Origin of the sequence: Deinococcus koreensis (assembly GCF_002901445.1) — a bacterium.
Taxonomy (GTDB): domain Bacteria; phylum Deinococcota; class Deinococci; order Deinococcales; family Deinococcaceae; genus Deinococcus; species Deinococcus koreensis.
In genome coordinates, this window is the sequence record NZ_PPPD01000001.1 from 2,144,163 (window position 1) to 2,200,058 (window position 55,896).

Annotated in this window: 52 protein-coding genes and 1 tRNA gene (2 of these 53 running past the window's edge); 26 read left to right on the top strand and 27 right to left on the bottom strand. The window is 70.2% G+C overall.

Features of this window, described 5'->3' with window-relative positions:
- On the bottom strand, positions 1-550 hold the 5' portion of the coding sequence (hisIE, locus tag CVO96_RS10170; RefSeq protein WP_165795269.1) for a bifunctional phosphoribosyl-AMP cyclohydrolase/phosphoribosyl-ATP diphosphatase HisIE. It extends 119 nt beyond the left edge of the window; the window shows 550 of its 669 coding nt (coding positions 1-550); its start codon is at positions 548-550; its stop codon lies off the left edge, out of view.
- A complete protein-coding gene (gene hisF, locus CVO96_RS10175) occupies positions 547-1,335 on the bottom strand; it encodes an imidazole glycerol phosphate synthase subunit HisF (RefSeq protein WP_103312132.1) in 789 nt (262 codons plus the stop codon). The genes hisIE and hisF overlap by 4 nt, the downstream gene beginning before the upstream one ends.
- 218 nt (positions 1,336-1,553) lie before the next feature.
- On the opposite strand from hisF, the gene CVO96_RS10180 reads away from it, so the two are divergent.
- On the top strand, positions 1,554-1,994 hold the full coding sequence (locus tag CVO96_RS10180; protein WP_103312133.1) for a response regulator: 441 nt from the start codon (positions 1,554-1,556) through the stop codon (positions 1,992-1,994).
- An 83-nt stretch (positions 1,995-2,077) separates the two neighbouring features.
- Positions 2,078-2,905, top strand: coding sequence for a DUF72 domain-containing protein (locus CVO96_RS10185; RefSeq protein WP_103312134.1), 828 nt, complete (start codon positions 2,078-2,080; stop codon positions 2,903-2,905).
- Between the two features lie 72 nt (positions 2,906-2,977).
- Here CVO96_RS10185 and CVO96_RS10190 read toward each other — a convergent pair whose 3' ends face one another.
- The 3 genes from CVO96_RS10190 to nirB form a co-directional block, all read right to left on the bottom strand.
- Positions 2,978-3,814, bottom strand: a complete 837-nt coding sequence (locus tag CVO96_RS10190; protein ID WP_103312135.1) for a uroporphyrinogen-III synthase — start codon at positions 3,812-3,814, stop codon at positions 2,978-2,980.
- The gene (gene nirD, locus CVO96_RS10195) at positions 3,793-4,167 is read right to left on the bottom strand and encodes a nitrite reductase small subunit NirD (RefSeq protein WP_103312136.1); all 375 of its coding nucleotides are present in this window, start codon (positions 4,165-4,167) and stop codon (positions 3,793-3,795) included. The genes CVO96_RS10190 and nirD overlap by 22 nt, the downstream gene beginning before the upstream one ends.
- 78 nt (positions 4,168-4,245) lie before the next feature.
- A complete protein-coding gene (nirB, locus tag CVO96_RS10200) occupies positions 4,246-6,798 on the bottom strand; it encodes a nitrite reductase large subunit NirB (protein WP_103312137.1) in 2,553 nt (850 codons plus the stop codon).
- A 241-nt stretch (positions 6,799-7,039) separates the two neighbouring features.
- Here nirB and CVO96_RS10205 point away from each other — a divergent pair, with 241 nt between their 5' ends.
- Both CVO96_RS10205 and CVO96_RS10210 read left to right on the top strand, forming a co-directional pair.
- Positions 7,040-9,133, top strand: a complete 2,094-nt coding sequence (locus tag CVO96_RS10205) for a molybdopterin oxidoreductase family protein (protein ID WP_103312138.1) — start codon at positions 7,040-7,042, stop codon at positions 9,131-9,133.
- Between the two features lie 125 nt (positions 9,134-9,258).
- Complete coding sequence (locus tag CVO96_RS10210) at positions 9,259-10,506, top strand: MFS transporter (RefSeq protein WP_103312139.1); 1,248 nt, start codon at positions 9,259-9,261, stop codon at positions 10,504-10,506.
- A 93-nt stretch (positions 10,507-10,599) separates the two neighbouring features.
- On the opposite strand, the gene CVO96_RS10215 is transcribed toward CVO96_RS10210, so the two are convergent.
- From CVO96_RS10215 to pyrR, 3 genes are all read right to left on the bottom strand, one after another.
- On the bottom strand, positions 10,600-11,865 hold the full coding sequence (locus CVO96_RS10215; protein WP_103312140.1) for a dihydroorotase: 1,266 nt from the start codon (positions 11,863-11,865) through the stop codon (positions 10,600-10,602).
- A 106-nt stretch (positions 11,866-11,971) separates the two neighbouring features.
- Positions 11,972-12,919: an aspartate carbamoyltransferase catalytic subunit gene (locus CVO96_RS10220; RefSeq protein ID WP_103312141.1), complete on the bottom strand. Its 948-nt coding sequence runs from the start codon at positions 12,917-12,919 to the stop codon at positions 11,972-11,974.
- Positions 12,916-13,464 carry a bifunctional pyr operon transcriptional regulator/uracil phosphoribosyltransferase PyrR gene (gene pyrR, locus CVO96_RS10225; RefSeq protein ID WP_103312142.1) on the bottom strand — a complete coding sequence of 183 codons (549 nt, stop codon included), beginning with the start codon at positions 13,462-13,464 and terminating at the stop codon, positions 12,916-12,918. Before pyrR ends, CVO96_RS10220 begins: the two co-directional genes overlap by 4 nt.
- Positions 13,465-13,863: 399 nt before the next feature.
- Between pyrR and CVO96_RS10230 the strand changes: the two genes are divergently transcribed.
- Positions 13,864-14,349, top strand: a complete 486-nt coding sequence (locus CVO96_RS10230; protein ID WP_103312143.1) for an Hsp20/alpha crystallin family protein — start codon at positions 13,864-13,866, stop codon at positions 14,347-14,349.
- Between the two features lie 89 nt (positions 14,350-14,438).
- Here CVO96_RS10230 and CVO96_RS10235 read toward each other — a convergent pair whose 3' ends face one another.
- From CVO96_RS10235 to CVO96_RS10250, 4 genes are all read right to left on the bottom strand, one after another.
- Positions 14,439-15,365, bottom strand: a complete 927-nt coding sequence (locus CVO96_RS10235; RefSeq protein WP_103312144.1) for a hypothetical protein — start codon at positions 15,363-15,365, stop codon at positions 14,439-14,441.
- A gap of 153 nt (positions 15,366-15,518) precedes the next feature.
- Complete coding sequence (locus tag CVO96_RS10240; protein WP_103312145.1) at positions 15,519-16,229, bottom strand: phosphatidylserine decarboxylase; 711 nt, start codon at positions 16,227-16,229, stop codon at positions 15,519-15,521.
- 65 nt (positions 16,230-16,294) lie between these two features.
- Positions 16,295-17,026 carry a peptidylprolyl isomerase gene (locus tag CVO96_RS10245; protein ID WP_103312146.1) on the bottom strand — a complete coding sequence of 244 codons (732 nt, stop codon included), beginning with the start codon at positions 17,024-17,026 and terminating at the stop codon, positions 16,295-16,297.
- 68 nt (positions 17,027-17,094) lie between these two features.
- Positions 17,095-17,565, bottom strand: a complete 471-nt coding sequence (locus tag CVO96_RS10250; protein ID WP_103312147.1) for an Lrp/AsnC family transcriptional regulator — start codon at positions 17,563-17,565, stop codon at positions 17,095-17,097.
- Positions 17,566-17,719: 154 nt separating this feature from the next.
- Here CVO96_RS10250 and ald point away from each other — a divergent pair, with 154 nt between their 5' ends.
- The 3 genes from ald to CVO96_RS10265 all read left to right on the top strand — a co-directional run bounded on the left by ald (position 17,720) and on the right by CVO96_RS10265 (position 21,841).
- The gene (ald, locus tag CVO96_RS10255; protein ID WP_103312148.1) at positions 17,720-18,826 is read left to right on the top strand and encodes an alanine dehydrogenase; all 1,107 of its coding nucleotides are present in this window, start codon (positions 17,720-17,722) and stop codon (positions 18,824-18,826) included.
- Positions 18,827-19,016: 190 nt separating this feature from the next.
- Positions 19,017-20,837: an ABC transporter ATP-binding protein gene (locus tag CVO96_RS10260; RefSeq protein WP_103312149.1), complete on the top strand. Its 1,821-nt coding sequence runs from the start codon at positions 19,017-19,019 to the stop codon at positions 20,835-20,837.
- Between the two features lie 110 nt (positions 20,838-20,947).
- On the top strand, positions 20,948-21,841 hold the full coding sequence (locus CVO96_RS10265; protein WP_243398280.1) for an aldo/keto reductase: 894 nt from the start codon (positions 20,948-20,950) through the stop codon (positions 21,839-21,841).
- 51 nt (positions 21,842-21,892) lie between these two features.
- Here the strand turns inward: CVO96_RS10265 and murA are convergent, their stop codons facing one another.
- Positions 21,893-23,170 (bottom strand): UDP-N-acetylglucosamine 1-carboxyvinyltransferase, encoded by a 1,278-nt coding sequence (gene murA, locus CVO96_RS10270; RefSeq protein ID WP_103312151.1) that lies wholly within the window; start codon positions 23,168-23,170, stop codon positions 21,893-21,895.
- 303 nt (positions 23,171-23,473) lie between these two features.
- Between murA and CVO96_RS10275 the strand changes: the two genes are divergently transcribed.
- A complete protein-coding gene (locus CVO96_RS10275) occupies positions 23,474-23,698 on the top strand; it encodes a transcriptional regulator (protein WP_103312152.1) in 225 nt (74 codons plus the stop codon).
- 101 nt (positions 23,699-23,799) lie between these two features.
- On the opposite strand, the gene CVO96_RS21600 is transcribed toward CVO96_RS10275, so the two are convergent.
- The gene (locus CVO96_RS21600; protein ID WP_103312153.1) at positions 23,800-24,870 is read right to left on the bottom strand and encodes a C40 family peptidase; all 1,071 of its coding nucleotides are present in this window, start codon (positions 24,868-24,870) and stop codon (positions 23,800-23,802) included.
- A 371-nt stretch (positions 24,871-25,241) separates the two neighbouring features.
- Between CVO96_RS21600 and CVO96_RS10285 the strand changes: the two genes are divergently transcribed.
- A complete protein-coding gene (locus CVO96_RS10285; protein ID WP_103313416.1) occupies positions 25,242-26,537 on the top strand; it encodes an MFS transporter in 1,296 nt (431 codons plus the stop codon).
- Between the two features lie 86 nt (positions 26,538-26,623).
- Here the strand turns inward: CVO96_RS10285 and CVO96_RS10290 are convergent, their stop codons facing one another.
- Both CVO96_RS10290 and CVO96_RS10295 read right to left on the bottom strand, forming a co-directional pair.
- Complete coding sequence (locus CVO96_RS10290; RefSeq protein WP_103312154.1) at positions 26,624-27,178, bottom strand: GNAT family N-acetyltransferase; 555 nt, start codon at positions 27,176-27,178, stop codon at positions 26,624-26,626.
- A 72-nt stretch (positions 27,179-27,250) separates the two neighbouring features.
- Entirely contained in the window at positions 27,251-27,946 is a 696-nt protein-coding gene (locus CVO96_RS10295; protein ID WP_103312155.1) for a Crp/Fnr family transcriptional regulator, read from the bottom strand.
- A gap of 243 nt (positions 27,947-28,189) precedes the next feature.
- Here CVO96_RS10295 and CVO96_RS10300 point away from each other — a divergent pair, with 243 nt between their 5' ends.
- From CVO96_RS10300 to CVO96_RS10320, 5 genes are all read left to right on the top strand, one after another.
- On the top strand, positions 28,190-30,025 hold the full coding sequence (locus tag CVO96_RS10300; RefSeq protein ID WP_103312156.1) for an acyl-CoA dehydrogenase C-terminal domain-containing protein: 1,836 nt from the start codon (positions 28,190-28,192) through the stop codon (positions 30,023-30,025).
- A 259-nt stretch (positions 30,026-30,284) separates the two neighbouring features.
- Positions 30,285-30,821 carry a hypothetical protein gene (locus CVO96_RS10305; RefSeq protein ID WP_133161785.1) on the top strand — a complete coding sequence of 179 codons (537 nt, stop codon included), beginning with the start codon at positions 30,285-30,287 and terminating at the stop codon, positions 30,819-30,821.
- A gap of 89 nt (positions 30,822-30,910) precedes the next feature.
- The gene (locus tag CVO96_RS10310; protein ID WP_103312158.1) at positions 30,911-31,678 is read left to right on the top strand and encodes a hypothetical protein; all 768 of its coding nucleotides are present in this window, start codon (positions 30,911-30,913) and stop codon (positions 31,676-31,678) included.
- Complete coding sequence (locus CVO96_RS10315; protein WP_103312159.1) at positions 31,675-31,866, top strand: hypothetical protein; 192 nt, start codon at positions 31,675-31,677, stop codon at positions 31,864-31,866. Before CVO96_RS10310 ends, CVO96_RS10315 begins: the two co-directional genes overlap by 4 nt.
- Before the next feature lie 49 nt (positions 31,867-31,915).
- On the top strand, positions 31,916-32,782 hold the full coding sequence (locus CVO96_RS10320) for a TAXI family TRAP transporter solute-binding subunit (RefSeq protein ID WP_103312160.1): 867 nt from the start codon (positions 31,916-31,918) through the stop codon (positions 32,780-32,782).
- Positions 32,783-32,862: 80 nt separating this feature from the next.
- Here the strand turns inward: CVO96_RS10320 and CVO96_RS10325 are convergent, their stop codons facing one another.
- Positions 32,863-33,558, bottom strand: a complete 696-nt coding sequence (locus CVO96_RS10325; protein WP_165795270.1) for a winged helix-turn-helix domain-containing protein — start codon at positions 33,556-33,558, stop codon at positions 32,863-32,865.
- 128 nt (positions 33,559-33,686) lie between these two features.
- Here CVO96_RS10325 and CVO96_RS10330 point away from each other — a divergent pair, with 128 nt between their 5' ends.
- The 5 genes from CVO96_RS10330 (at position 33,687) to CVO96_RS10350 (ending at position 39,102) form a co-directional block, all read left to right on the top strand.
- Positions 33,687-34,628: a peptidoglycan-binding domain-containing protein gene (locus CVO96_RS10330; RefSeq protein ID WP_165795271.1), complete on the top strand. Its 942-nt coding sequence runs from the start codon at positions 33,687-33,689 to the stop codon at positions 34,626-34,628.
- A gap of 362 nt (positions 34,629-34,990) precedes the next feature.
- Positions 34,991-36,835 carry an N-acetylmuramoyl-L-alanine amidase gene (locus tag CVO96_RS10335; RefSeq protein ID WP_103312162.1) on the top strand — a complete coding sequence of 615 codons (1,845 nt, stop codon included), beginning with the start codon at positions 34,991-34,993 and terminating at the stop codon, positions 36,833-36,835.
- 4 nt (positions 36,836-36,839) lie between these two features.
- Complete coding sequence (locus tag CVO96_RS10340; RefSeq protein WP_279327006.1) at positions 36,840-37,202, top strand: MGMT family protein; 363 nt, start codon at positions 36,840-36,842, stop codon at positions 37,200-37,202.
- A 94-nt stretch (positions 37,203-37,296) separates the two neighbouring features.
- A complete protein-coding gene (locus tag CVO96_RS10345; RefSeq protein ID WP_103312164.1) occupies positions 37,297-38,238 on the top strand; it encodes a c-type cytochrome in 942 nt (313 codons plus the stop codon).
- 102 nt (positions 38,239-38,340) lie between these two features.
- Positions 38,341-39,102 (top strand): class I SAM-dependent methyltransferase, encoded by a 762-nt coding sequence (locus tag CVO96_RS10350; protein WP_103312165.1) that lies wholly within the window; start codon positions 38,341-38,343, stop codon positions 39,100-39,102.
- On the opposite strand, the gene ubiE is transcribed toward CVO96_RS10350, so the two are convergent.
- The 7 genes from ubiE to lpdA all read right to left on the bottom strand — a co-directional run bounded on the left by ubiE (position 39,099) and on the right by lpdA (position 45,629).
- Positions 39,099-39,818, bottom strand: coding sequence for a bifunctional demethylmenaquinone methyltransferase/2-methoxy-6-polyprenyl-1,4-benzoquinol methylase UbiE (gene ubiE, locus CVO96_RS10355; protein ID WP_103312166.1), 720 nt, complete (start codon positions 39,816-39,818; stop codon positions 39,099-39,101). The genes CVO96_RS10350 and ubiE overlap by 4 nt on opposite strands.
- 43 nt (positions 39,819-39,861) lie before the next feature.
- The gene (locus CVO96_RS10360; protein ID WP_103312167.1) at positions 39,862-40,254 is read right to left on the bottom strand and encodes a GNAT family N-acetyltransferase; all 393 of its coding nucleotides are present in this window, start codon (positions 40,252-40,254) and stop codon (positions 39,862-39,864) included.
- Complete coding sequence (locus CVO96_RS10365) at positions 40,251-41,441, bottom strand: glycine C-acetyltransferase (RefSeq protein ID WP_103312168.1); 1,191 nt, start codon at positions 41,439-41,441, stop codon at positions 40,251-40,253. Before CVO96_RS10365 ends, CVO96_RS10360 begins: the two co-directional genes overlap by 4 nt.
- A 53-nt stretch (positions 41,442-41,494) precedes the next feature.
- Positions 41,495-42,547 carry an Atu2307/SP_0267 family LLM class monooxygenase gene (locus CVO96_RS10370; RefSeq protein ID WP_103312169.1) on the bottom strand — a complete coding sequence of 351 codons (1,053 nt, stop codon included), beginning with the start codon at positions 42,545-42,547 and terminating at the stop codon, positions 41,495-41,497.
- Between the two features lie 107 nt (positions 42,548-42,654).
- A complete protein-coding gene (locus CVO96_RS10375; RefSeq protein WP_103312170.1) occupies positions 42,655-43,281 on the bottom strand; it encodes a hypothetical protein in 627 nt (208 codons plus the stop codon).
- Complete coding sequence (locus CVO96_RS10380) at positions 43,278-44,006, bottom strand: hypothetical protein (protein WP_103312171.1); 729 nt, start codon at positions 44,004-44,006, stop codon at positions 43,278-43,280. The genes CVO96_RS10375 and CVO96_RS10380 overlap by 4 nt, the downstream gene beginning before the upstream one ends.
- A 219-nt stretch (positions 44,007-44,225) precedes the next feature.
- Positions 44,226-45,629, bottom strand: a complete 1,404-nt coding sequence (lpdA, locus tag CVO96_RS10385) for a dihydrolipoyl dehydrogenase (RefSeq protein ID WP_103312172.1) — start codon at positions 45,627-45,629, stop codon at positions 44,226-44,228.
- Positions 45,630-45,863: 234 nt separating this feature from the next.
- Here lpdA and CVO96_RS10390 point away from each other — a divergent pair, with 234 nt between their 5' ends.
- The gene (locus tag CVO96_RS10390) at positions 45,864-47,375 is read left to right on the top strand and encodes a hypothetical protein (protein ID WP_103312173.1); all 1,512 of its coding nucleotides are present in this window, start codon (positions 45,864-45,866) and stop codon (positions 47,373-47,375) included.
- Here CVO96_RS10390 and CVO96_RS10395 read toward each other — a convergent pair.
- Both CVO96_RS10395 and CVO96_RS20760 read right to left on the bottom strand, forming a co-directional pair.
- Positions 47,372-47,983 carry a PAS domain S-box protein gene (locus tag CVO96_RS10395; protein ID WP_165795272.1) on the bottom strand — a complete coding sequence of 204 codons (612 nt, stop codon included), beginning with the start codon at positions 47,981-47,983 and terminating at the stop codon, positions 47,372-47,374. The two genes, CVO96_RS10390 and CVO96_RS10395, sit on opposite strands and share 4 nt — an antisense overlap.
- A 215-nt stretch (positions 47,984-48,198) precedes the next feature.
- Positions 48,199-48,666, bottom strand: coding sequence for a DUF6924 domain-containing protein (locus CVO96_RS20760; RefSeq protein WP_133161786.1), 468 nt, complete (start codon positions 48,664-48,666; stop codon positions 48,199-48,201).
- A gap of 87 nt (positions 48,667-48,753) precedes the next feature.
- Between CVO96_RS20760 and CVO96_RS10400 the strand changes: the two genes are divergently transcribed.
- The 5 genes from CVO96_RS10400 to CVO96_RS10420 all read left to right on the top strand — a co-directional run bounded on the left by CVO96_RS10400 (position 48,754) and on the right by CVO96_RS10420 (position 55,638).
- Complete coding sequence (locus CVO96_RS10400; RefSeq protein WP_103312175.1) at positions 48,754-51,390, top strand: DEAD/DEAH box helicase; 2,637 nt, start codon at positions 48,754-48,756, stop codon at positions 51,388-51,390.
- A gap of 67 nt (positions 51,391-51,457) precedes the next feature.
- Positions 51,458-51,531, top strand: a tRNA-Gln gene (locus tag CVO96_RS10405).
- 228 nt (positions 51,532-51,759) lie between these two features.
- Positions 51,760-52,353, top strand: a complete 594-nt coding sequence (locus CVO96_RS10410) for a DUF4384 domain-containing protein (RefSeq protein WP_103312176.1) — start codon at positions 51,760-51,762, stop codon at positions 52,351-52,353.
- 291 nt (positions 52,354-52,644) lie between these two features.
- Positions 52,645-55,161: a replication restart helicase PriA gene (gene priA, locus CVO96_RS10415; RefSeq protein WP_103313417.1), complete on the top strand. Its 2,517-nt coding sequence runs from the start codon at positions 52,645-52,647 to the stop codon at positions 55,159-55,161.
- Positions 55,162-55,191: 30 nt separating this feature from the next.
- Positions 55,192-55,638 (top strand): DinB family protein, encoded by a 447-nt coding sequence (locus CVO96_RS10420; protein WP_133161787.1) that lies wholly within the window; start codon positions 55,192-55,194, stop codon positions 55,636-55,638.
- Positions 55,639-55,660: 22 nt separating this feature from the next.
- Here CVO96_RS10420 and CVO96_RS10425 read toward each other — a convergent pair whose 3' ends face one another.
- Positions 55,661-55,896, bottom strand: partial view of an ABC transporter ATP-binding protein gene (locus CVO96_RS10425; protein WP_103312178.1) — the final stretch only. The gene runs 1,528 nt beyond the window's last position; only the last 236 of its 1,764 coding nucleotides appear in the window; the start codon falls outside the window, past its right edge; its stop codon occupies positions 55,661-55,663.

Genomic DNA, 55,896 nt, shown 5'->3' on the forward strand with positions numbered 1-55,896 from the left:
GGTCGGCGGCCTCGGTCGCCAGCTCGGCGCGGTCGCCGTTCTTGGCGGCCAGCAGCACCTCGCCCGCTTCCTCGCTGATCTTCTTGAGCACCCGGTCGAGCCCGCCGGCGTGCAGCCGCGCCACGTAGCTGTTCTCCGGCAGGGTCGCCAGCCGCTCTGCGATGGTGGCGTACACGCGCTCCAGCGTGCCGTCCAGGCCAGTCCCGGAGGGTTCGCCCTCCAGCAGGGGCCGGTGGAAGCACGAGTACTCGCCCGTATGGCAGGCCGGGCCCGTCTGCTCGACGCGATACAGCAGCGAGTCGCCGTCGCAGTCGAGCCGCACGTCCACGACCTGCTGGGTATGGCCGCTGGTGGCTCCCTTGACCCACTGCTCGCCGCGCGAGCGCGACCAGTAGGTGGCCTCGCGGGTCTCCAGCGTGCGCTGCACGGCGGCGCGGTCGGCCCAGGCCTGCATCAGCACGGCGCCGGTGCGGGCGTCCTGGGTCACCACCGGGATCAGGCCGGCGGCGTCGAAGCTCAGGCTGTCCAGGCTGGCCGGTGCCGGACTCACGCGTCCCTCCAGTCGGGGCGCACCGGCAGCCCCTGGGCGTGCAGGTAGGTCTTGACCTGGGGCACCGTCAGCTCCCCGAAGTGGAAGACCGAGGCGGCCAGCGCGGCGTCGGCGTGCCCACCGGCCTCGCCGCCCAGCAGCACGTCGCGGAAATCTTCCAGGCGGCCGGCGCCGCCCGAGGCGATCACCGGGATGTCCACGGCCAGCGCCACGGCGCGGGTGGCCTCCAGGTCGAAGCCGGCGCGGGTGCCGTCGGCGTCCATGATGTTGAGACAGATCTCGCCCGCCCCCAGGCTCTGGCCGCGCTCGGCCCACTCCAGCAGATCCAGGCCGGTGTCGATGCGCCCCCCGCCCCGGAAGACGTTCCAGCCGCCGCCCGGGCGCCGCTTGGCGTCGATGCTGAGCATGACGCACTGGGCGCCGTGGTGCTCCGAGGCCTCACGGATCAGCTCGGGGCGGCTCAGCGCGCCCGAATTCACGGAGATCTTGTCGGCGCCGGCCATCAGCAGCTGCCGGAAGTCCGACAGGGCCACGATCCCGCCGCCCACGGTCAGCGGCATCATGACCTGCTCGGCCACCTGGGCGGCCACGTCCAGCATCAGCGAGCGCCCCTCATGGGTGGCGGTGATGTCGTAGAAGACCAGTTCGTCGGCCTGCTGGGCCTCGTAGGCCTGGGCCAGGGTCAGCGGGTCGCCGGCGTCGCGGTGGTCTTCGAAGAAGCGCACGTTCTTCACCACCCGGCCGCTCTGCACGTCCAGGCAGGGGATGATGCGTTTGGTCAACATGCCCGGCAGTGTACCCGCCCGGCCCGGAGGGCACTGCGGCCCGCTTCGGCCGGGGCGCGGAGATTGAACCCGGTTCAGTCCTGCCGGAATGTGCAAAACCTTTAATCAATCTTCATACGACGGGGTAGGCTGCAGGCAGATCACGTCACGTCGGCCTGGTGTGACGAAGCCAGCAGCCCGGCGAACAGGCTCGCCCGTCCATTCAGTTCAGGAGAGCAGTGACGACTCGCAGAATTCTTCTTATCGACGACAACCCACACGACCTCGAACTCGCCCTGAGCGCCTTCGGAGACGCGCAGGCCGATGGGGTCGAATACGCCGTGGACGTGGCGGGCAGCGGCCAGGAAGCCATGGAGCGGATGCAGCAGGCCCTGAGCGGCGGTCAGGAGGGTCTGCCGGATCTGGTGCTGCTGGATCTGAAGATGCCGCAGATGGACGGGCTGGCCGTGCTGGACGCCCTGCAGGCCGAGGAAGGGCTGCGCGATATCCCGGTGGTCATGCTCACGACCAGCGGCGAAGACCGCGACATCCGCGCCTCCTACGAGCACGGCGCGAGTGCTTACGTCATCAAGCCCATGGACTTCAGACAGTTCCGCGAGGCCATGCACACCATCCGCGCGTTCTGGGCCACCCTGAACCACCGCCCGCGCCTGCGCTGACCGGCTCTGCACCGACCGCCTCCGTTCTTGGGCACTCATTCATGCCCCGGAGTCCTCAGGGCGTGCTCGCGTAAGCTGCCCCTATGCGCGTGTACATCGGTTGCGGCGGCTACAGCAACGACGACTGGACGGCCCCGGGCCTGATCTACGAGGGCGTGAAGAAAGACGAGTACCTGGACACCTACGCCCGGCATTTCGACGCGGTGGAACTCAACTCCAGCTTCTACGCCATCCCCGGCCTGAAGGCCTTCGAGGGCATGGCCCGCAAGTCGGGGGGCCGCACCCGCTTCGCGGTCAAGCTGAACAAGGCCTTCACCCACGACCGCGCCCCCACCGACGCCGATTTCGACCGGATGCTGCAGAGCCCCGAGCCCCTGCGCGACGCGGGGCTGATGGGGCCGTACCTGGCGCAGTTCCCCTACTCCTTCCACCGCACGGCCGAGAACCGCAAGTACCTGCTGATGCTCGCCGAACGCTTCGCCGGGCACGAATTGGCCGTGGAACTCCGTCACGGCGGCTGGGACAAGCCCGAGGTGCGGGAGGGCATGGGCGAGTTCGGCCTGATCTGGGTCAGCCCGGATTACCCGCCGGTGGGCGGCATGCCCGAGCCGCAGGTACACGTGACCGGCGACGTGGGCTACCTGAGACTGCACGGCCGCAACAAGGGCTCGTGGTGGGAGGGCCAGAGCGCCGCCGAGCGCCACGACTACCTCTACAACCGCGCCGAAATGGACGAGTGGGCCGAGAAGATCGCCCTGGTCGAGGGGGATCTGAGCGAGCTGTACGTGTTCTTCCAGAACACCACGAAGGGCCACGCCCTGAAGAACATCCCCCTGCTGCGCGAGGCCCTGAACGCCCGCGGCGTGCCGGTGAAAACGCCTGATCCGGGGGACGACGGGCGGCTGTTGTAGAAGGCTGATGGCTTCAAATCTTTAGCCATCTGCCATCAGCCTTCTGCCTTCCGCCATCTGCCATCTGCCGCCTTACCCCGTCTTCCTCAGCCCACGCCCCGCGATGATCCCCGGCGCGTGCTCGGCGGCGGTGCGAACCAGGATGCCCATCTTGTGGGGGTTGGCCTCCAGATCGATGCGCAGGCCCAGGTCGGCGGCGGCCTCGGAGCACGCCGGGCCGATGGACACGATCACGAGGCGGTTCAGGGCGGCGCGGGCCTCGTCCAGCAGCTTCAGGCGTTCGGCGTACTTCAGGAAGTGCAGGGCCTGGGTGCCGCTGGAGAGCAGCAGCACGTCCGGGCCGCCCAGCACCACGTCGCGGATCGCCTGGGCCAGCGGCGCGGGGTCGAGCGGAAAGGCGCAGCGGTAGACCGGCACGCTGGTCACGCGGATGCCCGCATGGCCGAGTTCGCGCAGCATGGCGACCGGCGTAGCCTCGCCGTATTCCAGAATGACGCCGTGCTGGCCGCGCTGCAGGCCGGCCAGCATGGCCTCCATGACCTCCTGCCAGGTGTGCGGGCGGGCCACCATGACGCCGCTCAGGCCGAACTCCCTGAGGGCCTGCAGGGGTTTGTGACCCCGCGCGATCAGCGGCACGCCCCTGAGCAGCGTGAGGAGTTCGGGGTCGCGGGCGGCGAGCTCACGCAGGAACAGCCGGGTGCCCACCCCGGTCATGCAGGCCAGGGCGTGGACGGTGCCGGCCCGCAGGTCGCGCTCGAAGGCGGCCAGCGCAGCCGTCAGGTCGAGCTTCTGCTCGCGCATGGAGGGCGCTACCGTGGCCCGGCCGCCGTATTTCTGGATCAGCGTGGCCATCTCCTCGGCGCGGCGCGATTCCAGACTGAGCACGTTCAGACCGCCGAACCAATCCATACCTCACCTCCCTGCACCCGCACCGGGTAGGTGGGCAGTTTCACGGCCGGGTCTCCGACGTACTCGCCGCTTTCCAGATCGAAGGCGTGCCTCAGCAGCGGCGAGGCGACCTTCAGGCGGGTCTCGCCCGCGCGCGTGTAGCTGCCGGTCAGCCCGCGCGAGATCACGCCTACGCCGGTGAAGGGATCGCGGTTGCCCACGGCGAAGAGCTGTCCGGCGACGTGGAATACGGCCACCTGCTCGCCGCCCACCAGGGCACACACGCCCAGGCCGGGAAGGATGTCGTTCAGGGCACACACGCGCTCCCAGTGCAGGGCCGGGTCGTGAGGCTGGCGAGTCGGGGTCAGGGTCATGCGGCAGCTCCTTGGGGGAGGGGGGACACGGAAGCAGGGTGGTGGAGGGTGGTCAGGCCCAGGTCAGAGGGGGGCCCGTCAGTCGTCTCCCCCCGCCATTGGCAACGGAATGAGTCCATGGGTAACGGCTGGGCGGATCTGGCCGCGCTCGTCGACCCACTGGATGCCGTCGTCGCGTTCCGGCGAGTTGATGAAGGTGCGGAAGCGTTCCGGCGTGCGGGGATCCTCCAGCGCGGCGGCCCACTCGTCCTGGTAGGTGCCGACGTGCGTGGCCATGGCGGCGTCGAGGTCGGTGCACAGGCCCAGCGAGTCGTCCAGGATTACCGAGCGCAGGTAGTCCAGGCCGCCCTCCAGGCCCTCCAGCCAGGTCGAGGTGCGCTCCAGGCGGTCGGCCGTCCGGATGTAGAACATCAGGAAGCGGTCGAGAACCCTGATCACCTCGCCTTCCGAGAGCCCCTCGTCCAGCAGCACGGCGTGTCTGGGCGTCACGCCGCCGTTGCCGCCCACGTAGACGTTCCAGCCCGTCTCGGTGGCGATCAGGCCGAAGTCCTTGCCGCGCGCCTCAGCGCACTCGCGCGCGCAGCCCGACACGCCGCTCTTGAGCTTGTGCGGGCTGCGCAGGCCCCGGTAGCGCAGCTCCAGCCGCACGGCCAGCGAGGTGCTGTCCTGCACGCCGTAGCGGCACCACGCACTGCCCACGCAGCTTTTCACGGTGCGCAGGCTCTTGCCGTAGGCGTGCCCGCTCTCGAAGCCGGCCGCGATCAGCCGCTCCCAGATGGCCGGCAGGTCGCCCACGTGGGCGCCCAGCAGGTCGATGCGCTGCCCGCCGGTGATCTTGCAGTACAGCCCGAAGGTGCGGGCGACCTCCCCGATGGCGATCAGCCCCTCGGGGGTGACCTCGCCGCCGGGGATGCGCGGCACGACCGAATAGGTGCCGTTCTTCTGGATGTTCGCCAGGAAGGCGTCGTTGGTGTCCTGCAGCGGCGCGTGCTCGGGACTGAGCACGTAGTCGTGATGCAGGCTCGCCAGGATGCTCGCCACCGCCGGCTTGCAGATCTCGCAGCCGTGGCCCGCGCCGTGCGAGGCCAGCACCTCGTCCCACGTGCGGTAGCCGCGCACGCGCACGAGGTCGAACAGCTCCCGGCGCGAGTGCGCGAAGTGCTCGCAGAGGTAGTTCGTGACCGCCTCGCCCAGGCGGCGCAGTTCGCTCTGCAGCAGCCCGTGCAGGCTGGGCACACAGCCGCCGCAGCCCGTGCCGGCGCCCGTGCAGGTCTTGAGGCCCGCCACGTCCCGCGCGCCCCCGCCGATCGCGGCGCACAGGGCGCCCTCGCGGACGTTCTCGCACGAGCAGATCAGGGCGTCTGTGTTGGATGATGCCGCTCCGGGCAGCGGGGGCACGATCAGCGTCTCGGGGGGCACGCTCAGCGCCGCGCCGGAGAGGTTCAGATCCAGCAGGTCGGCGTACCGGGCCGTGTCGCCCACCAGCAGGCCGCCCAGCACGCGGGTGCCGTCAGCGCTCAGCACCAGCTTGGAGTACGTGCCGCGCACGTTGTCGCTGAGGCTCACGGTGCGGCACTCCGGCGTGGTGCCCCGGGCGTCTCCGAACGACCCGACCTCCACGCCCAGCAGTTTCAGCCTGGTCGACAGGTCGGCGCCCTGGAAGTGGACGGGCTCGCCCGCCCGCACGCCCAGCTCGCGCAGGACGTTGGCGGCGACCACCCGCGCCATCTGGTAGCCCGGCGCCACCAGCCCGTACACCCGGCCCTCGTGCAGCGCGCATTCTCCGACCGCGTACACATGCGGGTCGCTGGTGCGGCCGGTGTCGTCGATCCCTATGCCGCCGCGCTCGCCCACGGTCAGCCCCGCCGCGCGGGCCAGGTCGTCGCGGGGCCGGATGCCGGCGGAGAAGACCACCACATCGGCCTGCAGCCCTGTGCCGTCTGCGAACTCCAGGCCGGTCACGCGGCCCTGGTCGTCCGCCGTGATCTGCCGGGTGGCGGTGGCGGTGTGCACGCCGATGCCCATCCCCTCGACCGTGCGCCGCAGGGTCGCGCCGCCTTCCGGGTCGAGCTGCGCGGGCATCAGGTGGGGGGCGAACTCGACCACGTGGGTCTGCAGCCCCAGCTTCCGCAGCGCCCCGGCCGCTTCCAGACCCAGCAGGCCGCCGCCGATGACCACGCCGCTGCTGGCGCCCCGCGCGGCCTCACGGAGCCTGTCCAGATCGTCCAGCGTGCGGTACACGAAGCAGCCCGCCGCGCCGTTGCCCGGCACGGGGGGCACGAAGGGCACGGAGCCAGTGGCGAAGACCAGCGCGTCGTAGCGCAGCGTCGTGTCGCCCACGCCGACCGTCCTGGCCTCCACATCGACCCCGTGGGCGCGGCCGTAGACCACGCGCACGCCCGATCCCGCGTAGCCCTGCTCGGTCGCCAGGGCCAGCTCCGGGCGGGGGTCGTCGAAGTGGCTGCTCAGGTGAACGCGGTCGTAGGCGAGGCGCGATTCCTCGCAGATCACGGTCAGGCCGAGCTGCGTGGCGTCCGCCTGGGCGCGCAGCTGCTCGACCAGCCGGTGGCCGACCATGCCGTTGCCGATGATGACCACCTGGGGCGGTGGGATGGGGTGGGGTGGGGTCATGGGCTCCTCCGGGTCAGCTCTGATCAGGTCAGCTCTGGTACGGAGCAGGGGGTTCCGACCTGCTCCTGCCGTCCACCGTGAGCCATGAGGGAAAGATTGTCAAGAGATTGATGAACATGATGCACGATCTGGCCGACTCTCACCTGAAAATGTAGACAACTCAGGCAGAATGTCACGCAGAAGTTGAACGTCCAGCAGATTCGGCCTTGACTTCCCCTGTCTTCGCCCGCAAGGTGGGCCCATGACCGCGCCCCCTGCCGCCGACGCGCGCCCTGTCCGCACCACCTGCCCGTACTGCGCGGTGCAGTGCAATTTCGATCTGCACATCGAGCGCGGCCTGCCGGTCAAGATCACGCCGACCCGCGAGTGCCCGGTCGCCCACGGCACCGTCTGTAAGAAAGGGCTGGCCGCCCTGAACGACGTGCGCCACCCGAACCGGCTGACCCAGCCGCTGCTGAGGCGGGGTGGCGAGCTGGTGCCGGTGTCCTGGGCCGAGGCGCTGGCTTACATACGGGAAGCGCTGACGCCCCTGCTGGAGCGCGATCCGGCGCGGGTGGGCGTGTTCGGCAGCGGCAGCCTGACCAACGAGAAGACCTACCTGCTGGGCAAGTTCGCGCGGCTGGCCCTGAAGACCCCCAACATCGACTACAACGGCCGTTACTGCATGGCCTCGGCCAGTGCGGCCCTGAACCGCACGGTGGGCTACGACCGGGGCCTGGGCTTCCCGCTGGCCGAGATGGGAGAGAGCGACCTGATCGTGCTGGTGGGGGCGAACATCGCCGAGACGCTGCCGCCGCTGGTGCAGCACCTCAGCGTGGCGAGGCGCCGGGGCGCGCTGGTGTACGCCATCGACCCGCGCGCCACGACCACCGCCAGGGTGGCCGGGCAGCACCTGGCTGTGCGCGTGGGCACCGACGGCGTGCTGGCGCTGGGCCTGCTGCACCTGATGAAGCGGTGGGGCCACATCCGCCCGACCGCGCCGGCCCACGGACTGCTGGAGGTGCTGGAACAGGCCGACGCCTACCCGCCCGGGCGCGTGGCCGCCGAGTGCGGCATCCCGGAGGCCGACCTGCTGACCCTGGCCCAGCGCTACGCCGACGCGGTGAGGCCACTGATCCTGACCGGGCGCGGCGCCGAGCAGCACGCCCACGGCACCGACACCGTGCAGGCCTGGCTGAACCTGGCCTACCTGTGTGGGCACTTCGGCAAGCCTGGCGGCGGCTACGGCACCCTGACCGGCCAGGGCAACGGCCAGGGCGGGCGCGAGCACGGGCAGAAGAACGACCAGCTCCCCGGTGGGCGCTCCCTGCGCGACCCCCGCCACCGCGCCGAGGTGGCCGCGCTGTGGGGCGTCTCGCCCGACGACCTGCCCCAGCCCGGCCTGTCGGCGCAGAACCTCCTGAACGCCTGTGGACGCGAGGTCGAGGCCCTGATCGTGCTGGGCTCCAACCCCGTGGTGAGCGCGGCGGGCGCCGGGCAGATCACCGAGAACCTCAGGGCCCTCAAGCACCTCATCGTCATCGATTTCCTGCCCTCCGAGACGGCGCAGCTCGCCACCCTGGTGTTGCCCGGCTCGATGTGGTGCGAGGAGGAAGGCACGACCACCAACCTGGAGGGCCGCGTGCAGCGCCGCCGCAGGGCCATCACCGCGCCCGGCGCCGCCCGCGAGGACTGGCGCATCCTGTGCGACCTCGCCGCCGCCGTGGGCCGCCCCCAGGGCTTCACCTACAGCGGCTTCCGCGAGCTGCAGGACGAGTTCTTCCGCGCCACGAAGGGCGGAAAGGCCGACTACTCCGGCCTGAGCGCCGAGCGCCTCGACCGCGCCAGCGCCCAGTGGCCCGTGCCCAGCGCCACGGGGCCGGACACCCCCCACGCCTACGCGCCCACCTACCCGACGGCCGACGGGCTGGCGACCCTGCACGTGCCGAGCTTCCCGCTGCCGACGCCCCCACGCACGCTGACCCTGACCACCGGCCGCCTGGGCGGGCAGTACCAGAGCGGCACCCAGACCCGCCGCAACCCGGCCCTGCGCGCCGAGAACACGGCCCAGATCCACCCCGACACGGCCCGCGAGCACGGCCTCGGGCCGGGTGACTCGGTGACCCTGCGAACCCTGCACGGGCAGGCCACGCTGCCGGTGTCCATCAGCCCTGCCATCCGCGCCGACACGGTGTTCCTGCCCTTCCACTGGCCGGGGGCGGCCAACCTGCTCACCGACCCCTACACCCTCGATCCGGTGTCGCACATGCCCGCCTTCAAGGGCACGCCCGTGACCCTGCGCCCGGCCCACGCGCCGGCGTGCGCTCCCGCCCGCCCGGAGGTGGCCCTGACATGACAGGCCACACGACCGGAGCTGCGCCGCCTTAAGTCCCCTCCAGAACATCGTTTCCCGCCCTGTCCGGAGGCCGATGAGCCGGTCAGTTCCCCCTGTCGTCTCTCGCTGCCACCCCCGGAGGCCCCATGACCGTATCCACCGCGCCCACCCCCACGCCCACCCCCACGGCGCCGCCCCTGAGCCGCGAAGCCCGGCAGGTCGTGACCTTCGCCACGCTGGGCTTCACGCTGATGTTCGCCGTGTGGGTCATGTTCGCCATCGTGGGCCTGCCCATCCGTAAGGAGCTGGGCCTGAGTGACGCGCAGTTCACGCTGCTGACCGCCATTCCCGTGCTGACCGGCTCGCTGCTGCGGCTGCCCGCCGGCATCTGGGCCGACCGCTACGGCGGCAAGAAGGTCTTCCTGGGCGTGCTGCTGATCACGGCCGCCTTCGCGCTGGCGCTGTCCTTCGCCACCGGGTACGGCGTCCTGCTGGCGTTGGCGCTGGGGGTTGGGCTCGCAGGGGTCAGCTTCGCGGTCGGCAACGCCTGGATCGCCCAGTGGGCGCCGGTCAGTCGTCAGGGCCTCGCGCTGGGCACCTTCGGGGCGGGGAACGCGGGGGCCAGCCTCACCAAGCTGCTCGCCCCGGCGCTGATCGTCGCCGTGCCCACCGGCCTGCTCATCCCCGGCGGCTGGCATTTCGTCCCTTTCGTCTTTTCCGTGCTGCTGCTCCTCTGTGCGGCCCTGACCGCCCGTTTCACGCCCGCCGACACCGCGCAGCGCAGCGCCCGCACACTGGCCGACTGGCTGCGCCCGCTGGCTGGCGCGCAGGTCTGGCGCTTCGGGCTGTACTACGTGGTGTTTTTCGGCGCCTACGTGGCCCTGAGCCTCTTCCTGCCCAGGTACTACGTCGACCACTACGGCCTGCCGCTGGCCCGCGCCGGCCTGCTCACCGCGCTGTTCATCTTCCCGGCCAGCCTGCTGCGCCCCCTGGGCGGCTACCTCAGTGACCGCTTCGGCCCGCGCGCCGTGACCGTCACCTCCTTCGGCCTGATGCTGCTGGGCCTGCTGCCGCTGATGCGTGAACTGCCGGTGGCCACCTTCATGGCGCTGACCACGCTGGTCGGCGTGGGCATGGGCGTGGGCAAGGCCAGCACCTACACCCTGATCGCCCAGTGGTACCCCGGCCAGATGGGCGTGGTCGGCGGGCTGGTCGGCCTGCTCGGCGGCCTGGGCGGCTTCATCCTGCCGCTGCTGTTCGCCGCCCTGAAACCCAGCCTGGGCGCCCAGTCGGCGTTCGTCATCCTGTTCGTGCTGAGCGTCGGCAGCGGCGTGGTCTTCGTGGCGAACATGATCCGGCTGAGGGTGCTGGGGCGGGCGCCGAGCTTCGCTTGAGGTACGCGCTGGCCGTCTGGCGGTCGTCGAACCGTCTAAAAGTCGAACGGTCTAACAAGGACTTTCCTGTTAGACCGTTCGACGGTTTGACTGTTAGACCCTCCTGTACGCCACCTTCCCATCCACCACGGTCAGCAGCGGCCAGCCCTTCAGGCTCTCGCCGGCCCAGGGCGTGAACTTCGCCTTGCTCCTGAAGGTGGCGGGCTCGACTGTACGTTCCGTCTCCAGATCGAGCACCACCAGATCGGCGGGGGCGCCAGCCTCCAGCGACGGCTCGGGCCAGCCCATCACGCGGGCGGGCGCGGTGGTCATCAGCTCGATGATCCTCTCCAGCCCCAGCGATTCTCCAAAGCGCGTGTACATCAGCGGAAAGGCCAGTTCGATGTAGGCGATCCCGCTGGGTGCCTCCAGCAGATCGCGCTCCTTCTCGGCGCGGGTGTGCGGCGCGTGATCCGTGGCGAGGCAGTCCACGGAGCCGTCGCGCAGCCCTTCCAGCAGGTGCTCGGCGTCGGCCTGCGTCCGCAGGGGCGGGGCGACCTTGTAGATGGCGTCGAAACTCCGCAGCGCCTCGTCGGTCAGGGTCAGGTGGTGGGGGCAGACCTCGCAGGTCACGCTCAGGCCGCGCTTCTTCGCCTCGCGCACCAGATCGAGCGCGCGGGCCGTAGACAGGTGTTGGATGTGCAGCCGCGCCGGGCGCCCCTGCGCATGCAGTCCCGCCACGATCTCGATATCGCGGGCCACGCGCGCCGCTTCCGCCGCCGCCGGGTTGCCGGGCAGCCCCAGCGCCTCGGACACGGCGCCCTCGTTCATCACGCCATCGGCACGTAGAGAGGCGTCCTCGGCGTGCACCGAGACGACCATGCCCAGGCTCGCGGCCGTTTCCAGCCCCAGCCGCAGCGTACGCGCGTTCTCATTGGTGCGCCCGTCGTCGGTGAACATGGCCGCGCCCGCTTCCTTCAGGTAGGTCAGTTCGGCCAGCGCCTCGCCCTGTTGCCCCCTGGTCAGCGCCGCCGCCGGCCGCAGCCGCGCGAAGCCCAGCCCCTGTGCCTTCTGGATCAGCGAACGTACGATCGCCGGATCATCCACGACCGGCGACGTGTTGGGCATCGACACGACCGTGCCGTACCCGCCCGCCGCCGCTGCCGCGAGCCCGCTGGAAAGGTCTTCCTTCTCGGTCTGCCCCGGCTCCCGCAGGTGCGCGTGCAGTTCGGTGAAGGCGGGGGCGACGGTGCCGCCCTGGCCGTCGATGGTCTCGCCCTCGGCGGGAAGATTCCAGCCCTTGATGGTGCCGTTCTCGATGGTCACGGATTCGGTCTGATCCGAGCCGATGCGTTTGATGTTGGTGATGGTGATGGTCATGTGTCGTTTGGCTCCCTTGTTTGAAGGTGACGAGGGCTATGAGCTATGGGCTCTGAGCTTTGAAAAATCTCTTGCTCAGAGCCCACAGCTCATCACTCAGAGCCCCTTACTCCCGTCCCACCAGCAGGTGGTACAGCACGCTCATGCGGATCGCCTGGCCGTTCTCGACCTGCTTCAGGATGCGGCTGCGCGGGCCGTCGGCGGCTTCATGACTGATCTCCACGTCGCGGTTCATGGGGCCGGGGTGCAGCACGATGGCGCCGCTTTCGGCCTCCTGCATCAGCCCCTCGTTCACCTGGTACGTGTCGGCGTATTCCTGCAGGCTGCCCAGGAAGCCGCCGCCCATGCGCTCCTGCTGCAGCCGCAGGGCCATGACCGCGTGGGCGCCGCGCACGGCCGCCTGCGGGTCGCTGGTGAGCGTCACGCCGGGGAGCGTGCCCAGTTCGGCGGGCAGCAGCGTGGCCGGGCCGCACAGCACCACCTTCGCGCCCAGTTTCGGCAGCAGCTCGGCGTTGGAGCGGGCCACGCGGCTGTGCCGCACGTCGCCCAGGATCGCCACGGTTTTGCCCTCCAGCGAGCCGAACTCCTGCCGGATGGTGTAGGCGTCGAGCAGCGCCTGGGTGGGGTGGGCGCGGCGGCCGTCGCCCGCGTTGATGACCGGCTTGCCGCTGTAGCGGGCGACCAGATGCGCGGCCCCGGCGGCGTGGTGGCGCACGATGTAGGCGTCCACCTTGTACTGCGTGAGCACCTCGACCGTGTCGCGCAGGCTCTCGCCCTTGCTGGCGGAGCTGGCGCCAGCGGCGAAGGTCATCACGTCGGCGCTCATGCGGCGGGCGGCGAGTTCGAAACTGGTGCGGGTGCGCGTGGAGCTCTCGAAGAACGCCGTGCAGACCGTCATGCCCTGCAGGGCCGGCACCTTCTTTACGGGCCGGTCGAGCACCTGCAGCATGGTGTCGGCGTTGTCCAGAATGGCGTTCAGGCGCTCGGGCGACCACTCGGTGAAGTCCAGCAGGTGGCGCGGGCGGGCGGAGGTGGTCGTGGTCGCGGCGCTCACTTCACGTCCTCCAGATCCCAGAGTTCCACGATGTCCACGCCGTCCGTTTCCTGCAGCTTGACCTTCACGACCTCGCTCTTGGCGGTCGGCAGGTTCTTGCCCACGTAGTCGGCGCGGATGGGCAGCTCGCGGTGGCCGCGGTCGATCAGCACGGCGAGCTGGATGCCCAGCGGCCTGCCGAGGTCGATCAGGGCGTCCAGCGCGGCGCGCACGGTGCGGCCGGTGTACAGCACGTCGTCCACCAGGATCACCCGGCGCCGGGCGATGTCGAAGGGCACGTGCGTCTCGCGGATGATCGGCTGGTGCGCCACCTCACTGAGGTCGTCGCGGTACAGGGTGATGTCGAGCATCCCGGTGGGGATCTCCACGCCCTCCAGCTCGCTCAGCTTGGCCGCCAGCCGCGCCGCGATGGGAATGCCGCGCGTGTGCACGCCGATGATCGCCAGATCGTGCGCGCCCTTGTTGCGCTCCACGATCTCATGCGCGATGCGCGTCAGCCCGCGCCGGATCTCGTCGGCCGAGAGGATGGTGGCCTTAGGCGCCACGGGGCGCCTCGTTGATCGTTGATCGTTGATGGTTGATGGAAACAGATGTTTTATCCATCAACCATCGACGATCAACCATCCACACAAAAACGCCGTCCAGCGCACGCTGACGGCACATCACTCCATTCGACATCCTGAACTCCTTCTCCGGCCTCACGGGGCGGGTGCGACCTCACGGGATCGCGGGGAAAAAGGCGGGGCGTGTGCCCCAGACCTCCGGAAGTGTAACAGGTGGGCCACAGCACTGAGCCGCAGAACCGAGCTGGCAATCGCATACACCTTGCTTAACGCGCACTAAACTTGACACGATTGCACTCAGGTTTTAAGATGGGCCTTGTTGAGCGTGAAGCCTGACAAGGCAGTCTGGTACGCGCTCCGATCAGCTCAGGAGGTCTTCACATGATGCGATTTGATCCCTTCCGTGAAATCGAAGAACTGACCCAGCGCATGGATCGCGCCTTCGGGCAGGGCAACGGCACCGCCCGCCTCGCCCCGCCCGTGGACGTCCACGAGGACGAGCAGGGCCTGGAACTGACGCTCGATCTGCCCGGCGTGCAGCCCGAGTCCATCCAGATCGAGGCCGAGAACCAGACCCTGACCGTGCAGGCCGAGCGCAAGTACTCGCGCATCGAGGGCCGCACCGCCCACCGGGTCGAGCGCGCCTACGGCACCCTGGCCCGCACCTTCAGCGTGCCCGCCAAGTACGATCTGACCAAGGTCGAGGCCGATTTCGACCACGGCACCCTGACCATCAGGGTGCCCCGCTCGGAAGCCGCCCAGAAGCGCGCGGTGTCCGTGCGTACGGGTGGGCAGCTCAGCGCTCCCAAGACCGTGGACGCGGGACAGGCCGACGCCCCCAGGGCGGAAGCGGGCCAGCAGGCGTAACACTCAGGATGACGAGGGTGGCCGGGGAGCATCTGCCCCGGCCCTCTCTCATTTCAGGATTGGCGGGTGAGCGCTCCTGCCCGTGAGCCTCATTGCCCGTCGCGCACGGCGTCCAGCAGCTCGCCGGCCAGCCTCAGGGCGGCCGGGCCCAGCGGCGCGCGGGTCACGCCCATCAGGGTGCTCAGTTTCTCGCGCCGGGCGCTGGAGAGGTGAGTCCACTGGCGCAGGTCGCTGGTGTGCGTGCGGGCGGTCTCGTCGCGCAGGTAGCGCACGGCGCCGTCGTAGTAGCCGGCCTGGAAGGCGGCGCGGGCGCGGCGCTCCTGCTCGACCAGCCCCAGGCCGCGCGTGGCCAGCAGCACCCGGCGGGCCTCGTCCTCGCCGCCGAAGCCGTAGAGGCCCTCCAGGCGGTACACGGCCTTGGGGAAGCGTAGCCCGGCCGCCGTGCGCCAGGCGTGTGGCAGCCGGATCTCGAACTCGGGCCACAGGTGCAGGCGGGTCAGCAGCGCCGGGTACAGCAGGGTCAGGGCCAGCTCGCGGGCGTCGGCCAGCGCCAGCAGCTGCTCCTGCACGCCGTGTCCGGGGCCGGTGTGATCGGCCCGGGCCTGCTCCAGCCGCTCGATCGCCAGGTTCAGCAGCTCGGCCCGGTGCGCCGCCAGCTGCGAGGCGTTCAGGTTCCAGAGGGTGCGCTGGATGCGGCCGTAGTGGCCGGTGGGGTCGTAGGCCACCCGGCTGGTCGCCAGCAGGGCCAGCGGCGCCTGGGCGCGGGCGACGTCCCAGTCGCGCCACTCTTCCAGCTTCTCGTACGGAAAGCGCTCGACCGTGACCCCGGCCCGGGTCTCCGTGCGCGCCGAGAGCAGGTCGCGCTCGAAGACCACGAAGGTCGGCTGCGAGCCGGTCCAGGCGAACTCGGTGCCGTAGCTGCCGGCCTGGGCCACCGCCCGCACCTTGCGGTCGGCCACCAGGCGTTCGCCGATCCGCTCGGGGTTGTGCCGTTCAGTGAGTTGGGATTCCGCCACAGCTGCGCTCCTCGGGGTCGTGCTCCGGATGCCCGCAGCATAGCGGACCGGCCCTGAGAGCACCGTGATGCCCGTGGCCGCCGCTGTGGCGGGGCGACCTGTGATCCTTCCCCGCGTACATCCTGCTTTTGTGCCCCTGCGCCGCTCCCGGCCTCAACCCTGCGCGGTCACGGTCTGCGCGATCACCGTCTGGGTGCCCACCACTCGGTCGCCCACGCTGACCAGCGGCACCAGGGCCTCCGGCAGATGCAGCAGCACCAGGGCGCCTTCGGGCACGAACGCCAGCTTGTGGGCGACTCGGCCCTGGTCGCCCTCGCGCAGGAAGGGCAGGGCGTTCAGGCCGCTGCCCGGCCCCACCAGGGTCACGGTGACGTCGCCCTGCCCGGTCTGGGTGCTCACGCTCAGGCGCTCGTTCTCCAGCGCCCCGCGGGTCTCCAGCAGTTCCGGCACCCGGCCGGTCAGCACGCCGAGCAGCGCGGGCAGGCTCAGCAGCGGCACGTCTGCCCGGCTGCCCCGGTGGGTCACGGCCGTGATCTTCCCGCCCACCGGCTGGTAGGTGTAATGCACGTCCAGCGGCCCGACCAGGATGCCCAGCAGCCAGCCGTCGGCGCCCGGCGCACCCAGCACGTCGCGCAGCCGCAGCGGCGTGCCGCTCAGCCCTGCCTGGATCTGCCCGTTGCTCACCCGGCGCACGAAGCTCACCAGGCCGTCGGCCGGGCTCAGCACCGTGTCGGCCCCCCTGTCGCCCCCCGCATCGGCCCCCGCGCCGACCACCCGTACCGGGTCGCGGAAGCGGTGAACCTTCCGGACATACCAGGTCAGCAGCCCGGCGGCGGCCAGCGGCAGAAGGCGGAACAGGCGCATAGGGGCCAGTCTAGAGCGCTGCCCCGTGCCACGGCGCCTCACATGCGTGGCGGGGCCGGATGGGGTCAGGGCGAGCTGAGGATCTGCACTCCCCGCAGGACATCCGGCTGGGCGTCCGGGATGGCCTGTTCTCCCTGGGCACCGCTCCTGGCGGTGCGGGTCAGTTTCGCCAGCACGTCCTGCCCGGCCACGACCCGTCCGAAGATGGTGTAGTTGCCGTTCAGGAAGTCCGCCGGAGCCAGCGTGACGAAGAACTGGCTGCCCTGCGAGAAGTAGCTCTGCGCGCGGGCCATCGCCAGCACTCCGGCGGCATCGAACTTCAGGCCCTCGTCCAGTTCGACGAAAAAGCCGTAGCCCGGGCTGCCCGTGCCCCAGCGGGCGCGCTGGGCGGGATCGGCGCTCAGGCCGTCGCCCCCCTGCGCCATGAAGCCGTCGATGACCCGGTGAAAGCGCGTGCCGTCGTAGAAGTGGTTCAGCGCCAGGAACACGAAGTTGTTGACCGCCTTGGGCGCGACCCGGGGGTACAGTTCCACCGTCACGTCGCCCTTGCTGGTCTGCAGCACGGCGCGGTAGGTCTTCGCCGGATCGACCACCCAGCCGGGCTCCTTGAACGCGCGAACCGGCGTCTGAGACAGGAAGGGGAGGGGCTTGAAGGCGGGGGCGGGCACCGTCTGGGTTGAGGGTGTCTGGGTTGAAGGGCTCTGGGCCGGAGTGGTCGGGGCCGGGGTGGTCTGGGCCAGGGCGGCGCCGGTCAGCAGCAGGGCGCTCAGGGCCGCGCGGGGAAACGTACGGTTCATGCCGCCCAGTATCGCGCAGGGGGCGAGGCCGACCTGCTCCCCAGTCCAATCTGCCCAGCTCGGGCTCCTCAGTCCAGCGGCAGGCGGGTGGTGTACTTCTCCTGCTTGACCACGATGGTGCTGGCGGTGTTCCGCACGCCGGGAATGGCCGCCAGGGTGTTCACCAGAAAGTGCTGGTAGGCGTCCAGGTCGGGCACGCAGACTTTCAGCAGGTAGTCGATGTCGCCCAGGCACAGGAAGCACTCCAGCACCTCGGGGCGGGCCTGCATCTGGCGGGCGAAGTCCTCGAAACCGGCCTTGGTCTGCTTGTCCAGCGTGACCCGCACGAGCACCATCAGCTCGCGCCCCACCTTCTTCGGGTCGAGCAGGGCCACGTAGCGCTGGATGATGCCTTCCTCCTCCAGCCGCCGCACCCGGCGCAGGGTGGGGGCCGGCGTCAGGCCGATCTCGTCGGCGAGTTCGGTGTTGGGCTTGCGGGCGTCCTCCTGCAGGATGCCCAGGATCTGGCGGTCGATGGCGTCGAGGGTTTCCTGGGACATGATTGCGACTATTGTGCCACGGCGGCGCAACGATGTTGCTGCGCTGCCCGGAAATCAGGCGTGTGACGGCAATCGGAGTTGCCGCCCATCCTGCTACCATTGCGCCACATCCAATCCAGGCGGGCGCCCCGGCGCTGCCTCCGAGGTCAACACTATGCATATCGGACTGCCCAAGGAAATCAAGGTCAAGGAAAACCGCGTCGCCCTCACGCCGGGCGGGGTCGGCACACTGGTGCGGCGCGGGCACACGGTCACGGTCGAGCGCGGCGCGGGCGTGGGCAGCGGCATTCAGGATCACGAGTACGAGCAGGCGGGCGCCCGCCTGGGCAGCGCGGCCGAGGCGTGGGCCGCCCAGATGGTCGTGAAGGTCAAGGAGCCCATCGCCAGTGAATACGGCTACCTGCGGGGCGACCTGCTGCTGTTCACCTACCTGCACCTGGCCGCGGACCGTGAGCTGACCCACGCCCTGCTGGCGGCGGGCACCACCGGCGTCGCCTACGAGACCGTGCAGGTCGAGGACGGCAGCCTGCCCCTGCTGACCCCCATGAGCGAGGTCGCCGGCCGCCTGAGCGTGCAGGCGGGCGCGTACCACCTGCAGAAGCCGGTGGGCGGCCGCGGCGTGCTGCTGGGGGGCGTGCCCGGCGTGCAGCCCGGTCACGTCACCATCATCGGCGGAGGCGTGGTGGGTACCAACGCGGCCAAGATGGCGATGGGCCTGGGCGCCAAGGTCACCATCCTGGACGTCTCGCAGCGCCGGCTGGCCTACCTCGACGACGTGTTCTTCGGCAAGCTGACCACCATGATGAGCAGCGAGGCCAACATCCGCGCCCTGCTGCCCGACACCGATCTGCTGATCGGCGGCGTGCTGATCCCCGGTGCCAAGGCCCCGCACCTCGTGACCCGCGACATGCTGGGCCTGATGCCTGAGGGCTCCGTGATCGTGGACGTGGCGGTGGATCAGGGCGGCTGCGTGGAGACCATCCACGCCACCACCCACGACGACCCCACCTACGTGGTGGACGGCGTGATCCACTACGGCGTGGCGAACATGCCGGGCGCCGTGCCGCGCACCAGCACCTTCGCCCTGACCAACCAGACCCTGCCCTACGCCCTGCTGCTGGCCGACCACGGGGTCGGCGCGCTGGGCAGGAACGCCGCGCTGGGGCTGGGCCTGAACACCCACCAGGGCAAACTGACCTACCAGGGCGTGGCCGACGCGCTGGAGCTGGACTTCGTGGAGCCGCAGCTGGCTCTGGCGTAGGGGCTGGGCGGCGGCGCGGCGTGAACCCCTCAGTCACCTTCGGTGCCAGCCTCCCTGAGGGGGAGCCGAGGAACAAACCTTGGCTCCCCTGGGGGGAACTGGCCGCGCAGCGGACTGAGGGGTTCGCCCGCAGCTCAAGCTGTACTCCGCAAGGGCACCCGTCATGCCCCATTCGGCGTACCCTTCACCTATGCTCTCGCGCCCCAGTTCCTACGCCGTGCCGACCGGGCCAGACGGCAAGCGCGTCAAACGTGACCCCAAGCAGCTCGCGCGGCTGCTGGCCTACGCCCGGCCCTACCGCGCGCTGTTCGTGCTGGGCGTGGCGGCCACGCTGCTGTCCAGCGGCCTGAATCTGGTCTTTCCCAAACTCTTCGGCAGCCTGATCGACGCCTCCTTCCTCAAGGTGGGCAGCACCGATACGGGGGTGCTCGACCGCACCGTGCTGCTGCTGCTGGGCGTGTTCGCGCTCTCGGCGCTGTTCGGGGCGGCGCAGTCATACCTGCTGGCGCGCGTGGGGGCCGGCGTGGTGGCCGATCTGCGCCGCGCGCTTTTCTCTCACCTGCTCACCCTTTCGCCGCGCTTTTTCGGCGACCACAAGACCGGCGACCTCACCAGCCGCCTGACCGCCGACGTGGGCACCGTGCAGGGCGTGACGAGTTCCGCGCTGGCGCAGCTCGCCGCGCAGACGGTCACGCTGGTCGGCTCGCTGGCGCTGCTGGTGACCACCAGCGCCCGGCTCAGCCTGCTGACCCTGGCGGTGATCCCGCTGGTGATCGGCACGGCCTTCACCATCGGCCGGCGCATCCGCAAGGTCAGCCGCGAGGTGCAGGACGCCGTGGCGGGGGCCAACGCCAGCGCCGAGGAAGCCATCAGCGGCGTGCGCGTGGTGCAGAGCTTCACGGCCGAGAACGTCGAGCGCGGCCGCTACGGCCAGGGCGTGAACCTGAGCTTCCTGGCGGCCCTCCGGCGCGCCCGGCTGCAGGCGCTGATGAGCGGGGTCATGAGCTTCCTGACCTTCTCCTCGCTGGCGCTGGTGCTGTGGTACGGCGGGCGGCAGGTCATGGCCGGCGCGATGACGCCCGGTAACCTCGTCACGTTCCTGTTCTACGCGCTGCAGGTCGGCGGCACGGTCGCGGCGCTGACCGGCATCTTCAACCAGTTCCAGGAGGCGCTGGGCGCTTCAGGCCGGATCTTCGAGCTGCTCGACGAGCGCAGCGACCTGCCCCAGGCCCCCCAGCCCGCCCCGCTGAGCCGCGCCGAGGGGCGCGTGGCGTTTCAGGACGTGCGCTTCAGCTACGGCGGCGTGGAGGTCTTGAAGTCGCTGAACCTGCAGGTGCCCGCCGGGCAGGTCGTGGCGCTGGTCGGCCCCAGCGGGGCGGGGAAGACCACCCTGGTCAACCTGATCCCGCGCTTCTGGGACGTCAGCGGCGGCTCGCTGCTGATCGACGACCGCGACGTGCGTGACTACGCCCTGGAGGATCTGCGCGCCCAGGTGGGCCTGGTGCCGCAGGAAACCCTGCTGTTTTCCGGCACCGTGCGCGAGAACATCCTGTACGGCCGCCCCGATGCCACGCCGCCCGAGGTCGAGGCCGCCGCCCGCGCTGCCAACGTCCACGAGTTCGTCACGGCCTTCGAGCACGGCTACGACACGGTGGTGGGCGAACGCGGCGTGAAGCTCTCGGGCGGCCAGCGCCAGCGCATCGCGATTGCCCGCGCCATCCTGAAAGACCCGCGCATCCTGATCCTGGATGAAGCGACCTCCGCCCTGGACAACGAGTCCGAGGCCCTGGTGCAGTCGGCCCTGGAGCGGCTGATGCAGGGCCGCACGACCTTCGTCATCGCCCACCGCCTGAGCACCATCCGGGGCGCCGACCGCATTCTGGTGCTGGACGCCGGGCAGATCGTGGAGGACGGCCCCCACGCGCAGCTGCTGGCGGCGGGCGGCCTGTACCGCGACCTCTACGAACTGCAGTTCCGCGCCCAGCAGGAGGGCCGCGCCGAGCTGGTCTAGCGTCCGGGCCTCCCTGGGGGCTGCCCGCCGAACCGGGCAGTCGGGATCCGTTGCGCGCTCATCTCCCCAAAGCCCGGCCCAGGGTCACTCATGGCGGTATGGTACGCCCCATGGAACAGCGGGAATTTGGCGAAACGGGACTCAGGGTCAGTGTGCTGGGGCTGGGGGCCGGGCAGCTCGGCGCCGGGAGCCTCAGCGAGGATCAGGCGGGCACGCTGCTCAACCGCGCGCTCGATCTGGGGATCACCCTGGTCGATACGGCGCGCGGCTACGGGCTGAGCGAGGAGCGCATCGGGCGGCATCTGGCGCATCGCCGCGACGATTTCATCCTGAGTTCCAAGGGCGGCTACGGCGCCGAGGGGGCCGAGGACTGGACACCGCAGGCCATCCGGCTCGGCATCGAGCAGGCCCTGCGGCGGCTGCGGGTGGACTGGATCGACATCTTCCACCTGCACTCGTGCCCGCTGGAGACCCTGCACCGTGACGAGCTGCTGGCCGCCCTGGACGACGCCCGGCAGTCCGGCCTGATCCGCGTGGCGGCCTACAGCGGCGAGAACGAGGCCCTGGCCTTCGCCGCGCAGTCCGGCCGCTTCGGCTCGCTGGAAACGAGCGTGAATCTCGCCGACCAGTGGAGCCGCCACTCCGTGCTGCCCACGGCCACCGGGCGCGGCCTGGGCGTGATCGCCAAGCGCCCCATCGCCAACGCGGCGTGGCGTTTCCAGGAGCGGCCGGTGGGCGAGTACGCCGAAACCTACTGGGAGCGTCTGGGCGTGCTCGACCTGAACGCCGTGCGCCAGGGCGCGGGCCTGGAGTGGGACGAGTTCGCGCTGCGCTTCGCGGCCTTCGTACCCGGCGTCCACAGCGCCATCGTGGGCACGGCCAGCGTCGCCAACCTGGAGCGCAACGTGCGTCTCGTGGAGGGCGGGCCGCTGCCGCTGGACGTGCTCACCCACGTCGAGGCGGCCTGGGATCGTCACGGCAGGGGCTGGGGCGGAGAGGTCTGAACGCAGGGCGCCCGCCTCCATGCGGGGCGGGCGCTCCGGGTGTCCGGTGGCTCAGTCCATCGCCAGGGCCATGTCCGGCTGGTGCACGTCCACACCCAGGCCGCGCAGGCGCTCGACGAGGCGTTCGTAGCCCCGGTTGAGGTACTGCACACCGTCGATCACGGTCTCGCTCTCGGCGGTCAGCGCGGCGATGATCAGGGCGGCGCCCGCCCGCAGGTCGGCGGCCTTGACCGGCGCGGCGTGCAGCGCCCCCCCCTGGATGACCTGGGTGTAGCCGCTGACCGTGATGTTCGCGCCCATGCGGTGCAGCTCGGCCACGTGCGTCAGGCGGTCGGGGTAGACCGGATCCTGCACGACGCTGGTGCCGGGCACGGTGGCCAGCAGCGCGCTCATCTGGGGCTGCAGATCCGTGGGGAAGCCGGGGTAGCTCTGGGTGGTGATGTTCACGGGCCTGAGTTCGCGCACGGTGGCGTCCACGGTGACCGTGCCCTCACCCTCGGTGATCTCCACTCCCATCTCCTGCAGTTTCAGGCTCACGGCGCGCAGATGGTCGGGGCGGATGTTGGTCAGCGTGACCCGGCTGCGCGTGGCGGCCGCCATGATCATGAAGGTGCCGGCCTCGATGCGGTCGGGAATCACCGTGTATTCGCCGCCGCGCAGGGCCTCCACCCCCCGGATGACGACGGTGTTGGTGCCCGCGCCCTGGATGTCGGCCCCCAGAGCGTTCAGGAACTCGATCATGTCCACCACGTCGGTGTCGATGGAGGCGTTCTCCAGGGTGACCACGCCGTCGCCCAGGGTGGCGGCCAGGATGGAGTTGTGGGTGCCGCCCACGGTCAGCAGCTCGAACTGGAAGGTGCCGCTGAGCGACCCGCTGCGCCGGGCATCGAAGTTGCCGCCGTCCTCGGTCATCTCGGCGCCCAGGGCCCGCAGGGCCTTCACGTGCTGATCCACCGGGCGCGGCCCCCAGGCGCAGCCGCCGGGCATACTCACGGTCGCGCGTCCGGCACGGGCCAGGATGGCGCCCAGCACGATGAAGCTGGCGCGCATCTTGCTGACCAGCGCGTAGGGCGCGTCGGTGTTCAGGATCTCCGGGGTGTGCAGTTCCAGGGAGTTCTCGCCGACCCAGGCGTGCTGCGTGCCCAGGTGGTGCATCAGATCCAGGATGGTGTACACGTCCGACAGCCGGGGGATGCCATGCAGGGTCACCTTCTCACGGCTCAGGAGGCTGGCCACGATGATCGGCAGCGCCGCGTTCTTGCTGTGCTGAGCCGCGACCGTCCCCGCGAGCGGGCGGCCTCCCTTGATGTGCAGTGGGGTGAGTTGCATGGTCATTCCTTTGTGCAGGGCCCGCAGGCGGAGTCAGGTCAGAGAGCAGGCGGCCAGCACCCGTGAAGGTAGGTGCATGTTACACATGATGCTCACTGTACCTCCCGGGGGCCGAGATATCCACTGCAACTCCGGCCCACCTGTCCAGATCAGCCGCCCGGTGGCCGGGCCAGGGAGCGTCTGATACTCACGGCCGTTCCGATGTCCGCTCCCACCTGGAGGGCGATGTTGAGGGCACTGTACGTGCGTGCTAGGCTGGCCATGAGGCCCCGGCGCATGGTGTGGGGTCTGATCAGGAGAGGCATGCCCAAGAAGGAACGCAAACGTCTACAGGTCGTGATCAGCGATGAGCAGGACGCCCTCCTGACCCGGACCGCCTACGAACTGTCGAGCCCCGAACGCCTGATCAGCAAGAGCGAGGTCGTGCGCCTGGCCATCGAGAAGATCGCCAAGGAACTCGGCGAGGGCGCCCAGCTGGAGGACTACCGGGCGATCCTGGAAGCCGACACGATCCACGACGAGGGCTGAGACCGGGAACCTGTCATCCGGGGGAACAGCGAACGCGCCACCTGGATCCAGGTGGCGCGTTCGTCTGTCACACGTCGTTTTCAGGAGAATCGAGGACAGCCTCAGCGGCCCAGGGCCACCGGGGAGTCCAGCACGCGGCGGGCGCCCACGTACCGCGCCGACCAGTAGCGGTCACTGGTCAGGTGGTCGATGGTGACCCGGCCCTGATAACTGTTGGCATTCACGAAGGTGTCGTCTCCCAGGTAGATCCCGACGTGCGTGACCCGGCCCTGGCCATGGGTGTCGAAGAAGACCAGGTCGCCGCCCTGCCACTCGCCCGGGTTCACGGGCTGTCCCACCCGCGCCTGATCGGCACTGACCCGCGGCAGCTGGATGCCCAGCGGCGTAAAGACCTGCAGCACCAGACCACTGCAGTCCGTTCCGTCGCGGCCGGCCCCGCCGTAGACATAGGGCGTGCCCAGCATGGCCAGCGCGGCCCCGCGCCAGTCCGCTGGCAGGGGTGAGGTCACGGGCGCAGCGGGCGGTGCGGGCCATGGCGATGCAGGCAGGGGCGCCGGAACCGCCGGCAGCGTGCCCGTCCGGCCGGGGGGCAGTGTCGGCAGCTGGCTGGGGGGCAGCAGCGCCGGCTGTTCCTGGGTGGGCTGCGCCGGCAGGAAGGGCGAGCCCAGGACACCGGGGAAGGCCGGCGGGGTGGCCGATCCGTCTGGCCCCTGGGCAGGCGCGGCCGGGGCGGGTGCCGGGGTCGCGGGCGCGGCGGCGCTGGCCAGAAGCGCGTTCCCCGGCAGCCGGAGCGTCTGCCCAGGCCGCAGGCCCGTGCCGACCGGCAGGGTGTTCTCGAACAGCAGCGCGTCCACACTGACCCCGTAGCGGCGGGCCAGGGCGTAGAGGGTCTCGCCCGGCTGCACCACATGGACGCGCAGCTCGCTCAGCCGCAGCACCTGCCCGACCCGCAGCTGTGGACTGCTCAGGCCGTTCAGGGCCAGCAGCGCGTCCACGCTGAGGCCGGCGCGGCGGGCGATGCTGTAGGCCGTGTCGCCCGCCTGCACGGTCACCGTGGCCTGCGCGGCGCTGCCCGTCTGCCCGCTGGCGCCCTGACCGCTGACCTGAGCCCCCGCCACTCCCAGGGTCAGGAGCAGGGTCAGGCAACAGGCAAGGGGGGCGGGTCGGGGCATCCGGGGCAGGCTCGCAGGAACGGCGGGGGGGACAGCTCGGGCAGCGTCGGTGAAGCTCGACAGGGGATGATCACAGATTGAAATGTTGACCCGCGCACCGTAACACGTGCCGGCCCCGTTTGACTAGTCCAGCACAGGCTTTCCCGGCCGTCTGAAGGCGTGGATGCCGTGTGATGCGGCGTATCCCCGGAACAGGGGGGACGGACGCCGTGCTGGGCGGAGGTTCTGCCTGACGGGCCCACATCCCCCAGCGGGGGTGTCGCCGGGACAGAGCCCTGGGGAGAGCCGGGCAGAGGCTGCCCGCACAGATTGGCGCTGCATGAAGTGGAGCCCGGCCGGCGGGGCACGGGGGCGGGCGTATGGTGGGTGGCGTGCTTTCCCGTGCCCAGGCGTGGCAGCGGCGAACCTTCAGTGCCCTGCGCCATCCCGACTACCGCCGCTACTGGTATTCCCAACTGCTCTCGCTGGTCGGCTCGTGGATGCAGGCGACCGCGCAGCAGTATCTGGTGCTGGAACTGTCCGGGGGCAGTTCGGCCGCGCTGGGCTGGGTGAGCGCGGCCCAGTTCATGCCCAGCCTGCTGCTCTCGCTGTTCGCCGGGGCCGTGATCGACCGCCTGCCCCGGCGGCGGGTGCTGCTGGCCACCCAGATCACCCTGCTGCTGACCGCCGTGGCCCTGGCCGTGACCACCCAGCTGGGCGTGGTCACCTTGCCGCTGGTGCTGCTGCTCGCCTTTATCTCCGGCACGGCCAACGCCTTCGACATGCCCGCCCGGCAGAGCATGGTCGTGGATTTCGTGCCGCGCAGCGACGTGTCCAACGCCGTGGCCCTGAACAGCCTGTCGTTCAACGTGAGCCGCACGCTGGGGCAGGCGCTGTTCGGGGTCGTGGCCGCGCTGGGCGTGTCGCTGCTCTCGGGCGGAGATCCGGATCGCCTCTCCCGGCTGGCCCTGCCCTTCTACCTCAACGTGGCCTCGTTTTTCGTCGTGCTGTACGTGATCGCCACCCTTCCTTTCCCCCAGCGTGAGAGTGCCCGGCACGGCAGTATGCTCGACGACGTGCGCGAGGGCCTGCGCTACGTGCGCGCCACCCCGACCGTGCGCAACGTGATGCTGCTGGTGGGCGCCCTGAGCCTGACGGTCATCAATTTCAACGTGATCATCCCGTACTACGCCCGCGTGGTCTTCGGCGCCCGCGAGGCGGGCTTCGGGCTGCTGTCGGCGGCCTTCGGGCTGGGGGCCATGGCGGGGGCGCTGTGGCAGGCCAGTAAACCCAACCCGCTCCGCAACCTGCGTGCCGGAGCGCTGATCCTGATCGTCAGTGCGGTGGTACTGGCGGCCACGCCCACGTCCGTGCTGGCGGTGCCCGTGCTGGCCGCCTGCGGCTTCGGGATGCTCAGCCTGCTGGTCAGCGCGAACAGCACGGTGCAGCTCACCATCCCCGACCATCTGCGCGGGCGGGTGCTCAGCCTGTACTCCTTCGTGCTGGTCGGCATGGGCCCGCCCGGAGCCCTGATCGCCAGTGCCCTGATCGACAAGCAGGGGCTGCTGGGGCCGCGCCTGGGACTGGTCGCCCTGAGCGTGCTGGGCGCGCTGGCGCTGGCCCTGCTCTGGACGCGGCTACCCCGGCAGCTGGACGGGCCCGTTCAGCCGGCCGTCCCCGCCGACTGAACCGGTCGCTTCCGGAGCCCTACACCTTGGCGGTGCTCGCCCGGCCTCGTCCAGAGCCCGGCAACCAGAACCGGATCGATGGATCCTCACAGCAGCGGCGTCAGGTCGTCCCAGACCATGCGAACCTCGCGCAGCTCGCCGCCCGCGATCACCTCCACTTTTTTTCCCGCCTCCCGCGCGCCCTGCCGGGCGTACCACTGACGGGTGGGGTTCACGTCCAGCACCCACAGCGCCAGGGTCCGGGCGCCCCGCGCGGCCAGCGCCTGTACGGTGGACTGGAACAGCGCGCGGCCGATCCCCTGCCCCTGCACCCTTCTCAGCGCGTAGAGCGTGGACAGTTCCGCGTCGAAGCCCGGATGGTCGCGCGGATCGCCGGCCGAGGCGAAGGCGACCAGCTGACCTCCCTGCTCCGCCACCAGCACGGCTTCACGGCGCTGGTCGATGGTCTGGCGCCAGCCCGTCTCCCGCCGCTGGCGCATGGCCTCGTCGGTCATGCGGGCCAGGAAGGCGGCCGGCATCAGGCCCGTGTAGGTCTCCTGCCAGCTCCGCACATGAACCCCGGCGATGGCGGCGGCGTCCTGCGGCGTGGCCGGGCGGATGCTGACTGGGCGAATGGTGGCCGGGCGGGTGCTGGCGGGCATGGCCCAGCATAAGAAAAAGCGCGGGCTGGCGCCGGCGCTCCGTGACCTCTTCCAGGGAGCCTCTCCCGGTCTTCAGTTGCCCTGGTCGATGTAGCGCTGCAGGGCGTCCATCCGCACCACGATGGGTGTGCGGGCACGCACGATGGCGCCGTCCTGCTTGAGCTTGCCCAGCGAATGGCTGACCGTCTCGCGGGTGGCGCCGACCATCCGCGCGATGTCTTCCTGGTTGAGCTTGAGGTTCAGTTCCACGCCCTGCGCGTGCGGGCGGCCGAACTCGCGCGCCAGGCGGTAGAGCAGGCTGGCGACCCGCTCGGGGGCGCTGTAGGCGTTGACCGTGGCGGTCCAGGCCTGGGCCTCGAAGAAGCGCGCGGCCATCAGGCGGATCAGTTTCATGGCCAGGTCAGGCTTGGTGTTCAGCAGCTTTTGAAGCTCATTGCGCGGCAGCACGATCAGGGTGGTGCGTTCCAGCGCCTCGGCCTGGGTGGGGCGGCGCTCTTCCGCCTGCAGCAGCAGTTCGCCGAAGGTATCGTGCTGGCCGATGACGCCCAGGATGGCTTCCTTGCCGTTGGGAAAGAGCTTGCTGATCTTGACCAGGCCGCTCCGCACGAAATACAGCGCGTCGGCGGGGTCGTCCATGCGGTAGATCACTTCACCGGGCTGGAACGACCGGTACGGAGTCGTGGCGGCCACGCGCTCCAGTTCGGTCAGTTCGAGGTCGGCAAACAGCTCAGTTCGTTTGAGATGCCAGACCAGGCTCGGATAGTTCATGATCGTCAGCAGGATACTCGAAAAATCTGACAACGACGCGCTGCCAAAGCATTCTGGACGATTGGCAACTGTGCGCCAGGTCAGCACATGCGAGACTGCTGAAGAATCGGTGGTCATGAGATGAGAGCGCCGGCCCTGAACGCCGGATGACTTTCACCACAAAAAGTTTTATACTGAGTACAATAAAGAAGTATCAGGACTCTGCCGCCGGGGCGGAGCCTGCCCCAAGGAGGAGCGAAACCCATGCCCACGTACAAGGCCCCCCTGCGCGATTTCCGATTCATCATGCACGAACTGCTGGGCGCCGAGCAGCAGCTCGCGCAGATGCCCTTTTACAAGGACAACGACACCGCGGACGGCGACCTGATCTCTCAGGTGCTGGAGGAAGCGGCGCGTTTCGTCGAGGGTGAACTGCTGCCCCTGAACCGCACCGGCGATCAGGAGGGCTGCGTACGCCACGACGACGGCGAGGTGACCACCCCCACCGGCTTCAAGGCGGCCTACAGGAAGTACTGCGACGCCGGCTGGCCCGCGCTGGACGCCGATCCGACCTACGGCGGCCAGGGCATGCCGCACCTCGTGAGCAACGCGCTGGTCGAGATGCTCAACTCGGCCAACGTGGCGTGGGGCATGTACCCGGGCCTCTCGCACGGCGCCTACTCGGCCCTGCACGCGGTCGGCAGCGACGAACTCAAGAACCTCTACCTGCCCAAGCTGGTCAGCGGCGAGTGGACGGGCACCATGTGCCTCACCGAGCCCCACGCCGGCACCGACCTGGGCATCATCCGCACCAAGGCCACGGACAACGGCGACGGCACCTACGCGGTCTCGGGCACCAAGATCTTCATCTCGGCCGGCGAGCACGACATGGCCGACAACATCCTGCACCTCGTGCTGGCGCGCCTGGAGGGCAGCCCCCAGGGCACCAAGGGCATCTCGCTGTTCCTGGTGCCCAAGTACCTGCCGACCCCGGACGGCCAGCCCGGTGAGCGCAACGCCGTGGTCTGCGGCTCGATCGAGCACAAGATGGGCATCAACGGCAACGCCACCGCCCTGCTGAACTTCGACCAGGCCACCGGCTACCTCGTGGGCGAGGTCAACAAGGGCATGAACCACATGTTCATCATGATGAACGCCGCCCGTCTGGGCACCGGCCTGCAGGGCCTGGGGCTGGGCGAGGTCGCCTACCAGAACGCCCTGGCCTACGCCAAGGATCGCCTGCAGATGCGCCACGAGCCCCGCGTGAACCCCGCCGAGAGCGCCGACCCGATCATCGTCCACCCCGACGTGCGCCGCATGCTGCTGACCGGCAAGGCCTACAGTGAAGCCGGACGCGCCATGGCGATGTGGCTGGCCCTGAGCATTGACACCGAGCACCACCACCCCGACGAGGCCAAGCGCGCCGAGGCCGCCGATCTGGTGGCCCTGCTGACCCCCATTGCCAAGGCCTTCATGACCGACAACGGCTTTAACATCGCCGTGCAGAGCCAGCAGGTCTTCGGCGGCCACGGCTACATCCAGGAATGGGGCATGGAGCAGTTCGTCCGCGACGCCCGGATCGGCCAGATCTACGAGGGCACCAACGGCATCCAGGCGCTCGACCTGCTGGGCCGCAAGGTGCTCATGGACGGCGGCAAGAAGCTGCAGAAGCTGGCCAGCGTGTTGCAGGAATTCGTCGAGGAGCATGAGGGCGACGAGGCCATCGGCGACTACGCCACCCAGCTCGGCAAGGCCGCCCAGCAGCTCGGCTCGCTGACCATGGTGATCGGCCAGAAGGCCATGCAGGAGGGCGGCGCCGGCGAGGTCAACGCGGCCGCCGTGGACTACCTGCGCTTCTTCGGCCACGTCGTGTACGGCTATCTCTGGGCCCGCATGGCCAAGCTCGCCCAGGACAAGATCGACGCCGGCCAGGACAAGGACGGCTTCTACCTGGGCAAGGTGCAGACCGCGAAGTTCTACTTCGCCCGCCTCTTCCCCGAGACCAAGAGCCTCGCCGCGACCATCAAGGCCGGCAACGAGACGCTGGCCGTGGACGACCGCGCCGTGTTCGGCTGGGAACACAACCTCGTCGGCGCGTAAGCGAGTCGATTGAGAGTCGCGCCCTCACCCCGAAACGGGTGGGGGCGCGACTCTAGTGAATCGGCTTACGGTCAGGCGAGGCGGCCTGCTGGCATCGCGTCGAGGAATGCTTCCAGAACATGGGGCAGCAAGTGAAGGGGCTCGAAGTAGGATCACGTCCCCCTCCTGCGGCGGGGCAGAGGGCACCTCCTGACGCTGCCGCCCCACCCAGATGACTTTTTTCTCACTGCTCAGCCTGCCCCGCCGCTACACTCCCGTGGTGCGACGCTCTGCTCTCCTCCTCTGTCTCTCGCTCCTTCCCGCCGCCGGCGCCGTCAAGACCAATCAGCTCGCCTACCAGAAGGTGAGTGCGCTGGCTCAGGCCCGCGTGACCCCCGTCAGCCTTCAGGCGAGCGGCGTGGCTCCAGAAGCGGTCACCATTCCCAACGAGTACCTGTACGAGCGCGACCTGCGGGTCAGGGCCTACAGCCTCGACGCCTTCCTGAAGGCCCGGATTCCCGACATCGAGGCGCTGGCCCGGCAGGGCGCCATCGTCAAGTTCCTGTGCATCGACGGCTACGCCCCCACGGCCCGCCTCAGCGACGTGCTCGGTCAGGGCGGCCTGATCGCGGTGGCCGATGCCGACGCACCGGCGGGGGTCGTCTGGCCCGATGCGCCGTACAAGAACACGGTGCTGGGGGCCGGGAACATCGGCAACTACCTCGTGTGGCGGGCGGCCAGCTTTCCGGCCAAGCCGCAGCCCTGGGGCCTGGACACGGTCTACATCCTGCCGGCGAACGCCAACCTGAGCAAGTAGGCCTGGGCTCGGGCTGCCTGGGCTGCGCCCCCGCCGGGGAGTTCTGTCCTGGGGGCAACCCCCACGCCCATTCCGGCGTATAAGGAGGTATGAGCAAGCCGGTCAAGCAGGGCACCGTCATCACTACCCGGCCCGCGGGGGGGGAGCTGGCGCCGAGCCGGGTCTCGGGCGGACACATCGCGCTGGTCACGGGCGGCAGCCTGCTGGGCCTGGTCGTGCTGGCGGGCGCGGCGGTGGCGCTGTTCAATGTGGCCCTGACCACCGTGACCTTCCTGGCCTTCGGGGTGGCGGCGCTGGCCGTGCTGCTGCTGATGCCGGCGCTGCTGCAGGCCCTGAACGCCGGGCGGGTGCGCGCCCGGGAGGAGGTCGCGCGGGCCATGCCGCTGGAAACCTTGATCGTGCAGCGCCGGCAGTTCGAGGAACTGATCACGGCCAAGGCCGGGCAGCTGCAGGCCGCCAACGGGCATCTGGCCGATTTCCAGCGCCTGATCGACGCCAACCGGGGCGACATGGACGCCGCCGATACGGCGCGCTGGGAGGCCGACCTGCAGGTCAGCAAGGAGGCCTTCGCCCGCGCGCAGACCCACCTGACGGACCTGCGGGCCGATCTGGCGGAATTCGACCGGCAGATCCGCAAGGCGCGCATCGACACGCAGCTGGCGCAGGCGAAGGGCAACGTGGCCGCCGCGCTGCAGCAGGCCAACCTGAGCGCCGAGGATCAGCACGTCACGGAAAGTGCGCTCTCCGAGATCGCGCGCCGGGCGGGCCGCAACGCCGAGCTGCTGGATCAGGCGCTGGCGGCCGGCGAGGACAGCAGCCGCGCGGGCCGGGGCTCGGCCCAGGGGCCGGCGGCATGAACCGTTCCCGCGTGATCGGCCTCCTGCTGTTCGTGATCCTGCTGGGCTGCGTGGCCGTGATCGCGCTCGATCAGCTGGGAATGTTCGGCGGCCCACAGACCGTCAGTGCCCCTGCATCCAACCCAGCCACCCCGAATCCACTGCCGGGCACGCCGTCGACCGGCGACGGGTACGGCGACCTCAAGTAGATCTCGTGTCATCTGCCCAAGTGCGCCCTGGAGGCTCCCCGTGAAACGAATGCTCTGTTTGCTGCTCGCCGGTGTGCCGCTGGCCCAGGCGCAGCCCGTCTTCCTGAATGTCGCCACCGGCAGCAAGACCGGCACCTACTCCGCCATGTTCCGGAACATCGGGGTGGTCTGCACCCAGAGCGCGTATCTCAAGGAGCGCGGTACCAGCGGGAGCCTGGAGAACATCGACCTGCTGCTCAGCAACGAGGTCTCGCTGGCCTTCGTGCAGAGCGACGTGCTCAAGGCCAAGGAGCAGATCGACCAGGACGCCCGGGTCGCCAACATCCGGGCGCTGCTGCCGCTGCACAACGAGGAAGTCCACCTGTTCGCCAGGCCGCCCGTGGTCAAGAAGAACATCTTCGGCAAGACCACCACGACGGGTGTGGCCACCTTCGCCGACCTGAAGGGCAAACGGGTGGCGGCCTGGGGGGGCAGCCTGATCACGGCCAAGGTGCTGAGCGCCAAACTGGCCGTGCCCTACAGCATCGTGAGCGTGAAAGACCGCGACGCCGCCCTGGCCGCGCTGAACGCCGGGCAGGTCGACGCGGTGCTGGCCGTGGTGGGCCAGCCGGCGGCCTGGGTCAAGGAGCTGAGCGGCGTGAATCTCGTGCCGGTGCCCTACACGGCCGCCCTGAATGGCGTCTATTCCTCGGCCAAGCTGCTCTACCCCAACCTGGGCGCGGGCAGCGTGCCCACCGTGGCGGTGCAGAGCGTCCTGGCCACCCGCGACTTCAAGACGCCCGAGCGCAAGAACATCCTGCTCAAGTACCAGCAGTGCGCTCTGAGCCGGCTCGTGAACCTGCAGGAGGACGAGGGGATGCACCCCAAGTGGCAGGAAGTGACCTTCAAGACCTGGCCCTGGCCGCAGTACAAGTAGGGGAGGGGCGCCCAGGGCAGAGAGCAGAGGGCTGAAGGTGAACACTGGGGCCGCTTCCGGGGTGGGGCGGCCTCTGCCGTTCAGCGTGGGCTGCGTTCGTCTGCTGGGGCGCCCAGGAAGCTGTTGATGGTGTGGGACAGAGACGAGCCGGGGGTGGCGCCCTCGCCGGGAAGCTGGAAGGTCAGCACGGCCAGGGTGCAGGGGTGGCCCTGGGGGCTGTGGCCCTCGGCGGCGGCCTCGGCGAGCAGGGCGCTGAGGGCGCGGGCCAGCCGCTGGTAGCGCTCGGGGGAGAGGCGCAGGCTCAGGGCGTCCAGGTGGGTGGGGTGCGCCTCCAGGCCCAGCGCGTCGGGCTCGCAGGGAGTCGTGGCGGGGCGGGCGGCCGAGCCGAAGCCGAACACGTCTTCCTCGCCCTCGTGCATGGCCGCCCAGGAGCGCTCGTAGGCGCGCATGAAGCCTTCGCCCAGCTCGCGCATGTCGGCGCTGCCGTTGCCCTGCAGATCGCCCGGCGGCCGCAGCCGGCTGGGCACGCGGAACTCCTGCGCACAGAGCTGGTAGTAGACCCGCCCGCCCTCCCGTCGCTGCTCGAACAGCAGGCCAGCGTCGGCGAGCTTGCGGGCGTGGTGGTGCGCCAGATTGGGGGCCATGTCCACGCGGGCCGCGACCTCGCTGGGCGAGCGGGGGTCGATGAACTGGGCCAGGAAGCTTCTCTCCTGCTGCAGCAGCCGGGCCAGATTCGCGTCCTGTATGCGCCGCACTTCCACCTGGGATGAGGTCATGCCGCCAGTGTGCCGGGGCGCGTTTCAGTCTGCCACCGGCCCCGCTGAAAGGCCGGTTCAACCCCACCTGAAGAGGGTGGGCGCCGGCCCTCAGCCATCGTCAGCTTGCGCGTGCTACGACTACGTCCATGACGTTCCGTGTCCCTCTGATAGCCGCCCTGCTCAGTGTTTCCGCCCAGGCCGCGCCGGCCGCTCCCGATGTGGAGCGCGCGGCGATGCGGGTGGCGCAGACGCTGGACGGAGTGCTGCGGAACTGCCCCGCCACCTTCTCAAAGGTCGGCACCGCCACCAAGCGCTGTGTGGGCAGCAGCCTGAACGTGGAGCAGGTACGCGTGAAACTGGGCGCGGCGCTGGGCGGCGACCTGTACGGGGTGTGGCGCAGCCGCGACGAGCAGCGCAGCGTCTACAACTGGATCCGGACGTCGGCCGGTTACGTGTACCTGCGCCTGCAGGCCGACCCGGACGGCCGCGCGAGAACCCTGGTGTACCTGGACGTGCCGCTGGACAGCTCCCTGACGGCGGCGCCCACCTCCACCTCGCCCGCCGGCACAGGCAACGGCAGCACCCAGACCGGCAGCACCCAGATCGGCAGCGTCACCCTGACCCCGGCCGATCCCAAGGCGCCAGGGAAGGGAGACCCCACCGCAGCCGCGCCCTCCCCGGGCGTGCCGGCGTCGACCCAACCAGCCAGACCCGAGCCGGCCAAAACTGAGCCAGCCAGACCCGAGCCAGGCAGCACCGAACCCCCGAGAAGCGACCCGGGCACCCGTGCCGACCCGGCCGCCCCGGCACCCGGCGTGGCGCCCGTGCCCTTCCGGCGGGTGCTGCAACTGCAGGCCAAGCGCCAGAGCGGCCCCGACGTGGCGGCGGTGCAGAACCGGCTGATCAGCCTGATGCGGCCCATGCCGGCCGGCCGGGGCGACGGCTGGTACGGGCCGGTCACGGCGGCGACAGTGCGCGCCTTCCAGCGGGCCAATGGGCTCGCGCCGACCGGCCGGGTCGACCAGCGCACCTGGGACATGCTGTTCTCGCCGGCCGCGAAAACCTTCGCCCCGCCGAACCCGGCCTGACCCTGGGTGGGCCAACTGGTGTGACACCGCTGCCAGAACGCAGGTGGTATGTGTAGGAGATGAACGTGTGGACGCTCGCAGGCTCGTGGTGCTCCGGGGGCGCCATCCAGGCCGGTCGCTGGCTTCGGCACAGTCTCGCTCGCCAGGACGCGGTGCTCGGGCTTCTGAAGCTGCACATGGGCCCAGGGTACCTACCGGCACCGAACCTGCGTTTTTCGCCGACCCAGCCGTGCTGGACGCCGGAGCGGGGCCGCTGGAATCCAGCCCAGCGGGGCTGCGCCGCTCCCGCAGGATCCGCTCAGTCCCGCTTTGTGAGTGCTGGACGGCCATTCTCACCTTCTGCCCCCACACAATGGGTCGGTATGAAGCGGTCTGCCATCCTGCTCTCATCTGGGCTCCTGCTCGCCCTGCCGGTCACGGCGGCGGCCCAATCGGGCGTCCCTCCGCAGAATGTGGGCACGGCGGCCCAGCAGATCCCGGCGGGGACGCCCGTGCCCCTCAACCTGACCGGCATGCAGAGCGCGACCTTCGGCTCGCCCCGCATCAGTTCCGACGGCAGCTCGACCCGGGTGGTCTTCGACCTGCTGCCCGGCGTGGCCTATACCCTCAGCCCCACCTTCAGTGGCCTGCGCCTGGACGTGCAGGGCGCGCGTGTCCTGCCCTCCGTGGCGGCCCGGGTGGGCAGCAGCGTCACCGAGTACCGGGCGGGCGGCGGACAGGTCACGCTGATCACGCCGTTTCCGCTGTCCATGACCGAGGGCTGGCGGGCCAGCGAGGCCACCCTGGCGACCGGGGCGCGCGTGCTCATCGTGGAGATCAGCCCCACCCTGAGCGGCGGCGCCAGTCCCGCTCTGCGGGGCGCCGTGCGCGCCTCGGTGCCGGTCACGGCCGACGCTCAGGCCGTGCTGAACGCGCCCCTGTCGCCGCCACCGTCGGAGGCGACCGGCGCGCCCCCCACGGGGTCTGCCGCGGCGCGTGCCCCCGCGGCCTCCAGCGCACCTCCAGCTCCCGCTCCCGCCGAGGCTCCCCGCGCTGTGGACAGCCTGCCGCCCGGCGACTCCGTGGTGCCGGGCCGCAGCGGCGCGGCGCTGCCTCCAGCCCCGGCCCTGCCCGGCGACAACACGGATATCCCCAGCCAGCTGAGCGGCCGGGTGGGCGGGCAGAGTGAGGCGGGCCAGCTGCTCGCCCCGCCCAGGATCGGCAAGAACCCGGGCCAGACGCGGGTGGTGTTCGACCTGCCGCCGGGCACGACCTACCGGCTGGTGCCGGGCGCCGCCGGCCTGCGGCTGGAACTCGCCGGGGTGGAGGCCAGCCCGCAGCAGGGCCAGAACCTCAGCCCGGAACTGCGCTCCTGGCGCTTTGATCCCGTTCCCGGGGGCGCGGCCGTGACCCTGACCACCGCCACGCCCACCAGCGAGCGCAGCGGCTGGCGGGCCGAACTGCTGCCGCCCGCCAGCGGCACCCGGTCGCGGCTGGTGATCGACCTGTCGCCGGCTCTGGCCGACCTGAGCCCGGTGCCCCCCAGCCAGCGCGTGATCGCGGCGGTGCCGCCCGTGCCCGGCACCAGCGGTCTGGCCATCCTGGCCCTGAGCGCCAGCTACGTGAAACCCCGCGTGGTGATCGACCCCGGTCACGGCGGCAAGGACGGCGGCGCGGTCGGCAGCGTGGTGGAAAAGCAGGTGACCCTGGACGTGGCCCTGCGGGTGCGTGACCTGCTGCGCGCCGCCGGGGTGGACGTGGTGCTCACCCGCGACACCGACCGCGCCCTGCACGCCACCAAGAGCACCGATCTGGAGATGCGCGCCGGCACGGGCACGCCGGGCACCCAGCTGTTCGTGAGCATCCACGTCAATGCCATGGAGGCCCGGACGGCGCTGCGGGGCTACGGCGTGGAGACTTGGTGGAACCCCAACCATCCGCTGTCGAGCACGCTGGCCAGTGTGCTGCAGCGCAACGTGGTGGGCATGACCGGCGCCTTCAACCAGGGCCTCAAGTCCGGGCAGTCGCTGTCGGTGCTCCGCAACAGCCGGATTCCGGCGGCGCTGGTCGAGATCGGCTACACCAGCCACCCGGTCGATGGTCAGAACCTCAGAGACAGCAACTATCTGGATCGGGTGGCGGTCGGGATCGCCCAGGGCATCCGCGAGGCGCTGGTCTCCGGCGTCGCGGCCAATGGGGTCGGCAGCGCCGGCGGCGCCGGCAAGTAGGGCCGTGGCGGCGCCCGACTCCCCGCCCGCCGCGTTCCGGAGCCGCATCCTGGAGCTGGTGGGCCGCATTCCCAGCGGCCGGGTCATGACCTACGGCCAGCTGGCGCTGCTGGCCGGCAATCCGGGAGCGGCGCGCCAGGCGGGCTTCGTCATGAACGGCCTGATGGGCGGCACGGAATTGCCCTGGCACCGGGTCATCAACGCTCAGGGCCGCGTGAGCACCCACAAGGTCGGCTTCGGCGATATGCAAGAAGGCCTGTTGAGGGCCGAGGGGATCGTGCTGGACGCCTCGGGCCGCTGCGACCTGAAGGCGCTGCAGTGGTGGCCGGACGAGTCTCGTGAGGCCCCGCCCGAACCTCTGTTCTGACCCCCGGCCGGGCCGGCGTGAGCCCCACTTTTATCGGTTCCGCATGAAGGCCACCTCAGTTAAATGTCCCTCTGGGCCGGCGTATGCTGGCCCTATGAAGTCTGTACGCAAGAGCCGCTGGATCGCCGGTGACGTGATGTCCTGGGCCCTGGGCGTCACCCTGGGCCTGATCCTGGGAGTCGGCCTGCTGATCGGGGTGCCGCGTCTGATGAGCAAGCCGGTGGCCCCGGCCGATTCCCCGTCCGTCTCGGGCACCTCGTCGGAACAGAGCACCCAGGGCTCGGCCGGCGGGGGCATGGCCGGGGGCGATATGGCCGGCCCCGGCGCCGCGAGCGGGGGAGCGGCCGAAAACGGCGCAGCCTCGGGCCAAGCCGCTGCGGGCTCGTCCAGTGCGGGTTCGTCGGGTGCGGGCGCATCAGGCCAGACGGCAGCGGGGCAGTCCGGCGCGGGCGAGATGGGCTCGGCCCCGGCCGGCGGATCGGACAACGCGGGGGCCGGGTCGCAGGGCGCTGGGAGCGGGGGGGTGCAGGGGAACGCCTCGGACTCCGCCGGCGCGGGCAAGAGCACTTCTGGAAGCGGCAGCGCCGGTATGGGCAACGACGTGCAGGGCGACGCTCCGGCCGAGAGCGGCGTGGACTCCACCGCGACGGGCTCCGTGGCGGCGGGGACGGCGAGCGCCCCCGGCAGCGACAGCGACTCCATGAGCGGTGCCCCGGCCGCCGACGGCAACGCCGGAACGCAGGCGGGCGAGGGGCAGGCGGGCACGAACGCGGCCGGTGACCCCAAGGCTGGCCAGACCCTCTTCGTGGCCAACTGCGCGGGTTGCCACGGCCCCCAGGCCCAGGGCGGCATCGGCCCGAACCTGACGACCGCCGATGGGCCCAAAGCCTGGACGGACGCCCAGTTCCTGACCACGCTGCGTGAAGGCCGCACCCCCGAACGCGAACTCGCCCCGACCATGCCGCGCTTCTCCTCCGAACAGCTCAGCGACGGCGATGTGGCGAACATCCACGCCTGGATCAAGAGCCTGAACTGAAGGCCACCAGGCAGAAGCGCCCGAAAAGGACAGCCCAGGCCAGCCAGAGCGGATCACCCGCTCCGGTTTGACTTGCCCGCGCCGGCTCCGCAGACTGTCTGGATGACCAGCAGTCAGGAACAGTTCGGCGCCCACGCTGCGAAGTACGCGCAGAGCGAGATCCACCGCGCCGGCCCCAGCCTGCCCGTGCTGCTGGACTTCGCCGCGCCGACCCGGCAGGACAGGGCGCTGGACGTCGCCACCGGCACCGGCCACACGGCCCTGGCCCTGGCCCCACGGGTCGCCCAGGTGACCGGGCTGGATCTCACGGAGGCGATGCTGGCCCACGCGCGCCAACAGGCCGGGGCGGCAGGGCTCGCCAACGTGACGTTCCAGCCGGGCGATGCCGAGGCTCTGCCCTTTCCGGACGCCGCCTTCACGCTGCTCACGTCCCGCCACGCGCCCCACCACTTCCACCACCTCGACCGGTTTCTGGCCGAGGCGTTCCGGGTGCTGGAGCCCGGCGGGCGCCTCGTGATCGCGGATCAGATCAGCCCCACGCCTGAGCTTCAGCCCTGGATCGACACCTACCAGCGGCGGCGCGACCCCAGTCACGTCGCCCAGCGCACCGTGGCCGCGTGGCGGGAGCTGGCGCGGGCGGCGGGTTTCGGGTGGGCGCGGGACACGCTGGTGCCGTACCGCCTGGAGTTCGGCTGGTGGGTGGCCCAGTCCGGGTGTGCCCCGGAGACGGTGCGGGCGCTGCGCGAGCACGCGGCGAGCCTCACGGCCGAGGAGCAGGACGCGGTGGGCCTGCACTTCGGTGAGGCCGGGGAACTGGTCGCCCACACCGAGCAGATGCTGGTGGTCAGGCTGGAAAAGCGCTAAAGCCTGTCGCCTACGTGGATCGCCGCGATGCCGAAGCTCAGGACGCGGAAGCGGGTGCGGAAGCCGGTGGCGCGCATGAGCCCCGCCAGGGTCTCGGGGTCGGGAAAGGCCAGCACGCTTTCGGGCAGGTAGGTGTAGGCGCCGGCGTTGCCGCTGACGAGGGCGCCGATGCGCGGCAGGACGTGCTGGAAGTAGAAGCGGAAGAGGCGGCCGAACAGCCCGGCGCGGGGCGGCGGGAACTCCAGGATCACCACCCGGCCCCCCGGCGCCAGGACGCGGTGGAACTCGGACAGTCCACGCGCGTAGTCGGCGAAGTTGCGGAAACCGAAGGCGCAGGTCACGGCGTCGAAGCGGCCGTCCGGGTAGGGCAGGTTCAGCGCGTCGCCCTCCTCCAGCCGGATGTCGAGGTGCCGGGCCGCCGACTTGCCGCGGGCAATGTCGAGCATCTGGGGTACGAAGTCGGAGCCGACGACCTCGGCCCCTGGTGCCCGGCCCTTAAGTTCCAGGGCGAAATCGCCCGTGCCGGTGGCCACGTCCAGCACGCGCCCGGGCTCCAGCGCCAGGGCCTCCTGCGCGGCGGCGCGGCGCCAGCCCCGATCCACGCCCAGGCTGAGTACCCGGTTCAGCAGGTCGTAGCGCGGCGCGATAGAGGCGAACATGGCCTGCACGTCTTTGCCCTTGTCCTGCTTGTCGCCCACGGCCGGCCGGTCTGTCATGGGGCTGATGATAGCGGGGGGGTGCCGGGACAGGCGGGAAACCCTATCCCAGTTTCAGCAGCCCTGCCGGGGTCGGCGTGAAGCCGCAGCCCTCGTAGAAGCCGCTCAGGTGAGGCTCGTAGTCCACGTGCAGCCATTCCAGCCCGCCGTGCTCGCGGGCCGCCCGCGCCGCGCGCCTGACCAGTTCGCGGCCGATGCTGCGCTGCTGATACGCCGGATGCACGGTCGTGTCCAGCAGGAAGGCGTGGACACCCCCGTCCCAGACGACGTTCACGAAGCCCACCAGCGCGTCCCCCTGGTGCGCCGTGACCCAGGTCAGCGATCTCTCCAGCACCGGCCGCCACCACCCACCGTCGGAACTCCCGCCCCACGCGGCCTGCCGCAGACGGCCCAGCGCCGTGAAATCTATGGGCGCCCGCAGGCGGTACTGGATCACGCCGCAGTGACGCCCAGGCTGCGGCCGACCGTCTGGTACGCCTGCAGCGCGTGGTCGAGGTCGTCTCGGGTGTGCTCGGCGGTCACGATGTTGCGGATCCGGGCCGAGCCGCGCGGCACGGTGGGAAAGCCCAGGCCGACCGCGAAGACGCCCTGCTCGAACAGCCGTCGGCTGGCCTCGAAGGCGGCGGCAGGTTCGCCGAACAGCACCGGCGTGATGGGCGTCACCGAACCCATGGTGTCGAAGCCCAGCCGGGCCAGTTCGGCCTTGAAGTAGCGGGTGTTGTCCCACAGGCGTTCCATCAGGGTCGGGTCGCGCTGTACCTCTTCCAGCGCGGCGGCCAGGGCGCCCACGGTGGCCGGGGCCTGGGCGGTGGAGAACAGGTACGGCCGGGCGCGGTTGATGAGCAGCTGGCGCAGGTTCGCGTGCCCCGCCGCGTAGCCGCCCACGCCGCCCCAGGCTTTGCTCAGCGTGCCGACCTGGATTACGTCGTCGGCATACTCGAAGCCGAAGTGGTGCACGGTGCCGCGCCCTGATTCGCCCATCACGCCCGAGCCGTGGGCGTCGTCCACATAGGTCACGGCGCCGTGTTTACGGGCCACCGCGACCAGCGCGTCCAGCGGGGCCAGGTCGCCGTCCATGGAGAACACGCCGTCGGTCACGACCAGCTTCAGGCCGTCGGTGTCGTGCTCCTGCAGCAGCCGCTCCAGATCGGCCGCGTCGGCGTGCCTGTAGACCTTCTTGGTCGCCTTGGTCAGTCGCAGCCCGTCGATGATGGAGGCGTGGTTCAGCTCGTCGCTGATCACCAGATCGCCCTCGCGCAGCAGGGCGCCCAGCACGCCCTGGTTGGTCGTGAAGCCCGAGTGCAGCACCAGCGCGCTGCCGGTGTGCTTGAAGGCCGCGATCTGCTCCTCCAGTTCCTCGTGAATCCGCAGGGTGCCGGCAATGGTTCGCACGGCGCCGGCGCCCACGCCCCATTTCTCCAGGTACTCGGCCGCCCGCGCCTTGAGCGCCGGATGGTCGGCGAAGCCCAGGTAGTTGTTGCTCGCCAAGTTCACGACCTCGCGGCCATCGACCCGTGTGCGCGCCCGGTTGGCGGCGTCCAGCACACGCGGCGAGATCAGCAGGCCGGACTCGCGCAGGCTGCTCAGTTCGGCGTTCAGGCGTTCGGAGAGGGAGGTGGACATGGAGGCAGTGTACGGGCGCACTGTAGAGCGCGTCCGTGAGCTGGGGACGTTCCTCAGCCCACCGGCTGCGAGACGCCCAGGGCCGCCCGCACCCGCGGCGCGACCCCGGTGCCCAGCAGCTCGATGGCGCGCAGCATCTTCGGCTGGGGCATCAGCACGTTGGTCATCTGGAAGGACAGCCGCGTCACGCCGCCCAGCACCTCGTTCACATACAGCACCTTCTCGGCCACCGCCTCCGGCTCCCCGATCAGGTAGGGGCCGCCGGGGGCCGTGGCGGCGTCGAAGGCGGCGCGGCTGGGCGGCGACCAGCCCCGCTCGCGTCCGATGGTGTCCAGCATCCGCGCGTAGCCGGGGAAGAAGGTGTCACGCGCTTCCTGAGCGCTGCCCGCCACGTACCCGAAGGCGTGCACCCCGACCTTCAGACTGTCCGGGGCGTGCCCGGCGCGGCGTCCCGCCTCGCGGTACAGGTCGACCAGCGGCCGGAACCGCCGGAAGTCGCCGCCGATGATCGCCACCATCAGCGGCAGGCCCAGCATCCCGGCGCGCACGAAGGACTCCGGTGTGCCGCCCACACCCAGCCAGACCGGCAGCGGGCTCTGCAGCGGGCGCGGGTACACGCCCTGGCCGCTCAGCGCCGCGCGGTGCCGTCCTGTCCAGTGCACATGCGTGTCCTCACGGATCTTCAGCAGCAACTCCAGCTTCTCGGCGAACAGCGAGTCGTAGTCCCGCAGGTTCAGCCCGAACAGCGGGTAGGCCTCGGTGAACGACCCGCGCCCCACCACCAGTTCGGCGCGCCCCCCGGAGATCAGGTCGAGGGTGGCGTACTGCTGGAACACCCGCACCGGGTCGTCGGCGCTGAGCACCGTCACGGCGCTGTTGAGGCGGATCCGGCGGGTGCGCGCGGCGGCGGCCGCCAGGATCATCGCGGGGGCCGAGTCGAGATACTCGGGCCGGTGATGCTCGCCCACCCCGAAGGAGTCCACGCCCGCCTGATCGGCCTGCACGATCTCCTCGACGAGGTTCTGCACCCTCTCGGCGGCGCTCAGGGTACGCCCGGTCTCCGGGTCGGACACCACGGCGGCGAAACTGTCGATTCCGATCTGCATGGTTCAGTCTACCAAGGGGTTGATATAATAAACCTGCCCCGGTTTTTTGCGGACAGGAGCGAGCGGGCGCCCTCTCAACAGGGCGCCCGCTCCGCCTGCGCCTGGCGCTACTGGCTGGTGATCGGGGTCGTCACGTGCAGCGTGTAGCGCTTCAGGGCCGAGGTTTCCAGGCTCCGCAGGTAGGTGGTGGTGTCGCGGGGCAGGTACACGTAGTGCTCGGCGCGCGACCAGCCCGCCGCCAGGGTCCAGGTCTGCTTCATGTCCGGCGTGGTGGTCTGGAAACTCAGGGTCACGGCCTCGCTGGCGTAGGCCACGCGGTCGTGGGTCATCAGGGGCAGCTCCTCGCCGGCGTCGCGCACCCCGTCGGAGTCCTTGTCCCGCCACATGATCCAGTGCAGGAAGTTCAGTTTCGCGGCCGGGGCACTCACGACCGGGGTGCCCTGCACCGTGGCTGGCAGCCAGGCCGAGACGGGCCTGGCCTCCGCGACCAGCACATTCAGACCCGTCGGATCGACCTCGGTGACGGTCTTCCCGGCCGCCACGCTGATCTGGTAGACGCTGGTGCCGTCCTCTTTCAGCAGGTTCAGGTAGGCGTTCGCCGGAGCGGCCGGAAAGCGCACCTCGACGCCGCTGGGCAGCGGGGGGCGGCCGCCGTCGGGAGCACCCGGGGCACTGCTGCCACACGCGCTGAGGCTCAGCAGGCCCAGCAGACTCAGGGGGATCAGGCGCTTCATTTCTGGCCTCCGGCGTGGTTCAGACCCTGGCTGGTCAGGCGGTTGGTGCTCTCGTGCAGGCGGATGGCGATGGCCTGGTCGGCGGTGGGCACCGAGTTCATGCTGACCACGTAGCGGTTCAGCGTCTCGGAGGGTTGCAGCACCTCGTGGCGCACCAGACTCCAGCCGGCGGCGCGGGTGCCGGATTCGGTCGAGAAGGTGTCGAGGCTGGTGAACTGGTAGGTGAACGCCGCGTTGGCGTAGCTGTAGAGGTCGTGGGTCTGGTACAGCTCCTCGTCGGAGGTCGGCTTTCCGTCTCCGCTGGTGTCCCTGAACAGCGTGAAATACACGTTGCAGGTTCTGACCGTCTCGGGCGTCACCATCACGGCCGTCATGCCCTTCGTCTCGCCGCCCTTGAAGGGTGTGACACACAGCGGATTGTTCTTGAGGGTGTCCAGGGTGCTGCCGCCGTAATACGAAGATGACCCGAACAGCTGGATGGTGCCGCTGCTGACTGATCCGCTGGCCCCCGCATTGAGGGAGCCGAGTGCCAGCACTTTCAGCTTGGGCTCGGCCTCCGGCGTCGCCTGCTCGAAATAGATGGCGGCCAGCCGGAGATTCTGACCGACGGCCGTCTCCGGGAAGCGGAAGTTGAGCACCACCGGAGGCACGTAGGGCGGTGGTGGCTGGGGGCAGGCCGTGAGCAGGGTCAGCAGGGCGGCGCAGCCTCCAGCCGGCTTCAGCAACCGTTTAAAGTGTAGGGTTTTCACTATTCAACTGTACTCAGCGTTCAGCCCACGGTGGGGAAGATCTGTGGAGCAGACGTCAAGCATGAAGGCGCCGTCAGTTTCGTCAGAGCAGCGCAGAGAACCCTGCCCTGAGCGGGATCACCTGTTCCCCGGACGCGGGCAACAAAAAAAACATCCCCAGGGGTGATCCGGGGATGCTCTCGCCCTGCTCGGCGTCTACCTGTTCATGATGTGGATCGCCTGCTTGTGCACGGCCTCGGCGGCCTCCAGCACGCTCTCGCCCAGGGTGGGGTGGGCGTGCATGGTCAGGGCGATGTCGCTGGCGGTCGCGGCCATCTCCAGCGCCAGCCCGGCCTCGCCCAGCAGGTCGGAGGCGTGCGGCCCCACGATGTGCACGCCCAGCAGCAGATCCGTGTCCTTCTCCACGACCATCTTCACGAAACCGTCGGTGGCCTGCAGCGTCATGGCGCGGCCCGAGGCCGAGAGGGGGAACACGCCGGTCTTGATCTCGTAGCCCTTCTCCTTCGCCTCGGCCTCGGTCAGGCCGACCCAGGCGAGTTCGGGGCTGGTGTACACCACGCCGGGAATCGCCACGGCGTCCTGCTCGGCGGGCTTGCCGGCGATCACCTCGGCGGCCACCAGGCCCTCCTTCATGGCCTTGTGGGCCAGCATGGGGTTGCTCGCCACGTCGCCCACCACGTAGATGTGGGGCACGTTGCTGCGCTGGCGGGTATCGGCCGGAATGAAGCCGCGCTCCGTGACGGTTACGCCCGCCGCCTGGGCGTTTAGCCCGTCGGTGCGCGGGCGGCGGCCCACGGCGACCAGCACGCGGTCGAAGACCTCGACCGTCTTCTCGCCGGTCTTGACGTTCTCCAGTTCCACATGGATGCCGTCGGCCTTCTTCTCGGCCCGGTTGGCCTTGGTCTGCACGGCGATCTCGATGCCCTGCTTGGTCATGATCTTGGCGAATTCCTTCACCGCGTCGGCGTCGGCGCCGGGGATCACGTTCGGCAGGAACTCGATGATCTTCACCTTGGCGCCCATGTTGTTGTACACGTGCGCGAACTCGAAGCCGATCACGCCGCCGCCCACGCACAGCATCCGGGCGGGCACCGGGTCGGGCATGACCAGCGCGCCCGTACTGTCCACGATTGAGCTCTGATCCACCTCCAGGCCCGGCAGTTTCGCCGGCTCGGAGCCCGTGGCGATGATGATGCTGGCGGCGCTGTAGGTCTGGTCTCCGACCTTGACCGTGTGGTCGTCCACGAAGCTGGCCTGCCCGATCAGGTGCGTGACCTTGTTCGCCTTGAACAGCGCGCCCACCCCGCCGGTCAGCTTCTTCACGATGCCGTCCTTCCAGCCGTTCAGCTTGGCAATATCGAGGCTCTGCTGCCCGAAGGTCAGGCCGAAGTCGGCGGCGTGGCGGGCGGCGGCGATCTGCTCGCCCGCGTGCAGCAGGGCCTTGGTGGGAATGCAGCCCACATTCAGGCACACGCCGCCCACGGCCTCGCGCTCGGCGCAGGCGACCTTCAGGCCCAGCTGGGCGGCGCGGATCGCGGCGTGGTAGCCACCGGGGCCAGCACCGATGACCAGCACGTCAAAATCAAAGGATTTCGTCATGCGGTCAGTCTAGCGTTCCCCCCGAAAGCCGTCAGTGACCTGCCCGCATAGCTGGACGGCGCCCATTCACAACTCGCGCTGGTCAGTCCGGAACACGCTGGCCGCGTCCCTGGGCGGGCACGGCCGGGTCGCACATGGTCGGGGCGGAGATGGTCATGGCCCGGTCACGGCCCCGGAACTACGGTGGTTCCAGGCCCCGGAGGGACGTCGCGGCGGGCCGGAGGGGGAAGGGGGATGACCACTCGGGGAACGGTTCGGATCGGCCTGGGGGCGCTGCTGCTCAGCGTGGGCATCGCGGCGCTCGCCATCTTCATCGCGGCGCGCTACGCCTCCCTGACCGCCTACGGGCTCTCGCCGGGGGCCGAGGCGGTCTTCGTGCGCGTGGAGCGGGCCGAGCGGATGTCGGGTCAGCTGGTCACGGCCTGGGTGACCACCGTCGGCGACCGCACGAAGACCACTGCCCCGGCCAGCACCACTCCGGCCCCGGCCAAAGCCACCGGCGCCGCTGAGACCCGTTCCACCGACCCTCTCCCCGCCGACGGCGCCGTGCTGCCGGCCTCACTGTGGCGGGGCTGGTCCGTGCGGCCCCCGGACTCCTGCGCGGCGGTACTGAATCTGGATGAGACCGTGACCGGACGCAGCGCCATCGGCCCCGGCACGCTGCTGTGGCTGGACGCCGGCCCGGGGCGGACGCTGCAAGGCGCCTGCCACCAGGGTTCCGGCCGCTCCTCGACGCCGGCCCTGACCACCCTGAACGTCAAAGGGGGCGAACTGGGCCGGGTGTCGGTGTACTCCGGCAACTGGCCCCGGCTGGCGGTGCTGCTGCTCACGCTGGCGTGGCTGGCCAGCCTGTGCCACGCCCTGATCCCGGCGGGCCGTCACCGCGGCCTGAGCCGATTGATCGTCGGCAAGGACGGCCGCTACAGCAACGCCCAGTTCCAGATGGCCGCCTGGTTCATGGTCTTTATCGGCGCCTATGTCAGCACGCTGGTGTGGCGCGTCGTCAGCGGCAGCCTGCAGCTGGCAGTGGGCATCGGGTCGCCCGAGGCCCTGCTGGCCCTGACCGGCATCGCCGCCGGCACCTACGCGGCGGCGGCGGCCATCACGGCGAATGCCACCGGCCAGGGCCGCCTGATCAAGCCGCCGGCCGCCGAGCCCGAGCTGCAGAACCTCTATTCCGACGACGCCGGCCGCTTCGACTTCGGCGATTTCCAGTCGCTGGTCGTGACCCTGGTGGCGGTGGTGGGCTACCTGATCGCCCTGAGCGGCTGGCAGGAAAACGTCTTCCTGACCTCGCAGACCACGCTGCCGGACGTGGGCAACACCATCCTGACCATCTTCGGTGCGGGGCAGGCCACCTACCTGCTCAAGAAGGCCCTGCACACCGACGCCATCCGTGACCTGGGGCTGGAACTGCGCCCCGCCGAGGTAACGCTGGGCCAGAATGCCGCCCGGCCCAGCGCCCTGACCCTGGACGTCTGGCACGACCCGCTGGCGGCGGTGGGCGCGGCAGCGGTCACGCACCAGCCGGTGCTGGCGAGCGGACTGCTGACCGGCGCGGCGAACATCACCCTGGGCACGCCCCGCACCGTGTCCAGCATGCTGACCCAGTACCCGGTCGATCTGGACACGGCGGGCCTCCCTCCGGGCGAGTACACCTTCGAGGTCAGCGCGGGGACGCCCACGCGCACGCAGACGGTGCTGGGACGGCTGCGGGTGAACCAGGCGGCTGTGCCCCAGCCCTAGAGCGGTTCCGGACGGTCGGCGGCGGCCGGCGGCGGGGGGCTGCCGCCGGGCGGCCTCATCTGACCCAGGAACAGCGGCACGATGGCCGCGAAGTTGCCCACCAGCCGTCCCTGGTGCCAGCGGGGCGTGCCCGTGATCTGTACCTCGACGACCTCGCCGTCGGCCCGACGCAGCCGGGTCTGGTAGGTGCTGCTCTTGCCGTGCTGGCGCGCGACCCTGGCCTGTTGGAGCTTATGGTGATCGTCTGGAACAGTGAATTCGAGGGGCGAGCGGCCCACGATGTCCCGGGCGGGCCGCCCCACCATCTCGGCGAAGGCGCGGTTGACATAGACGAAATGGCCGCTCTCGTCGGCCACCGTCAGGCCGTGATCGACGCTCTCCATGAGCTGCCGGGCGAAATCCAGTTCCTGCTCGTAGGACTCCCGCAGCTGCCGGTGGCCGCGCACCACCCGGATGATCCGCCCCGCGAGCCAGATCGCCGCCAGCTGGACGCTCAGCAGCGGCAGCAGCAGCCAGTACGCCTCCGGACGGGGCACCAGGAAAACGATCAGAAAGCTGGTCAGGGCCAGCAGTCCGAACAGGACGTACGCCCACCGCAGTTCCCGCACGCCCGGCCTCATGATCCATTCTCATAGGCGTGGCCTGACACCGCTCTTACAGAATTCTTACGGGTCAGCTGGGGGGCGAAGGGCCGGAGGCGTCAGAGGCGGCTGGCGCCTGCTGGAAGCCCATGTCGATCATCCCGTCCAGGCTCTGGAAGATCAGTAAAGCTCGCTGGCCCCGTCGTTTGACACCGGCGAGGGCATTGACTTCGGTATGAGAATCAGGCGCCGTCAGACGACGTGGGGGTGGAGCCGCCTCTGTACACGCCATCTCTATCCACGTTTACCGCAAACTCCTGGAAGTCCATGTTGGCGAGACAGAGGTTGTTCTGAACGGCCCAGGCGTACTCTGGGGAAACCCTGAACGAATGGATGGCCCCACCGTCCGCTTCGTCTACATGGACGACAAGAAGGGTATGTTCCTCCTCCGTAGTGCTCACTTTATCCACCACGAACAGCTCATTCAAAGCACTGTCATGCAGAGCTGCTGAGAGCGCGGCGATGCTCAAGCCGTCATAATCTGCATGTTCCACAATAGTAAATCGGGCTACAAATGGAGTGGGCATCTCAGCCAACTGAACGGGTGCGGTTGCTGCGGCGAGTGCGGTTTGCCAGGAGTCATTGTCGCTGTAATCGGTTCGCACCAGCAGGGACGTCAGATCGTCGGGCTCAGGCAGAGTGAATGGCATAGTCCATCGTAGCCAGGGGGTGAGATTTCAGACCAACGTGACCCCACTTCCCGCCGCCCTGGCCCCGCCGCGCCTACACTGAGCCCCATGCTGCTGGCCCGCGCCCCCACCGCCCATCTGGAGGGGTTCCTGCGCGACACCCTGGGCGGCGGCGCGACCCGGCTGTATGGGGAAGAGGCGGCCCCGGCGCGCACCCTGGGGGCCACCGAGCTGGGCTGGTCGGACGCTGTGGTGCGCGGCTTCGGCTTCGCGGAGGTCTATGCCCACCAGGCCGAGACCTACCGCCTGATGCGCGAGGGCCGGCACGTGATCGTGACCACCCCGACCGCCAGCGGCAAGACCGGCGCCTTTTTCCCCGGCGTCTTCGAGCGCCTGGAGCGCGATCCGGACGCCACCGCCCTGTTCGTGTACCCGCTGGTGGCGCTGGGCCAGGATCAGCGCGACAAGCTGCGGGCCTTCCGTGAGCGCGGCGGCTTTTCCTGGGAGATCGGGGCCTTCCAGGGCGCCGCTCAGGTGGGCGAGGTGTTCAAGGACGGCGTGCGGATGGTCACGGCCACGCCCGACAAGCTGCACTGGTCGCTGACCCAGAGCGCCGTGCGCGCCTTCCTGGCGCGGCTCTCCTTTATCGTGCTGGACGAGGCGCACACCTACCGGGGGGGCTTCGGCTCGGAGGTCGCGGGGATGCTCCGGCGCCTTCTGGAACTGGCCCGCGCCCTGGGGGCGAAGCCGCAGGTCGTGCTCAGCACCGCGACCATCGGCAACCCGGCCGAGTTCGCGCGCGAACTGACGGGCATCGACGCCGTGGAGGTCAGCGAGTCCGGCGCCGCCAGGCCCGGCAAGCTGTACTACCTGGCCGACCACAGGGGCCAGCCGCGCCGCTTCTGGAACGCCGTGATGGACGCCAGCGCCCGCCACGACCTGAAGGTGCTGGCCTTCTTCCGGGGCCGCTCGCGGGCGGCGCGGCTGTATTCCACCTACCGGGCGCAGCCGCAGTACGCGGGCCGGGCGCACCTGTACATGGCCGGCACCTCCGACCGCGAGGGCCGCCTGAGCGAGTTCCGCCGCGCGGCGAGCGGGGTGATGTTCGCCACCAACGCCCTGGAAGCCGGCGTGGACATCGGCGACCTGGAGGTCGTGATCATCGACGGCTATCCGGGCTCGCGCATGGCCTTCCGGCAGATGGCGGGGCGCGCGGGGCGGGTGGCGCCGGGGCTGGTGCTGTACCTCCCCTCTCTCAACGAACAGGGCGTGCCGCAGCCCGCCGACGCGTTCTATTCCAACTCGGGCAATTTTCTGGAACTGCTGACCGGCCCCATCGAGAAGGCGGTCGTCGAGGCGAACAATCCCTACCTCTCGCCCAAGCACCAGGCGCGCGGCAATGAGGAATTCCGCTCCGCCGGGCTCACAGAGCCGCATCTGCCCGAAGTCTCGCCGCAGAAATACTGGAACCTGCGCGGCGAGGGCAGCCTGAAGTTCGTGGTGGTCGAGGCCGACGACTGGGCGCGGGTGGGGGCCAGAGCGCTCGACACGCCGCTGGAATCGCCCAGCCAGCACTACGCGCTGACCGAGAAGCACGAGGGCGCGGTGTTCACGCTCGACGGCCAGGGCTACAAGGTCGTGCGCTGGGAGCGGCATGGGGCGGGCACCGCCATTCTGGTCGAGAAGTTCCAGGCGGCCAACCTGTTCACGCGCGGCCTGTACGCCATCGAGGTCACGCCGCGCGGCATGGGGAACTGGCACAAGCGCGGCCCGCTGGCCTTCCGGCACGGCGAGGTCACCATCCGGCGGCGGTATACGGGCTACCAGATGCTGCGGCAGGTCTTTGAGCGGGCCTGTATCGGCTGCGACCGCGAGCCCGGCCCGACCGAGCGCGCGTGTGCGAAGTGCGGGGGCCGCATTCAGGACCGGATGCAGGATCACAAGCTCAGCGAGCACCTGTACGACGTGCCGGTCGAGCTGCCGCCCTTCCGCACCAGCGCGCTGGAAATCGGCATCGACGCCCGCGCCACCGAGCGCCCCACGGCGGTCGCGCACACCCTCAAGCACCTGCTGCAGAAGGTCACGCCCGAGCGCATCGCCTGCGACGAGAACGACCTCTCCGGCGCCTTCCGGGGCGGCCATGACACCTACTTCTACCTCTACGACGACTGGCTGGGCGGCCTGGGCGTGTCGCGCCGCGCCTATGAGCATCTGGACGACCTGCTGGCCCGCGCCCTGCAGCTGGCGGCCAAAACCTGCTGCCAGTCCCCGGACGGCTGCTACGCCTGCACGGCGGTGAGCCGCTGCTCCTCGCCCTTCCTGCCCAGCGGCGAGCGCCGCCCGACCGACAAGCACGCCACCCGCCGCTTTCTGGAGGAGGTGCTGGGCGTGCAGGCGGCGCCCGAAGCCCAGGCTGGGGCCGGCGACACGCCCCCCGACCTCGCGCCCGACCTGCCGCCCTCGTGGCCGCTGCAGGCGCGTGAACTGCTCGACCTGCACGGCCTCTCGCTGCCCGAGGTCAGCGCCCGCCTGGGCCTGCCGAGCCGCGAGATCCAGCGCGCCGTGAACACCACCCAGCCCCTGCGCCTGCGCCACCCCAGATTCGGCGAGGGCGTGTTCATGCAGGGTTTCTTGCAGGGGGAGCGGCGCGAGGTGCTGGTGTATTTTCCCGGCGTGGGCCAGAAGAGACTGCTGCTGCAGTTCGCCGGCCTGAGCGTCATCGAGGCCCCCGTCGCCTCCGGTTGACCCCCCGGGCGCCCGCTTGATAAACTCACCCCGCTTCGGGGCCCAGTGCCCGGAGCGGCAATCCGATAGGGATATGGTGTAATGGCAGCACAACAGATTTTGGATCTGTTTGTCTAGGTTCGAATCCTAGTATCCCTGCCACAAGGCGGCTCCGTTCAGGGGGCCGCCGCTTTCTTATGGAGATGAAGCCCGTTTCATGATTCATCAGATTCGAGTCATGAGATGAAGTGCGCCTTTCCTCACGTTCAGTCAGCCTGCCTTCACTGCCCGTCAGGTGGCCGGGCGTAGCCTTGTTTCAGAGGCACAGCACCCGTCCAAGTCGCGTCAGACCCTTCTGGCGCGCGACTGACGGCCGGCCCGGAGGAATCCATGAAGAAGCCCATCATCCTGCTCGCTCTGACCGCTTCCCTGCTGGGCCTCGCCGCCCCCGCCTTCGCCTCCCCCAGGCTGAGCGCCCAGAGCATCATCGTCAATCCGGTGCCCACCACCCTGAGCACCAAGGTGTGGGTCGACCGCGATCCCTACGGCACCGGCACGCCGGACTACCGCGTGGGTGACCGCATCACGATCTCGACCCAGACGAGCGAGAACGCCTATATCTACCTGTTCAACCTGAACCCCGACGGCACGACCGACCAGATCCTGCCCAACCGACTGAGCGCGAGCAGCAGCAACTACGTGCGGGCCGGCCAGGTGCGCCGCTTCCCCGCTGCCGGGGACAATTTCACCTTCGACATCAGCGGGCCTTACGGGCTGAACAAGGTGCTGGTGATCGCCAGCCGCCGCCCGCTGAACCTCAGCGAACTGAGCAGCTACCGTTCGGGCGACGCTTTCGCGACCGTCAGACCGCAGACGCCCGGCCGTCTGGCCCAGGCCCTGAGCATCGTGGTGAACCCCATCAGCCAGCCTGTGCCCCAGCAGGACTGGACGAGCGACACCGTGCAGTACAACGTGGCCTACTGAGCCACGGAAAGCAGCGACCGCCGGCCGGGTGAATGGAGAACTCCGTTCGCCCGGCCGGCGTGTTGGGTTGAGGTGGAAGGCGACCCCTCTCCTTCGGAGCTGTACCAGCCAGTCTGCTTCGCAGCCAGCTCCCCTCAAAGGGAGCCAGGAAATGCCTGCCAGCCGTGCTTTTCCCTGCCTCCCTCTTAAGGGGAGGTGGCGCGGAGCGCCGGACTCGAAGAGCTGCACAGCAGCGGGGTCGCCTACCGCGTCAACGCCCAGCCCTCCCCCCGCCGCGCTAGCCTACGGGGCGTGACCCCGGCCGCCGCTCCCCCCCCGAGGCCCTGGCAGGTGGTGGTCAACCTGCCGGTGCCGGCCTACGATTTTGCCGTACCACACGGCTTTGTCGGCGGGCCTCCGCTGGGCTGCCGGGTGCTGGTGCCCTGGCGGGGCGAGCTGGTGGTGGGGCTGGTGGTGGGCGAGGGCGACCCGCGCGGCGGCCACCGGCTGCGCGAGGCCGTGCATGTGCTGGACGACCCCGCCTGTCCCTGGGTGCCGGCCGCCACCGTGGCGGGCGTGCAGGGCTGGGCGCACGACGCGCGGCTGCCGGCGGGGCTGGTCTGGGGCGATCTGCTGGGGGTGGGCTGGCAGGCGGCTTACGCCCATATGGTGCGGGCGGTGGAGGGCGCCGACCTGAGTGCCTTCGCCCGCAAGGTTCCCACCGAGCGCTGGACGGACGCCGGGGCCTTCGCGCCGAACCTGTTGGACGCCATCCGCGAACAGGGGCTGCTGGAGGAGCGCTTCACCGCGCGTCCCCGCACCAAGACCGTGGTGGAGGCCCGGCCGCTGGACGACGTGCCCCCGGCGTCGCGCACCGTCACCGTCATCCAGGCCGCCGCGCAGCGGCCCACCACCTTGACCCCCAAACAGGCCCAGGCCTGCGCGTGGCTGGCCGAGCACGGCCCGCAGGAGACCCTGAGCGGCTGGGCCAAAGGGGCCGGGATCAGCGCGGGGGTGGTCACGGCGGCGCTGAACGCGGGCGGGGCCGAGTACGTGCGCGTGCAGGCGCCGCCGCCGGAGGCCTGGACGTGGCTCCGCGAGCACGGCCCGCTCGATTCCTATGCCGCCTGGGCGAACGGGGCCAGCGCCCAGGGCGTGCCCCTGTCGCCCACCGTGGCGGGCACCCTGGCCCTGCGCGGCTGGGCCGATACGGTGGAAGTGCCTGCCCCTCCCCCCGCGCTGCCCGAGCCCTGTGCGCTGGTGGCCGATCCGACCCTGCCCGACCGATTGCCGGAAGAAGCGGTCTGGAGGCTGCACGGGGGCCGCGCCGCCACGCGCTTCGGGGTACTGGCGCCGCGTGTGGGCCGGCTGCTCTCGCAGGGCCGGGGCGTGCTGGTGCTCGCGCCCGACCACGCCACGCTGCGCCGCGCCTGGGAGGGTCTCTCCGGGCTGGCCGAGGCCTGCGGCACCCGCGCCGTGCAGATCGCAGGCACGCTTTCGGAGGCGCAGCGCGAGCACAGCTGGCATCTGCTGGGCATGGGCGCGGCGCGCCTGGTCATCGGCAGCGGCCACGCCCTGAGCGCGCCCCTGCACGACCCCGCGCTGGTCGTCGTGCTGGAGGAGGCCAGCGACGCCCACAAGCTCCTGAGCGGCTCGCGCGCCTTCCTGCCGGATGTGGCGGCGCGCATCGCCAGCGCCCACGACGCCGCCCTGGCCTACGTGGGCGCGGCCCCGGCCGCCGAGAGCGTGCCCTGGCCCGGCGCGGTGCTGCCGCCCCCCAAGGCGCGCGTCCATGTCGTGGACTACGCCAATCCCCCGGAGCAGCCCGAGCTGGGGCCGCTGTCGAGCGTGCAGCACAAGCAGGGCGATATGGGCTACCCCATCAGCCACGACCTCGCGCGGGTGCTGCGGCAGGTGCAGGAACGGGGGCGGCAGGCGGTGCTGCTCGCACCCCGGCGCGGCTACAGCGCCCTGCTGCGCTGCCCCACCTGCGAGCACACGCCCCACTGCCGCAACTGCGACGTGGCGCTGCGTTTTCACCAGGAAACCCGCCAGCTCACCTGCCACCAGTGCGGCTACCACGAGGCCATTCCCGACAGGTGCGACAACTGCGGCGACCGCATGTGGAAGGCGCGCGGCCCCGGCACCGAGTGGATCGCCCAGGAGGTCGGCAAACTGCTGCCCGGCTTCCCGGTCTACCGCCTCGACAAGGATCGCCAGGACGACCTCTCGCCGCTGCACGCCGGAGAGCCGGGCGTGGTGGTGGGCACCCAGCTGCTGCTCTCGGGGGAGCCGCCGCCCAACCTGGCCCTGGTCGGCGTCACGCTGGCCGACACCTGGCTGAACGTCTCGGATTTCCGCGCCAGTGAGAGATACCACCGCCTGCTGCGCCAGCTCGCCGAGTGGCACCCTACCCGCGCCCCCATGCTGGTCGTGCAGACCTTCCAGGCCGACCACCCCGCCCTGCGCGTGATGGTCGAGGGCCGCGACACCCTGGCCTACCCCGCCGCCGAGGAGCGCGCCCGCAAGGCGCTGGGCTACCCGCCGCACGCCCGGCTGGCGCAGATCGAGGTCACGGCCCGCGACCCCAGGAAGGCTCAGGCCGCCGCCCAGGAACTCGCGGACGCCTTCCACGGCGCCGGGGCCACCGCCCAGGAGGTGCTGGGGCCGGCGCCCAGTCCGGTGGCGCGGCTGCGCGGCGTCTATCCCTACCACCTGTTCCTGCGGGCGAGGCACGACGCGCGGCTGGGCGAACTGCTGCGCGTGCTGGATACCCGCACATGGAAGGCGCGGGTGCGGGTGGACGTGAATCCGAGGGGGGGGCTGTAGGAACCGTATCCTGGCAGGTGGAGGCAAGCCGTGAACGACTGGGATGATCTGCTGCTCACCGGAGGATTTGCGCCACGCGAGGTCATTTTGGCAGGACTGACCCTGAACCAGGTGGGTGCAAGGCCTGACGGTGTTCCTCACAGCATCTATCAGGAGCTGTGGCATGCGGCCATGGTGCTCAAAATCTCCCTGGACGAGGGCCGCTCAGCCCTGGAACGCTGGCCCTACGCCCAGCATTTTCCCGAGTCCGCCGCTCCCGCTGACCAGCAGGACTGGGACGACCTCGTGTCGATGTTCCTGACATATTCCAGGCAAGCCGTGACACGGGCAAAGGACGAACGCTGGCTCAGCTCCCCAGAACCAGGTTACCCCCACTCGACGTGGCGCGATGGCCTGGAGTTTCTCGCCGTCCACACGGCGTATCACCTGGGCAAGGTGGTGTGTCTGCGGCAGATCATGAAGAACTGGCCGCAGTAAACGGCCGCCCAGCCCCTCGCCTTCAAGTGACCGCCTCCCCAAAATCCACGCTCGCCGCCCGCTCCAGCGCCGCATAGGCTCCATCTTCAGCCCTGAGCCTGTCCGGCGGGCCGTCCTCCACGATCCTCCCGCCCGCCAGCACGATCACGCGGTCGGCGGTGCGCGCCAGGCTCAGCCGGTGCGTGACGATGAGGGCGGTGCGCCCCCGCATCAGCACGTCCAGGGCCGCGACCACCTGGGCCTCACTCCCGGCGTCCA

Coding starts and splice junctions, on each gene's coding strand:
- CVO96_RS10365 (WP_103312168.1), bottom strand. CDS start 41,441: ATGTCCACCTCCCTCTCCGAACGCCTGAACGCCGAACTGAGCAGCCTG.
- nirD (WP_103312136.1), bottom strand. CDS start 4,167: ATGACCCTGACCCCGACTCGCCAGCCTCACGACCCGGCCCTGCACTGG.
- CVO96_RS10375 (WP_103312170.1), bottom strand. CDS start 43,281: ATGAAGCGCCTGATCCCCCTGAGTCTGCTGGGCCTGCTGAGCCTCAGC.
- CVO96_RS10190 (WP_103312135.1), bottom strand. CDS start 3,814: ATGGATTGGTTCGGCGGTCTGAACGTGCTCAGTCTGGAATCGCGCCGC.
- nirB (WP_103312137.1), bottom strand. CDS start 6,798: ATGACCCCACCCCACCCCATCCCACCGCCCCAGGTGGTCATCATCGGC.
- CVO96_RS10245 (WP_103312146.1), bottom strand. CDS start 17,026: ATGAACCGTACGTTTCCCCGCGCGGCCCTGAGCGCCCTGCTGCTGACC.
- CVO96_RS10205 (WP_103312138.1), top strand. CDS start 7,040: ATGACCGCGCCCCCTGCCGCCGACGCGCGCCCTGTCCGCACCACCTGC.
- CVO96_RS10350 (WP_103312165.1), top strand. CDS start 38,341: ATGACCAGCAGTCAGGAACAGTTCGGCGCCCACGCTGCGAAGTACGCG.
- CVO96_RS10210 (WP_103312139.1), top strand. CDS start 9,259: ATGACCGTATCCACCGCGCCCACCCCCACGCCCACCCCCACGGCGCCG.
- CVO96_RS10300 (WP_103312156.1), top strand. CDS start 28,190: ATGCCCACGTACAAGGCCCCCCTGCGCGATTTCCGATTCATCATGCAC.
- CVO96_RS10250 (WP_103312147.1), bottom strand. CDS start 17,565: ATGTCCCAGGAAACCCTCGACGCCATCGACCGCCAGATCCTGGGCATC.
- CVO96_RS10275 (WP_103312152.1), top strand. CDS start 23,474: ATGCCCAAGAAGGAACGCAAACGTCTACAGGTCGTGATCAGCGATGAG.
- CVO96_RS10290 (WP_103312154.1), bottom strand. CDS start 27,178: ATGCCCGCCAGCACCCGCCCGGCCACCATTCGCCCAGTCAGCATCCGC.
- CVO96_RS10215 (WP_103312140.1), bottom strand. CDS start 11,865: ATGACCATCACCATCACCAACATCAAACGCATCGGCTCGGATCAGACC.
- murA (WP_103312151.1), bottom strand. CDS start 23,170: ATGCAACTCACCCCACTGCACATCAAGGGAGGCCGCCCGCTCGCGGGG.
- hisF (WP_103312132.1), bottom strand. CDS start 1,335: ATGTTGACCAAACGCATCATCCCCTGCCTGGACGTGCAGAGCGGCCGG.
- CVO96_RS10345 (WP_103312164.1), top strand. CDS start 37,297: ATGAAGTCTGTACGCAAGAGCCGCTGGATCGCCGGTGACGTGATGTCC.
- CVO96_RS10260 (WP_103312149.1), top strand. CDS start 19,017: ATGCTCTCGCGCCCCAGTTCCTACGCCGTGCCGACCGGGCCAGACGGC.
- CVO96_RS10320 (WP_103312160.1), top strand. CDS start 31,916: ATGCTCTGTTTGCTGCTCGCCGGTGTGCCGCTGGCCCAGGCGCAGCCC.
- CVO96_RS10185 (WP_103312134.1), top strand. CDS start 2,078: ATGCGCGTGTACATCGGTTGCGGCGGCTACAGCAACGACGACTGGACG.
- CVO96_RS10315 (WP_103312159.1), top strand. CDS start 31,675: ATGAACCGTTCCCGCGTGATCGGCCTCCTGCTGTTCGTGATCCTGCTG.
- CVO96_RS21600 (WP_103312153.1), bottom strand. CDS start 24,870: ATGCCCCGACCCGCCCCCCTTGCCTGTTGCCTGACCCTGCTCCTGACC.
- CVO96_RS10370 (WP_103312169.1), bottom strand. CDS start 42,547: ATGCAGATCGGAATCGACAGTTTCGCCGCCGTGGTGTCCGACCCGGAG.
- CVO96_RS10230 (WP_103312143.1), top strand. CDS start 13,864: ATGATGCGATTTGATCCCTTCCGTGAAATCGAAGAACTGACCCAGCGC.
- lpdA (WP_103312172.1), bottom strand. CDS start 45,629: ATGACGAAATCCTTTGATTTTGACGTGCTGGTCATCGGTGCTGGCCCC.
- CVO96_RS10310 (WP_103312158.1), top strand. CDS start 30,911: ATGAGCAAGCCGGTCAAGCAGGGCACCGTCATCACTACCCGGCCCGCG.
- CVO96_RS10410 (WP_103312176.1), top strand. CDS start 51,760: ATGAAGAAGCCCATCATCCTGCTCGCTCTGACCGCTTCCCTGCTGGGC.
- CVO96_RS10390 (WP_103312173.1), top strand. CDS start 45,864: ATGACCACTCGGGGAACGGTTCGGATCGGCCTGGGGGCGCTGCTGCTC.
- ald (WP_103312148.1), top strand. CDS start 17,720: ATGCATATCGGACTGCCCAAGGAAATCAAGGTCAAGGAAAACCGCGTC.
- CVO96_RS10265 (WP_243398280.1), top strand. CDS start 20,948: ATGGAACAGCGGGAATTTGGCGAAACGGGACTCAGGGTCAGTGTGCTG.
- CVO96_RS10325 (WP_165795270.1), bottom strand. CDS start 33,558: ATGACCTCATCCCAGGTGGAAGTGCGGCGCATACAGGACGCGAATCTG.
- CVO96_RS10335 (WP_103312162.1), top strand. CDS start 34,991: ATGAAGCGGTCTGCCATCCTGCTCTCATCTGGGCTCCTGCTCGCCCTG.
- CVO96_RS10240 (WP_103312145.1), bottom strand. CDS start 16,229: ATGCGCCTGTTCCGCCTTCTGCCGCTGGCCGCCGCCGGGCTGCTGACC.
- CVO96_RS10295 (WP_103312155.1), bottom strand. CDS start 27,946: ATGAACTATCCGAGCCTGGTCTGGCATCTCAAACGAACTGAGCTGTTT.
- ubiE (WP_103312166.1), bottom strand. CDS start 39,818: ATGACAGACCGGCCGGCCGTGGGCGACAAGCAGGACAAGGGCAAAGAC.
- CVO96_RS10330 (WP_165795271.1), top strand. CDS start 33,687: ATGACGTTCCGTGTCCCTCTGATAGCCGCCCTGCTCAGTGTTTCCGCC.
- CVO96_RS10400 (WP_103312175.1), top strand. CDS start 48,754: ATGCTGCTGGCCCGCGCCCCCACCGCCCATCTGGAGGGGTTCCTGCGC.
- CVO96_RS20760 (WP_133161786.1), bottom strand. CDS start 48,666: ATGCCATTCACTCTGCCTGAGCCCGACGATCTGACGTCCCTGCTGGTG.